Here is a 57,671-nt window from a genome sequence, read left to right as displayed (position 1 = left end):
CAACGTCGTTATGTGGCGCCCATGGATGAAGTCTCGGAAATTCTTACTGTACCTCGTTATACACAGGTGCCCGGCGTTAAAACCTGGGTCAAGGGAATTGCTAACGTCCGGGGCCGATTGATGCCGGTGATGGATTTGATGGCGTTCTTGGAAAACCCCTCGCAGTTACAGCTCAAGCGCCGCCGATTGCTGGCGTTGGAGCGCGGGGAATTGTATAGCGGGTTGGTTGTGGATGAAGTGCTCGGTATGCAGCACATAGCCCAGGATGAATATACCCAACAGGTACCGGCAGAGTACGCAGATACCCTGCCTTATCTGAAGGGGGGCTTTGAAACCGAAAAAGGTTTCTGGGCCTGGTTTAGTTTATATGAGCTGGCGCGTGATCCGCGTTTTCTCAATGTGGCCTCTTAATCCAGAGTTCAGTCTGTAGTCTGTTTTGGGGCCCACAATATTCACGTGATCCGAAATCGGGTTGCTGAATCGGGGTAGGAATTGCAGAAGTTTTACCTACACCAACCGTGAACAGAAATGTTCAATACTTAAACGATAAGGCATCTCTCAGAATTTGTTCTTTAATTAAGAATTGAAAGTTGAATCGAGTAGCGCCTTTTGGGATTGTTCACCTGCAGGGCATCGCTAAAAGCAGAGGTTTTTAAAATGTCCTATAACACGTGTTCAAAAAACAATAATTGTGCACAAAACGGCCAGGAGTCCGCCTATGTCGTCTAGCACTGGAAAGCTGGAAACGAGTAAATCCACGAATTTGGTACCAGTCTATATTGTCGGATTGGTTGTAGCCATCGTCCTCATGTTGATGAACTTTTACTATGTAGCCAACCATAGTGAGCAATCAGCGAAATACGTAACCAAAGCGACAGAGCTGCGGGTATTGTCCCAGCGGATCGCGAAGAACGCTCTGGAAGCCGCTGCCGGTAACGCCGATGCGTTCGCCTTCCTGGATCAGGCCCGGGTAGAATTCGGTCTGGAATGGGATGCGATTAAAAGCGGATCTCCGGATGAAGGGTTGAATGCCGACTCTATCTTCGTTTCTACCGCCTCGGTGGAAATGGGGGACGTAGAGAAAGTCTGGAAGCAGGTATCCGAAAGCTCCGATGTGATTCTGGAAGGTCGCCAGACGGTGATCAACCTGCACGATGTGGCCCGCGCGCTGAACGATAATATTCCCGTGTTGCAGGAAGAATATGACCTCGTTGTACAGACACTGGTGGACAGTAGAGCGCCGGCTGATCAGGTCGCAGTTGCGCAGCGTCAATCTTTGTTGGCAGAACGGATCGTGCGATCGGTTAACAAAGTATTGGAAGGCGGCGAAGACGCGGTTATGGCGGCTGACAGCTTCGGGCAGGATACGCAGCGTTTCGGCCGGGTATTACAGGGTATGCTGGAAGGGGACAAGTCACTGGGGGTTACCCGGGTACGTGACTCCGCGGCACAGGAATCCCTGAATGAAATTTCTGATTTGTTCGCCGGCGTCAACGAAAGCGTTGACGAAATTCTGGAAAGCTCGCCGGAATTATTCCAGGTGCGGGCTGCAGCCAACGGCATCTTTAAGGATTCCCAAACGCTGTTGACTGAAACCGGCGCTTTGGCGCGATCGTTTGAAGCAACGCCGATAGCCGGCTTCTGGTCTGCTATATTCGGTGCCATATTCGGCATAGCAACTTTATTCTTCCTGATCATGATCTTCGTTTCCTTTATGGCTCAATCCCGGGGCCGGTTGGCGGAGGAAGAGCAGCGTCGTGAAGAAAAAGAAATGCAGAACCAGCACAACCAGGAAGCGATCCTGCGATTGCTTGACGAGCTGGGCGATCTGGCCGATGGTGACTTAACCATACAAACGACGGTAACCGAGGATTTCACCGGTGCCATCGCTGACTCCATCAACTTCACCATTGACCAATTGCGCTCACTGGTATCCACCATCAACGAAACCGCGGTACAGGTATCGGCAGCAGCCCAGGAAACCCAGGCTACGGCGATGCATCTGGCGGAAGCGTCTGAGCACCAGGCCCAGGAAATTGCCGGGGCTTCGGCAGCAATCAACGAAATGGCGGTGTCCATCGACCAGGTGTCGGCGAACGCGGCTGAATCAGCGGCGGTTGCGGAGCGGTCGGTATCGATCGCCAACAAAGGTGCTGAAGTGGTACAAAACACCATCCACGGGATGGACACGATTCGTGAACAGATTCAGGAAACGTCCAAACGGATTAAACGTCTGGGTGAATCCTCGCAGGAGATCGGCGATATCGTATCGTTGATCAACGACATTGCCGACCAAACCAACATCCTGGCATTGAACGCTGCGATCCAGGCCTCTATGGCAGGTGAAGCAGGTCGAGGCTTTGCGGTGGTAGCGGATGAGGTTCAACGACTGGCAGAACGGGCATCGGCGGCAACCAAGCAGATTGAAGCACTGGTTAAAACCATCCAGACCGATACCAACGAAGCGGTAATTTCGATGGAACAAACCACCTCTGAGGTGGTACGGGGTGCTCGCCTGGCGCAAGACGCGGGTGTTGCACTGGAAGAGATCGAGAACGTATCCAGTAACCTGGCGGACTTGATCCAAAACATATCCAACGCAGCACGACAGCAAGCAGCCTCTGCGGGCCATATTTCCAATACGATGAATGTTATCCAGGAAATCACCTCGCAAACCTCTGCAGGTACCACCGCGACAGCGACGTCTATCGGAAACTTGGCGGAACTGGCGGTACAAATGCGGAATTCGGTTGCCGGCTTCAAGCTGCCTGAGACCGGAATGTAAAACACCTATGGATTTGGCCGGCCGTATTTGTCGGTCAAATCCGGTTTAGGGTGTCGAGGTCGGGAGCAATGTCAGTGCCAGCAGAACAGTGGAGCTTTTACGGGAAATCCGAACTCAACGACGAGCAATTTAACCGTTGGCGCGCGCTGCTTGAAGATCGCACCGGCATGCAGCTTTCCTTCGAACGTAAATCATTTCTCGAAACCAGTCTCAACATCCGTATGCGCGAAATTGGCTGCGCTGACTACGATATCTACTACGATAAATTAATGTCTGGCTTATCAGGGGAGGTCGAATGGGCAACCCTGGTGGACCGCTTAACCGTTCAGGAAACCAGTTTTTTCAGGCATCCGGGTTCTTATGAGTTAGTGGTGGATTATTGCCGCAAGCTCTATGAGGACGAAGGTCGTAAAGATATCGAGTTGTGGAGCGTAGGCTGTGCGACGGGAGAGGAAGCTTATTCCCTGGCGATGGTGTTGGATGAACTGGTGTCTGAGCAGAGCCGTAAATGTTACTACGGCATAACCGCAACCGACATCAGTTTACCGGCGCTGGCCAAAGCGCGGGACGGAGTTTACGCCGCACGCAGATTGGAGCGGTTGGACAAGCATTACGTCGATCAATATTTTGAAACAGCGGAGCCCGGCCGCAGTCGTGTCATCAAGCGATTGAAAGAACGGGTTTGTTTTGCGCGAATTAACGTACTGGATTTACGCGCCGCCCCCATGCAGAACGTGGATGTGGTGTTTTGTCAGAACTTACTGATTTATTTTCAGAGTTGGCGCAAAAAAGACATAGTGACACAGTTGGCTGACCGGTTAGTACCCGGTGGCATTATGGTGTTGGGTGTGGGCGAAGTGATTGATTGGAAACGCCCGGACTTGGAACGCATTCAGTTCAAAGACACCCTCGCGTATAGAAAACGCAACCAACTATAACCAGAGCCAGGAGCAGACATGGCTGATCAACACGATTATCAAGCGCTGGAATGGGTCAAAGGTGAAATCGAAGAAACCCTGAAACAGGCGCAACAATCGTTAGAAGCGTTTGAAGAGAATCCAGACGACTCCTCGCGCATGCGTTTTTGTCTCGCTCACCTGCATCAGGTGACGGGTACGCTGCAAATGGTGGAGTTCTACGGTGCTGCCTTAGTTGCCGAAGAAATGGAAAATCTGGCGATTGCGCTGATCAACGAACAGGTGCAACGAATTGAAGACGCGCAAGAAGTGTTAATGCGGGCCATTCTTCAATTGCCGGAATATCTGGAACGCATCAAGGATGGCCAGCGGGACATGCCGGTTCTGGTTCTGCCGCTACTGAATGATCTGCGCGCGGCGCGTGGCGAACACCTATTATCCGAAACAGTATTGTTCAAACCGGATCTGCAGGCCGGGGGTGAAGCCGCTCCGAAAGAAACCGTCTCACAAGAGGCATTGGCGCAGTTACCCGAGTTATTGAAAAAAATTCGTCAACTCTACCAGTTCGCTCTGGTGGGTCTGATTCGTAATCAGGATATGCCGACTAATCTGGGCTATATGGCCAAATCCCTGGCTAAACTGGAGCAGCTTTATAGCAATACGCCAATGGGCCAGTTGTGGTGGGTTTCCGCAGCATTGGTTGAAGGGGTGTCGCGGAATTATATTGAACTGGGAACCTCGGTAAAAATGCTGTTTGGTCAGCTCGACCGCCAGCTCAAAAATAGTATCGATACCGGGGCAAAAGTGGGTGAACCGGTACCCACCGATCTGTTAAAGAATCTGCTGTTTTATGTGGCCGGAAGTGAAGGTGAAACCGCCCGTATCGGACGTGTAAAAGAAGCCTTCCGTTTGGATAGTGCGCTGCCGTCGGAAGTATTACTGGATGGCGAACAGCGTAGTTTATCCGGGCCGGGTAAATCGACCATTGCGTCTGTTGTCACAGTTCTGCTGGAAGAGCTGGGTGGCATTAAAGAAACCCTGGATCTATTTATGCGGGGCGACGCCTACAATACTCAGGAATTGCGGACTGTCATCCCGGCCCTAAAGCAGGTGTCAGATACCCTGGCGGTGCTGGGTGTGGGAAATCCGCGTCGGGTTATTGCGGAGCAAATCGATACCATCGGCCGCATGATAGAAAGCCAGGAGGCGCCGGACGACAATGAGCTGATGGATATAGCTGGCGCATTGTTGTATGTGGAAGCGACATTGCAGGGGATGGCGCATGATCCTTCTGCTGCGATCAATGATGATGAAGAAACGGATGGACAATATGTCTCACCGGAGCAGATCAGCAAAGCCCGCTCTGCGGTTATAGAAGAATCCAGGGCCGGGCTGGAAAACGCGAAAGACGCCATTTCTGAATACATCAGCTCTGATTTTGATAGTAACTCATTGCAGGCTGTACCGGATATTCTGCACAGCGTCCGCGGCGGACTGCTGATGGTGCCGCTGAGCCATCCAGCGGCATTATTGCAAAGTTGTATTCTTTTTATCAGTGAGCGTTTGATTGATGCCAATGAACGACCGCACTGGAAGCAGTTGGATACGTTGGCTGATGCGATCACCAGCGTGGAATATTATCTGGAACGCCTGGGCGACCGCTTTCCTGGCGATGAGGATATCCTGGCTATCGCGGAAGACGCGGTAGCTAATCTGGGTTATCCCGCAGAACGCATTGATTCTGAAGAGCTGGCTGCCTTGCAGGGTGATTCAGGATCGGAGAGTCACTATCTTGAATCGGGAGCAGAGTCAGAGCAATTTGACCTGCAAACTCCGGCATCCGTCGGCGCTTCTGAAACGGAAACAGCAGAGTTGGAAGAAGAGCTGCAATTCGATTTGGTGGATGGTGAAGAAGATGAATTCATTCAGATTGATTTTAGTGAAGACGAAATAGCGGAAGCGCCATCCGAGCCAGAGCCGGAAGAAGAAGATGATCTGATCGATGAGGAAGTCATCGAAATTTTCATTGAAGAGGCGGGCGAAGTTCTGGAAACCATTAATGAATATTTGCCCCAGTGGATTTCAGATTACGATAACGAAGAAGCGCTAAAAGAATTACGCCGTGCCTACCATACATTGAAAGGCAGTGGCCGTATGGTCGGTGCCACCGTGGTGGGCGAGCTAGCCTGGTCAGTTGAGAATATGCTGAACCGCGTGCTGGACAAGAATATTGAAACGACAACGGAAGTAACCGGAATAGTGGAGCGGGTCACAGAAGTGATCCCACAGTTGGTGAAGGCGTTTGAAGACCGGGTTAAACCCGATATCGATGTAGACCCTTTGGCGGCGGTAGCGGATGCCCTGGCAAAAGGCGAAACACCACCGTCGTTGCCGGCTGATCTTCGCCTGGATGCTGCAGCTCCCGCTCCAGAAGAAGCTCCACCGGTGGTTGAGGAGATCCCGGAAGCGGAAGCAGAATCACTGGCACCTGAAACACCCGGGTCCGAAGAACCGGAATCGGAAATCGATTCCGTACTCGTGGACATTTTCAGCCAGGAAGCTTCTTCTCATCTAGAAACGCTGAAGACCTATCTGAATAATGAGCCGGCCCAAATACTCAGCGACGACATGTTACGGGCACTGCATACGTTAAAAGGCAGTGCGCATATGGCCGGTATACAGCCCATTGCAGATTTGGCAGCGCCTACGGAACGCTTTTATAAAGAATGTCATTTGCAGGGTGTACCCGCCGACGACAATATCAAATTGATGTTGGGTGATTTCGTACAGTTAATCGAGCAAGGGCTGGAAGATTTAATGTCCCACCCTGCTGCACCGATCATCGGTAGTGAGGAATACCTGACCCGTCTTAATGAGATGCGTGAAGATAAGCTCAAGCATGCTCACGATATTGATTCGGCCGAGTCCGGTAAACCGGATCCGCAGCTGGTCAGTGTATTCCTGGCCGAAGCAATGGATCTGATAATGGATGCGGGCGATGAGCTGCGCAGCTGGGAGAACGACCCGGTTCCGGGTGAAAAGCTGGATCAGTTGCGGCAGGAATTACGCATTCTTGCCCGCAGTGCGACCGCAGCTCAGTTGAATGAGGTGGTGGGATTAAGCATGACATTGGAAGAGCTGTATGAAGCCGCTTCCAATGGTATGGTCACTCCCGACGACTCGTTCTTCAGAGCCGCCCATGATGCTCATGAAGAATTAGTGACGATGATGGACTTTATCGCCGCCGGACAGCCCGCTAATCCGGCTGACGAGACCATTGCGCGGCTGCAAAGTTTGATGGATCAGGCTCCGCAGATGAGTGAGCAGCTGGATACCGCGCATCAGCAAATGAATGCAGCAGAAGCCAGCGAAACCGACGCGCCTCAGCCGGACGCCTTCACTATTGAATCACTAGCGGATCAGGAACAAGTTCTGGAAGCCGAGCCCGACGCCGAAGCAGATAGTTTCGCCGTTGATGCTTTTGATACTGCTGCTAGCGCACACGAAGCCGATGAAGCTGAAGACCCGTTAAAGACATTTTCTTTAACGGAGGATAATGCCGACCTGGCGTCCCAACAAGAGCCGATCGTTGACGATAGCGAAGCCACCGGTTTTGAGCTTGACATCGATGACGCCGATTTGGTGGTGGAGGGCGATCAGCACGATGCTCCACCGGAGCTGCAAACCGAAGAGTTTGTTATCAGCCATGAAGACGACGTTGAAGAACCTGCTAGCTTCAACTTTGAAGAAATTGATCAATTGGAAGAAGAGCCCGCTCAGCCGGAAGTAGTCGTGAGTGACGAGGTATCCGGTGATTATGATCCGGAGCTGGTCGAGATCTTTCTGGAAGAGGCGTCGGAAATTCTCGATACCACAGCAGAGCAACTGCAATCCTGGATCGAGACACCGGATGACCTGGATATTGTGGCGGGTCTACAACGCAATCTGCACACCCTGAAAGGGGGTGCGCGAATGTCCGACATGAAAGAAATGGGTGATCTGGGTCATCACCTGGAAAATCTATACGAAGGCTTGTGCATGAAAAACTTCACCGCCACACCGGTGTTGTTTGATCTGTTGCACCAATGCCACGATCGGCTAGCCGTCATGTTCGAATCCATTCAGAGTGGACAGCAGGCGGCACCGGCAGACGACCTGATCGGCAAGATTGACGACTTTACCCATGGCCGCCTGAAAACCATGGCGGCTGAACCTGCGCCTGAGCCGGAAAAATTAACGGTTAATCTGCAGGGGTCTGCATTCGCCACCCCGGCTGAGCAGGATACCAGTGCGTTGTCTGCATTGGGGGGTAATGGTGAAGAGCTGGATACCGAAATTCTCGAGATCTTTATTGAGGAAGCGGAAGAACTCACTGAAGGGATCGATAATACGATTAACGCCTGGCTGGCTGATCGCGATAACCAGGCACACCTAGATGAAATGAAGCGGTTGCTGCACACTCTGAAAGGCGGTGCTCGCTTAGCCGGTTTGGTTCAGATCGGGAATATGAGCCATAACTTCGAAAGCTTTTTGATTCAAAGCGAAACCGATCGGGTGGCACTGGATGACGCCTTCTTCAGTAAAGTTCAATCCGAGCACGACCGTTTGTTCCAGCAAATGGAGCATTTGAGCCAGCATGGTAGTGAACTTATCCTTTCTGCCGGCGAAGCAGAGAGCGCCGAGTTCGAGTTTACGCTGGATGAAGATATTGATTCGGCTGTGGCCCGAGCGCAGCAACCGGAGTCCGCTGCCGAACCCGAAACGTTGGCTCCGTTGCAAGTGAACGTTGCCAAATCCGATGTATTCCCGGCCTCAGCGTTCCATGCGGAAGAAGTTAAACGCGCCAGCGGTGAAAGTATCAAAGTGCCGTCAGAGCTGATGGAAGGTTTGGTTAATCTGGCCGGTGAAACCTCCATTTTCCGCGGCCGGATTGAACAGGAAATTACCGACTTCAACCACGTTATTGACGAAGTGGGTATGACCATCGAGCGGGCGAAGGAATTGGTGCGACGACTTGATATCGAGACCGAAGCGCAAATTCTGCATCGCTATCAGCAAGCGCAAACCGAAGGCCAGGAGTACGAAGATTTCGATCCCCTGGAAATGGATCGCTATTCCACGCTGAACCAGATTTCACGTTCTCTGGGTGAAACCGTATCGGATATGATCGATCTACGGGATTCCTTAGTCGATCGCACCCGTGACGCAGAAACATTATTGATCCAGCAGGGCCGTATTAATAGTGAGTTGCAGGAAAGCCTGATGCGCACCCGCATGGTTCCGTTCTCCCGGATGGTGCCACGTTTGCGTCGAATCGTGCGCCAGATCGCCGGCGAATTGGGCAAAAAAGCCGAGCTGGAAATCATCGGTGCAGAGGGTGAAATGGATCGGACCGTTTTAGAACGGATGGTGCCACCCCTGGAGCACATGTTGCGTAATGCGGTGGATCACGGTCTGGAAATGCCGGAAGAGCGTGTTGCGAAAAACAAAAAGGAAACCGGCCGTATTACTATTCACCTGGCTCGGGAAGGCGGTGAAGTGGTATTGCGCCTGACCGATGACGGCAAGGGTATCAATCTGGACGGCGTTAAGAATCGGGCGATCGAGCGTGGTTTGATGAAAGCCAGCGCGCCGCTGACCGACAAAGAAATTATGCAGTTTATCTTCAAGCCGGGTTTCAGCACGGCCGAGAAAGTGACGCAAATTTCCGGTCGTGGTGTGGGTATGGATGTGGTACACAGCGAAATTAAGCAGTTGGGCGGTAGTGTAAAACTGCATTCAGCACCCGGTAGCGGTTCGCAATTTACCGTGCGGCTGCCGTTTACGGTTTCGGTGAACCGTGCCTTGATGGTGCGAGTAGGCGAAGATTTGTATGCCATACCTTTGAATAATATCGAAGGTATCGTGCGTGTCAGCCCCTACGAACTGGAAGCGTACTATCAACCGGATGCCCCCAGTTTTGAATACGCAGGCCAGCAATACGGTGTGCGTTATTTGGGACGCTACGTGCATAACACGCCGGTGCCGAATTTGTCCGGTCACACGAAACCTTTGCCGGTGTTGCTGGTGCGTGGTGTGGATCATGCGGTTGCCTTGCAAGTGGATTCTTTGTTGGGTTCACGGGAAGTGGTGGTGAAATCGGTAGGCCCACAATTGGCGGCGGTCAGTGGTATTTCCGGAGCCACCATTCTGGGTGACGGTAGCGTGGTTATCATACTTGATCTGAGCGCCGTGATTCGCGCTGAGCAAGCTCAGATTGGTATAGACGGTGAAGAATTCAGTGCGCCGCTGGCACAGGTGAATGAAACGCCGCTGGCACAGGTGAATGAAACGCCGCTGGTGATGGTAATAGACGATTCGGTTACCGTGCGTAAGGTAACCAGCCGCTTGCTGGAGCGCAACGGATTCGAAGTGGTCACGGCCAAAGACGGTGTTGATGCCATCACTCAGCTACAGGATATTAAGCCGGACGTCATGTTGCTGGATATAGAAATGCCGCGTATGGATGGATTCGAGGTGGCGACACTGGTTCGTCATGATGAGCGTCTGAAAGATACCCCTATTATTATGATTACATCGCGTACCGGTGAAAAACACCGCGACAGGGCGATGAGTATTGGTGTGAATCGTTATCTCGGTAAGCCTTATCAGGAAACCGTATTGCTGGAAACAATAGACGAATTGATAAAACAGGAAGCGTGAATGGGGTCGATCCCGGTGAGCAAAGTCAGGTGAGTAAACGTTAAGTGAGCCACAAGCCAAACCCCCGTATCGGGGTGATAGCAGACTCAACTTTACAAAGGCACGTTGTATGCAAAGCCATCGAATCAGTGGGCTACAATGTGGCAGTTAGCTTGTCGCCGGATAAAGTCAGTGACGTTGTTATTCAGGATCCTGGAACCGACGTTTGGCTGGTTGACTTGGAAGATGAGGACAAATGGTCGGATTTTATTGTGCAGTTATTTGAAATCGCGACAGCCCCGATTCTGTTAGGTGAAGGCAATGCGCCCGGCATGAACAGCTTGCAGTTCCAGCGCTGGGAACGAAAGATTTACTCTAAATTAAAAGACATTGTGGGATCTCCCGCTCCGGTTTGCAGCGATCTTGAGGTGTTACATGAATCCTCGGTCGATTCTCCAGCGCCGGTAAAAGCAACCTTGGTAGAAAGTCATTATGAAGAAGGGGAGCCTGCGTCCAACGTGTGGGTATTAGGTGCCTCATTAGGTGGCCCGGCCGCAGTAAAAGAGTTTTTGGAAGCCCTGGTTCCGGGCCTGCCGATCGCTTTCGTTATTGCACAGCATATTGATCCCGGCTTCCAGGAAACCCTGGCGAAGGTCTGGGGGCGAAACAGTCACTTTAAATTTGTGGAGCCGTTATCCGGTCGTCGCATCAGTCATGGACAGATAATGATTGCACCGCTGGATCAGGTAATGACGGTGAATCAATTTTCACAGGTCACGCTGTTCGAGGAGCCCTGGGAAGGGCCCTATTCACCATCGATTGATCAGGCTATGGCATTAATGGCCGATCATTTTGGTGTGCAAACCGGGTCTATACTGTTCAGTGGTATGGGCAACGACGGTGCGATCGCTGCCGCCAAGTTGCGGGAAATGGGCATCGAAGTCTGGGCTCAAAACAGCGGGTCCTGTGCCAACAGCTCGATGCCGGATTCTGCCAGAGCAACCGGTTGTGTTACGTTCAGCGGCACACCGGTGGAGTTGGCGCATCACCTGTCGGGTTACATTGCTGAGCACTATTCCGAATCAATGGCAGGCTAATTGCGCTTGCCCTAGAACATAACAAGATGGATATCACCATGGCAGAAGCCCCAGAACAGATCGCTAGCCTACTAATCCCCATGATCGGGCGCCCGTTGCTACTGCCCAACGTAGCCATTGCCGAGATCGTCACCTGGGATGAGCCCGAGAAAACCGATGATGCCCCGCCCTGGATGTTGGGAACAGTAGATTGGCGCGGTATTACGTTGCCGGTGGTGTCATTGGAATTGATGAATAACGACGAAATTGAAGATGCCAACATAGGTCAGCGGCTGGCTGTGATTAATGGTGTGGGAGAGTATAAAAATGCCTTTTACGCTATTTCGGTGCAGGGAATCCCCCGTTTGGTAAGGGTGTTTCCCGAAGAACTCGGAAACGAAGAATCCGCGACGGAAGATCAGGCCTACGATATGTTGGTGATGGTGAGTGGGGAACGGGCGGTCATCCCGGATCTGGTGACAGTAGAGCGGGCTCTGAATAACATTATCTGACAGTGATTGCCCGGCTCGGTTTATCGAAAATCGCCCCAGGTTAATTGCAATAGACTTAATAACACCACGGGGGCTGTTTCTGTGCGCCAAACTCGCGGCCCCAGTGTAATGCAGTCAAAGCCAAAGTCTTTCGCCTGTTCTACCTCTTCATCTGAAAATCCCCCCTCCGGGCCCACCGCAAAGCACACTGATTCCGGTGCGTCCTGTGCAAATGGATTACTCGGCAGGTCTTCGGTATGCAGTATCCATTTGCGGTCGGCTTCCACCTGTTCAGCCCATTGCAGCAAGGGCAATGGCGGATTCAGAGTCGGCACGATATTGAGCCCGCTTTGCTCGCAGGCGCTGATCATAAGATGGCGCCACTGTTCCATTTTTTTGGTCAGGCGTGCGCCTTTGAGGCGAACTTCGCAATGATGGCTGAGTAAAGGCGTAATTTCGCTTACACCCAATTCCACTGATTTTTGCAGCGCGTAATCCATATGGTCGCCTTTGCCCATCACCTGGCCTAAATGCAGGTGTAGCGGGGCGGCGCGGTCCGGTTCCACGAAGAAATCAAGCGACACCTGTACCGATTTGGGTGTGATGGCCTCGATCAGGCCGTGGTATTCACCGCCGGTGCCGTTGAACAGTATCACCGGATCGCCGGCGGACTTACGGAGGACTTTACTGAGATGGTGGCTACCGCTGTCATTCATGGCAATCGTGTTGCCTTCTATCAGAGGCATATCTTGAAATATTCGGGGTGTTCGCATGGGTAAAACTTTCAACTGGTTATAAATTGGATGAATACCCTAACATTCTAGAACAGATCGCTTATCATTGTCCCGATTCTAATGACAGAGTGGTTGTTATGACTAAATTAATTGGATATGCGCTGATTGCAATGGGGGCTGCGGTGCTGTTATTCGGCATCAATCAATTGGGAGTGTATCTGAATGATCCGGCGCAATTTCCGATTTATCATTATCTTACCAACATGCCTGTGGCGGAGCGAACGATGGTGATACAGGGAAGCAACATGATTCTTCCGGTAGGCATATTCAAGATCAGTGGTCTGCTTTCCATTATTCTGGCGGGGTTTCTTTTGCTCTCGTTAGTGCGGTTATTGGTGAGTACCGGGGTGCGAATGATCACGGCCAATATCCGCGATCTGGCCAAACAGTTGGTGGTGGAGATACAAAAGATCAATCACAGCGCTGAAAGGTGAGGCGGGTGTCAGCGGATCACCAGGTACGGCGTCATCCGGTGACGATAGATGAGAGTGTAATCCCGGCAACGGCTCGGTTTATACTTGGGTCTTGAGCCCGGAAGCAGGTGAGCCGAACGGATTTTTCTGTATTCGATTCGGTATTCTGGTGTCGGGGCAACCATTAACAACCCACAAAGGGTGAATTACGGGGTTTTATAGTTATGGATTTAACTGCATTCAAGGCCTATGACATTCGCGGCCGCGTGCCCGACCAACTGAATGAAGACGTGGTGGAGCGGATTGGCCGTGCCTATGTGGAGGTCACCGGCGCTAAAAAGTTGGTAGTGGGTTACGACATCCGCTTATCCAGTCCGGCCCTGGCCGCTGCCTTAATCAAGGGTGTCACGGCTGCCGGCTGTGATGTGTTTGACATCGGCTTGAGTGGCACTGAACAGATTTATTTTTCCACTTTCTTCTATGAAATGGACGGCGGCATTGCCGTTACAGCCAGCCACAATCCCAAGGATTACAATGGCATGAAAATGGTGGGGAAAGGGTCGCGTCCGATCAGTTCTGATAACGGCCTTCTGGATATCAAAGATCGCGTTAGCGGCGACTTCGAAGACGCCGCTCAAGCCGGAACAGTGCATCAGTTAAACGTGATGGATGATTACATAAATCATTTGCTCGGCTATGTCGATGTACCGAACCTGGAACCCTATCATGTGGTCGTGAATGCCGGAAATGGTGGTGCGGGCATGATAGTGGATGTGTTGGAATCCAAGTTGCCGTTTAAATACACCAAACTATTGAATGAGCCTGACGGCCACTTTCCTAATGGCGTGCCCAATCCGTTGTTAAAAGAAAATCGTGATGCGACCCGCGCCGCTATCCTGGAACAGAAAGCGGATTTTGGTGTGGCTTGGGACGGTGACTTTGATCGCTGTTTTTTGTTCGATGAAACCGGTCGTTTTATTGAAGGCTATTATATTGTCGGTCTGCTAGCGGAGCAGTTTCTGTTAAAAGAGAAAGGTGCGCGTATTATCCATGACCCGCGTTTGACCTGGAACACCGTTGAGGTGGTGGAGCAAGCCGGAGGCGTGGCGGTCGAAAGTAAAACCGGGCATGCTTTTATCAAGGCCCGTATGCGCGAAGAAGATGCGGTGTATGGTGGCGAAATGAGTGCGCACCATTATTTCCGGGAATTCGCGTATTGTGATTCCGGGATGATTCCCTGGCTATTGGTTGCGGCTTTGATGTCACGCAGTGGCAAGACGCTTTCACAACTGATCGATGAGCGTATCGCCCGTTTCCCTGCCAGCGGCGAGATTAACCGTACCATCGACGACGCAAAGTCCGTGATTGCCAAAGTGGAAGCGGCTTATACTGAAAGTGCAAAAGAAATCAGCCGGGTAGATGGGCTGAGTATGGACTTCGGTGAATGGCGTTTTAATTTGCGTATGTCCAATACGGAGCCATTAGTACGCCTGAACGTAGAATCCCGTGGTGATCAGGCGCTGATGGAAGCAAAGACGGACGAGTTGTTAACATTAATGGCAGAATAGTTGCGCTTTATTAATCTTGCGTGGCGATGTTGATACCATCCCACGCAACGTTGGCCAGGTGATCAATCTGCTCCTCGCTGATCACATAGGGCGGCATGAAATACACCACGTTTCCCAGCGGTCGCAATAGGGCCTGATTCTGCAGTGCATGCTGATACACTCTCAGACCGCGCCGTTCCTGCCAGGCAAAAGGCTGTTTGTTTTTTTTGTTTTTCACCATTTCAATGGCCAGAATCATTCCGGTTTGGCGCACCTCGGCGATATTGGGGTGGTCCGTAAAGTGAGCCGTAGCGGCGGCCATTTTGCGAATCAGTTTTTGATTGTTTTCGATTACGTTGTCTTGCTCAAATATATCCAGCGTAGCCAGGGCTGCTGCGCAGGCGAGTGGGTTGCCGGTGTAGCTGTGCGAGTGTAAAAATCCCCGCATGGTTTCGTATTCGTCGTAAAACGCCTGATAAATAGTTTCATGGGTTAAAACCGCACACAAGGGCAAGTAGCCGCCGGTGAGCGCTTTGGACAGACACAAAAAATCCGGCGTAATGTCGGCTTGCTCGCAAGCGAACAGGGTACCGGTACGTCCGAAACCTACCGCAATTTCATCAGCAATCATATGCACTTGGTAGCGGTCACAGGCCTCGCGTAACTTTTTCAGGTAAACGGGATGGTACATACGCATGTTGCCGGCACACTGCACCAAAGGCTCGACAATGACGGCACAAATTTCCTCGTGATTGCGGCGCAGGATTTCTTCCATGCCTTCAAACGCGCGCAGGCTGTATTGCTCCCAGGTTTCACCCTCTTCACGCGCATAGCAATCCGGACTCGGGGCCGTCAGAGTGGTCATCAGTAAGGGTTCATAGATTTTTTTATACAGCTCAACATTGCCTACCGCCAGCGCGGCCAGGGTTTCACCGTGATAACTGTTGCCAAGCGTGACGAATTTGGTTTTCTTTTTGTTGCCCTGGTTGAGCCAGTAATGGAAACTCATCTTCAGCGCAACTTCAATGCCCGACGAACCGTTGTCTGCATAAAAGCAATGGTTGAGTTTATCCGGTGTGATCGCAACCAGGCGCTCAGATAATTCGATAATCGGCTCATGACTGAAACCCGCAAGAATCACGTGCTCGAGTTGATCCAGCTGCCCCTTAATGCGGTCGTTGATGCGGGGATTGGCGTGTCCGAAAATATTGACCCACCAGGAACTGACCGCATCGATATAGCGATTTCCGTCAAAATCCTCGAGCCAGACACCTTCACCTCGCCTGATCGGGATCAACGGAAGGGTTTCATGATCCTTCATTTGTGTGCAAGGGTGCCACAGCACCTTAAGATCCCGTTGCATCAGTGATTGATTGTTAGGCATGTTCGATTGCTTCCCGATAACGAAAATAGACCGACTAGGGTAAGAATTTCCGCCTTAACAAGCAAGGGAGCGATGTGATGCGGGCCGGAGTGTTCTCAAGCACGCATTTGGTTTTTGATTGAGTAAGTCGTATAGGCCATCAAATTGGTCATTAGTGACATTATCGATCTATCGGGCTGGAGCCATAGCAAAACGGCCCTGACGGGCCTTGAAAATCTGGCCATATCGATCAATATCCAGTACGGTGACGACACCCTAACAGGCCATGAATAACAAGGAGAACCACTATGTCATTGACCAATCGACAATTCAGATTGGCGGAACGTCCGGTCGGATTACCCAAAGAGTCAGGCTGGAATCGAACAGAAGAACCAGTGCAGCAACCGGAAGATGGCCAGTTTCTGGTGAAGGTTGAATACATCTCTTTAGATCCTGCCATGCGCGGTTGGATGAACGAAGGTAAATCTTATATTCCACCTGTGGGTATAGGGGAAGTGATGCGTGCTTTAGCGGTGGGCAAGGTGGTCGCCTCGAAACACCCCAAGTTCAACGAAGGTGACGCAGTAACAGGTGCTTTCGGAGTACAGGAATACGCCATTTCAAATGGTGAGGGCGTGAATCGGGTGGACGCGTCATTAGCGCCGCTCCCTATTTATATTGGTACGTTGGGGATGCCCGGAATGACAGCCTATTTTGGTTTGTTGGAAGTGGGTGAGCCTAAGGAAGGTGATACGGTTGTGGTGTCCGGCGCGGCGGGCGCAGTGGGAACCATCGTTGGACAAATCGCAAAAATCAAAGGTTGCAGGGTGGTTGGCATCGCCGGTGGCAAGGAAAAATGCGATCTCTTGGTGAATGAGTTCGGATTTGATGCAGCGATCGATTACAAAGCCGACGATGTATATAAAGGCCTACGTGAACATTGCCCTAAAGGCATAGATGTTTATTTTGATAACGTGGGCGGCGATATTCTGGATGCGGCGCTGGCCAATTTAGCGATGGGTGCACGAGTGGTAATTTGTGGCGCTATCTCTCAATACAATACAACTGGTGAAGTGAAAGGCCCGAAAAATTATATGTCGCTATTGGTGAACCGTGCCAGCATGAAGGGTATGGTGGTGATGGACTACACCAAAAATTTCGGAAAAGCTGCGGTGGAAATGGCTGGGTGGCTGTCTGCCGGAAAAATGAAAAGTCGTGAGCACGTTGTGGAAGGATTCGACCAGTTTCACGATGCTCTACTGATGCTGTTCCGGGGTGAGAATACCGGAAAATTAGTATTGAAAGTGAGCTAATTCCAGCACCCATACGCTGTTTTAGATTGGATAGTAGCAATTTAGGGTGCCGGTTGATTCCGGTGCCTTTTTTTGTGCGTGGCAGAAACAGAAAGCCAAATATGGCCTAATTGGTGTTTCCGATTTGCACTCTCTACCAAGATAATTCCGGTTCCCCGTTAGCCTTTGTTAATCTCCATATCTGTACTTTATTTAATTCGTTGGAAACCTTCTACAACGTTCAGACCTGAACTAGACTTTAATTATCGGTCTGCTATGCACTTTGATGTTGGAGTGACCTAATTCATCAGATAACTTCACAGGTGTAAAAATTTCTGATCAGTGTTGAATGGAATCAATAAAATCTGATGTTCAGTAAATGGATTTATTACCGGCTTTTAGGGCGTTTTTTTCTGCCGCTACTGCTCATTGTTGCGGTAGTGATTGGCTTGCTTTATCACCAGGAAATAGAAACCTTAGATAAACTGCTGGAAAAAGAAGACATCAGTAGCGTTGAGCTGGCTACGCAAGTGGAAAGGAATGCGCTGGCAACGTTGGGTGCAGACGCTTTGTATCTTGCCGGTCAACCCAATATGAAAAGCTGGATCGAATACCCGAGCGGGCTCAATAAAAGTGCAGTGATCGCAGATTTTCAATGGTTTCAGGAGCGCTTTCCGGTTTACGACCAGGTGCGATTCCTGAATGCTCAAGGCATGGAGGAAATAAGACTGGATCGTGTCAGTGGGCAGTCCTTGGTGGTGCCACAGGCGCAGTTGCAGAATAAATCCCAGCGCTATTATTTTAAAAAAATTCACTCGTTAAGCCCGGGCGATATCTATGTTTCTCCTTTTGATCTTAACCTGGAGCGAGGCAGAATCGAAATTCCACTCAAACCCGTAATCAGAATCGGAACACCTGTTTTTAACCAATCCGGAAAATTCCGCGGCAGTATACTGCTTAACTATCTTGGTACTCAAATTCTGGATGAGTTACGCCAATTTAGTCCCGGTGACGGACGTGAGATTTGGCTGCTGAATAATAAGGGCTTTTGGTTATTGGGAAGAGGACCGGAGCAGGAGTGGGGGTTCATGTTTCCAGAGCGCCAGCAACACACGATGCCGATTGCCTATCCGCAAGTCTGGGAAAAAATGCAAAACAATTTTGAGGTCGGGCGAGCTTCTCAAAACCAGGATCTATTTACGTTTCATCGTTTGGATATAAATTCTGTGACACCGGGGGGAGAAAGCCTTAAGCAAAACCACTGGTATGTACTCATTTTTACTCCAAAATCGTATATCGAGGAAAAGCACGCGGACGTAAAGCGTAACTACCTTTACATGTTCGCATTGGTGTTCGGATTACTGCTGATCGTTTGCAGCCGCTTAGCGCAGAAAGAACTGTTGCGGGCAGAATCAGAACAAAAAGTGGCTGAACAGGAAGTGCAATACCGTGAGTTGTTGGAAGGAGCTCCGGATTCAATCGTGGTTGCAGATCAGAGTGGCGTCATCCGCATGGTCAACGTGGAAGCGGAGCGGGTAACAGGTTACAGCCGTGCTGACCTTGTAGGTCAAAATGTCGAGATTCTATTGCCACAACGACTAAGAGAAAATCACGAAGAGTATCGCCAAAGCTATCTTGAAAACCCCGTTGTACGTTCAATGGGCGCCAGTAAGGAATTGTTTTTACTCACCAAATCCGGAATGGAAATACCCGTTGAAATCAGTTTGAGTCCGTTAGTGAGAGGAAATGAGCGCCTGGTTACGTCGATTATCCGGGATATAACGCAACGGAAACAGCAGGTCGCTCATATCAAGGAATTAAACCGCGATCTAGTAATGCGTTCCAACGCACTGAAAGCCATTAACCTGGAATTGGAGTCCTTTAGTTATTCGGTTTCCCATGATCTGCGAGCACCGCTAAGGGCGGTGGACGGCTTTAGCCAAACGATTATCAAAGAGTACGCTGATAAATTGGACGACAGGGGAAAAGACCGCCTAGAGCGCATTCGAAAAGCAGCCCAGAACATGGCAGGCTTGATTGACGGCTTATTGGACTTATCCCGAATCAGCCGAACGGATATGCAGAGGGAAGAGGTCAGTCTCAGCAAACTGGCATCAGAGGTTTTATCGCAATTACAGGAAATTGATCCCGGCCGTAAGGTCACAGTCAGTATTCAGCCTGAGATGAACGCGCAGGGTGACGCGCGGTTGCTAAAAGTGTTACTCACTAATCTTATTTCCAATGCCTGGAAATTCACCGGACAGGTCGACGACGCCAGGATTGTATTGCAATCAAAAGAATTGAATGGAGAACAAGTATTTTCGGTGCAGGATAACGGAGCCGGCTTTAATATGGATTACGCTGCCAAGCTATTCGGGGCTTTTCAGCGCTTGCATGATGCGGAGGAGTTTCCGGGTACCGGTATAGGCCTTGCAACAGCAAAACGCGTGATCAACAAGCACGGGGGCCGGATCTGGGCGGAGTCGGAACCCGGAAAAGGCGCAGTATTTTATTTTACTTTAGGAGAGGAGTAAGACCGCATGGATGACAGAATTATTTTGTTAGTGGAAGACAATCCGGATGATGCTCTGCTGACGTTGGACGCATTATCAACGAACAATATCGGCAATAAGGTCGTGGTAGCAAAAAACGGAGTCGAGGCTTTGGATTATATGTTCGGCACCGGAATGTATGAAGGTCGGGACATTTCAGATATGCCCGCCATCGTTTTACTGGATCTAAAATTACCGAAAATAGATGGTCTTGAAGTGCTGCGTCGAATTCGGGCTGACCCACGTACTAATCTGCAACCGGTTGCGATTTTGACGTCCTCTAACGAGGAAGAAGATCGCATCAAGGGCTACTCACTGGGCGCCAATAGCTATGTAAGAAAACCGGTAGACTTTGACGAATTTATTTTGGCTGCGGGCCAGCTTGGTTTGTATTGGCTGTTGTTGAATCAGCCTGTACCTGGCGCAAAAATTAAGTAGCATGGCGGAGTCTGACAGAAGTTATGGTTAGTAGAACAGAAAACGATTCATCTAAACTGAACACCCTTATTGTCGAAGATAATAAAGACGATTTTCTGTTGTTGGTCGATTATATCGAGGCAAGTGGACTGGAGATTGAAGCAAAATGTGTTGATACCGAATCCGATCTGGTCTCTGCTTTGGACCAACCCTGGGATATAGTGTTTTCGGATTACTCCATGCCGAATATGAATGGCGCCCGCGCTTTAGAAATCGTTCGCAGACTGGATCAGGATGTGCCGTTTGTCTTTGTGTCCGGGACCATCGGTGAAGAAGCCGTCGTCAATGCAATAAAGTCCGGGGCTCAGGATTATGTAATGAAATCGGATATGTCACGGCTCCGGCATATTATGGACCGTGAGTTGCGGGAAGCTAATAATCGCAGAGAGCAGCGTGATGCAGAAAATACGCTTAAAAAACTTTCGCAGGCGATAAGGCAATCAGCAGACAGTGTGTTCATTACGGATGCGTCAGGCCATTTTGAGTATGTAAACCCCGCGTTTGAATTACTTACCGGATATGAGCTGACGGATGTAAAGGGAGATACGCCTTCCTGCCTCAAAACCGAGCACAGCGATCCGGAGCAATTTAAATTGCTTTGGGATACGCTTTTGAGGGGGGAAACCTACAAGGGTATGTTGATCAACCGGCGCAAGGACGGTAGCGAATTTTATGAGGAAAAAGTCATTTCACCGGTTAAAAACGACCTCGGTGATATAACACACTTTGTGTCCACGGGGCGGGACGTTACTGCACGAATGGTTGCAGAGCAATCCTGGCGGCGCATGCGCAGCGTGTTGGAGGCGACACCGGATCTGGTGGCTATTTTCAGGCCCAGTGGTGAAATGGTTTACTTAAATGCCTCAGGTTTTCAGTTGTTGGGCGTCTCACAGCAGGTTGCTACTCAGGATCTTGTGTATAGCGCAATACTTCCGGAGAAACTGGTTCGCCAGCTGGATACAGAAATAATACCGCTGGTTATGCAGCAGGACTCCTGGTCAGGTGAGTCGCAGATTGAACGCCCTTCAGCACAGAACCAGATGGTGCCGGTTTCCTTGGTTGTGTTAAAACACAATGAACAACAAGGAAACCAACTTTATTTTTCTTTGGTGGCGCGTGATATTTCGGAGCGAATTCGCTTTGAATCTGAGCTGCAGCACCAGGCTAATCACGACAGTTTGACGTCCTTGCCTAATCGTTACTTTTTATTGGACAGATTAAAGTCGTCGATCGCTTCCGCCCGGCGCCGGCACACCCTGGTGGCGGTTCTATTTCTGGATCTGGATGGGTTTAAACGGGTAAACGATAATCTGGGCCATTTGGTGGGTGACGAAATGTTGCGTCAAGTGGCAGATCGTTTGCGCCATTGTCTGCGGCCGGCGGATACCATCGCCCGGCTTGGCGGTGACGAATTTACCGTGGTGGTCGAGGATCTGATCAATTCAGTGGATATTATTTCCATCATTAGTAAATTCTATCGGGTGTTCCAGTCACCCATCGCGGTGAGTACGCAGGAGTTTTTTGTCACATTCAGCACCGGCGTGGCTATATATCCTCAGGACGGAAGCAATGAGACCGATTTATTGAGGCACGCTGACATGGCGATGTATCGCGCCAAGTCGCTGGGGTCCAATCAGTATCAATTTTATGCTCCGGAAATGGACTATCGGGGCCGTGAAATTTTACGCATGGACACCGAGCTTCGCTATGCCATTGAAAACGATGAGCTGTGTTTATATTATCAGCCGCAAGTGGATGCCAAGACACGCCAGCTGATGGGCGTGGAAGCACTGATACGCTGGCGAAGCCCCGCCAGGGGGTTGGTATCTCCGGCTGAGTTCGTACCGTTGCTCGAATCTTCCGGGATGATTTTACAGGTGGGGCACTGGGTGATAGAGAAAGCATGCGAGCAGTACAACCGGTTTCGTGAGGCTGGATTTCCCAGAATACGGGTGAGCGCGAATGTCTCGGCAGTCCAATTCAGGGATTCGGGTTTTCTGGAACAGGTGACCGCCTGCGTTCAGGCCGCACAAATCCCTCCGGATATGTTAGAACTCGAGATCACCGAAAACATTGTAATGCAGGACCCGGAACGCGTATCGAACATTCTTTTCGAATTAAATAAACTGGGCGTGAGAATGGCGATTGACGATTTTGGTACGGGTTATTCATCGTTAGCCTATTTAAAACGCTTTCCTTTACACACGCTTAAAATCGACCGCAGTTTTATCTGCGATGTCACTGAGAGTGTAAGCGATGCCACCATCGTTGAAGCCAGTATTTCACTGGCTCATAAACTGGGTCTGGATGTGGTGGCAGAAGGCGTGGAAACTGACGCTCAATGCCAGTTCTTAAGCAATATTGACTGCAATTACATTCAGGGTTTCTGGTTTAGCAAACCGATGCCTGAAGACGAGATTATTTCGTTTCTTGGGAAAACATTTTAATCCTAACGGAATTTTTGGGTTTACAGCCGGGTTGATGGTCTTCCGATTCGGTTATCGTATATTCCTGTAACAGACTCTGTGGAAACTGAGACATAAAACAGCAGCACAGGTTTTCATTGATCATTGTTCGCGGCCCGTTGGGGTGTGCGATGTGTTTATAGGGCGCATGGTGGTGTCCGTGATCATGATGATGCTGATGGGAGTGAGAGTGATGCCCCTGTTGATGGGAATGCTCCTGATATTCTGCGTGGTGGTGGTGCACATCAACTAATCCTGCAGCCAGTCGCTGCTGAAACCGTTGCATTAGCCCCAAGGCGGGTTCAGGCCCGGCGATGGTTTCATTAATGCGGTCGACAAAGGTTTCAATTACATGAGTTTGATCACGTAAGTAATCTGTTTTTATAAAGTTGATGTCAGGATTTTCTGATGCAACCTTGTCAACATAGGCGTAGATCCGGTCAATCAGCTTTCCACCAAAAAGAAAATACGGTGCAACGACAATCTTTTTGTAGCCCAGTTTGATGGCCATCTCCAGGCCGCGCCCGACTGAGGGAAAGGTCACCCCGGAGTAAACTGTCTCCGACCATCCGAACCCTAAATTTTCGCACACGATGCGCGTTAATTTTGTCGCCTCTGCATTGGCCTCAGTAACAGAGGTACCTCTTCCCACTACGACCAGCATAGTGTCATATAATTGCCCGGCCTCCGGCAGTGTGTGGTGGCCCAGAGCCTCAAGAATGCGGTGCTGAAAGGCTTGTATCATGTTGTCGTGCAACCCAAGCTCGCGACCGTACTCTATGGATATTTCCGGGTGCTTCTGTTGATAGGTGGTCAGTACCGATGGGATGTCGTTCTGAGCATGGGTCGCTGAAAACAGCATACCCGGAACGGCAATGATGTTGGTAACGCCTTGCTGGCGTAATTTATCCAGTGCCATATGGAGATTGGGGGCTGAAAATTCCAGAAAACCGTATTCCACTTTAAGTGTCGGAAAGCGGTTGCGTAAACCGGTAGCAAGCAAGCTGAACTCTTGTTCTGCAATTTTTGCGCGACTGCCGTGACCGCAAATTAAAATACCGGAATCCGCTGTAAGATCTTCGATGTTCATATTGTTGACGCTCTGTTACTGATTCTTGGTTTTAGGGTGTGCCAGTGCACTGTCCACGTTGCGTTTTACCGCAGGTTTAAATTTTGGCCGGTAGACGTGGGCCTGCTGGTCATCGTAAAGATAGGAGTCTTGGAAACCCTCGGCTGCCATCGCACGCCCCACTAATATTAGTGAGGTACGGGTGAACTTCTTTGCCCGCACTTTTTCGACAATATCATCCAGAGTGCCTATGACCTTATCCTGATCCGGCCAACCGGTTCGATAACAGACAGCGATCGGGCAATCATGGCCGTAATGGGGAATGAGTTCTTCGACAATTTTGTGTATCCGGGTTACGCCCAGGTGAATAGCCAAAGTCGCTCCGATGGCCGCTAGGGCAGGTAATCGTTCCCGTTCCGGAAAGGGGGTTTTGCCTTCATAGCGGGTCATGATAATGGTTTGGGTGATGCCCGACAGGGTCAGTTCCTTGCCCAGCCAGGCCGCCGAAGCAGACGTTGCTGTGACACCGGGAATTATTTCGAAATCGATTCCCAGGGGCTGCAGGCGACGAATCTGTTCACCTATAGCGCCGTATACGGACGGATCGCCGGAATGCACCCTGGCAACGTCTTTTCCGGCCGCGTGAGCTGCTTCGATATGTTCGATGATCTCATCCAGACACATCGACGCAGTGTCCATTATGGCTTCAGCACGGTCTTCGACACCAGCAAATAACTGGCGGGGAACCAGCGAACCAGCATATAAAATGACGGGACACCGATCGATAAGTCGTTGCGCCTTAATGGTAATCAAATCCGGATCACCTGGCCCTGCACCAATAAAATAAACTGTCATAATTTCTTTTTATAACCTCGCGGAGTGTAAACCCACTCTTTATCGCCATTCACAATATGCCGCGACTCGCTATTGCCAACGCTGACAAGAGTGAACATATCGACGTCATCTACCGAAAATGCTTGCAGCGTGGTAAGGGTGATCTGTTCATCGGCACGGGTAAGCTGCCGCCCCAGAACCACGGGTGTAGTGCCGGGACGGTATTGCAGCAGAATATCCCGCGCGGCACCCATCTGCCAGTCACGGGTTTTGGATTTGGGATTATAAAACGACACCACAAAATCGCCTTGCCCGCAGGCGTGCAATCGTTTTTCAATTGTTTGCCAAGGGGTTAGCAGGTCCGATAATGAGATGGTACAAAAATCATGGCCCAGCAACGCACCTACACGACTGGCCGCGGCCTGCATTGCTGAAATGCCGGGAATCACTTCGATCTCGACATCCAGCCACTCGGGTTTATTTTCCTGGCCGTTGAGTTGCTGATCGAGTAATTCAAACACCAGGGTTGCCATTGCATATATACCAATATCACCACTGGAAATCAGCGCTGTTGTTTTACCGCTGGCGGCAAGATCCAGAGCCAGTCGTGCACGATTGATTTCTTCCCCTAACGGCAGGTCATGATGTGTTTTGTCGTTGCAAACGTCCCCGAGCAATTGAAGATACAGGCCATAAGCGACCAGATCGCTACTGGCTTCGATGGCCGCAAGTGACTTGGGTGATACCAGCTCGCTGTCTCCGGGGCCGGCGCTGACTACATACAATGTGCTCATAAAAGCGGGTAATTCCTGTTTAAGATTGTGTTGAGTAAATTCGCGCAATAGCGCAAGTGGCTTTGCGCGATTTCTGTTTCGGTAAAATCAGTTCGCACAGGCCATCGCCTAAGCGACGGGCTCCGGTCAATGCTGCCGATTCCGCAACGCCGTAAACGCCGACTGTATTGAATACATACTCGGATCGGGTGGTGAGTTGTGCTTCCACACGGGACAATTCAGATGCGCTGAACGTGTGGTAGGAGGCTCCCATTTTACTGGCCAGTTCAATTAATCCCGCTTCATCGTGTTTAATGTCAATGCTGGTAATGCTGCTGATTTGTTGTAGAGAAATACCCGCTTGAGCTACGCTGTTTTCCAGCAACGATTGTAATTCCTCAGTGGGACAATTTCGCTCACAGCCCATACCGGCTACGTAACGCGGATTAAGATAAGCGTTGGCGCTGGTAATCACCGGTTGTGCCTGAATCATAGCGGCGACTTCCGCTGCCCATTGATTCGCACCGCCTTCGTGGCCAGATAGAATCGGGATGACAAACTTGCCGCTTTCATCCAGCACCAGCACCGGTGGATCGCTTTTTTTATCACGGATAACGGGCGCTAGAGTGCGCACAGCAATGCCGGTAGCGCAAATTAAAACCAATGCTGATCCGCTGCTAAAGGCATTCTGAACCTGTTCGGTAAACGGCTTCGGTTTAAACCACTGTTCGCAATCATGGGCGGTGGCGGTCAGCGCAAGATGCAGTTTGTCCGACAGTGCCCGACCGGGTTCGGTGAGGGCCACGATACGTATTGGCCTGTTCAGCACGCGGGAACCCATTACCGATGTCCTCTCTCTGAACGGGTGACCACAAATAATGAAAAATAGGGGCCGGGTTCCTGGCGAAGTTGTTCTATATCTTCCCGGATTACTTGTTCCGGTCGTCCGATGTATTCCAGATAGCGTGCATCGGCGGTGCGGTCTGCGCGGGCGAGTGCCTGCAGGATTTTCTGCCGTGCCCGCCCGGCTTTCATGATGACTACCGAATCATGTTGTTGCAGAGTTCGAACGATTTCTGTTTCTGAGTGCCGTCCGCTGACCACGGCAAAGGATTCTGTGAGCACCGTTAGCGGTAGCTGCAACGCTGACGATGCCGCTTGTACCGACGAGATGCCGGGCACAACGAGACAAGCGTTCGCTGCTTTCAGGCGTTCAAGAAGATAACCGAATGAACCGAAAAACAACGGATCGCCCTCACATAAAAAGACAACTTTTCTATTCCTGTCGAGCGCGGCTTGTATTTTAACTGCAGATTGATCATAGATACCGTTGGCGATGCTTCGGTCTTCGCTCATTGGCATAAAGATAGGAATTTCGTCCTGAAGTCGCTGCGGGTTGCCGAGTACAGCAGAGGCAATATTCTTAGCTTGAGATTGTCCTGCTTCATTACAGATATAACTGATGACATCGGCTTCACCAATAAGGCGGGCGGCTTTCAGAGTGATGAGCTCCGGATCCCCGGGGCCGACGCCGACGCCGATAAATAGAGCGCTCATGGCAAGTCACCGGTTTTAGTAAAACTAAAAATCTCGACGGGTAATTTATCTTTATAACTCAGCCTGTTGCCCGAAACTGTGCCACGCTTAACCGCCAAGATTACCGATTCGACGCGTGCGTTTACAACGGCTTCAGCAAACCCGCTGAGCTGATGACGGGTGCTTTCCATAACGGCGCTGGCCACCAGGACGCCGTTTATTGGTAATCGGCTCCAGGCCTGGTCCAGCAAAGCAGCTAACTCGCCGTCACTGCCACCGATAAATATTTTATCTGGCGCTGGTAATTCAGCCAGGCACGCGGGAGCGCGTCCTTCCTTTATTTTAAGGTTGGAGACCACACCGAAACGGCGTCTGTTTTCCTGCAAATATTGCAGCCGTTGCGGATGTTGTTCAATTGCGTACACTGTGGTGCGGGCATTCCAATACGCAAGTTCTATGGCTACGCCGCCGCAACCAGCTCCGATATCCCAAACTACATCGTCATTGGCGGCCTGCAAGTACGACAAAATTTGCAAGCGAACTTCCCGCTTGCTGATCATACCGCTGCCGGGTGCCGATCCGGTTTCGAATAAGACATCCGCAAAGCCCGGGAACTGGGGTAAAGTGCTGCTTTGTCCTTCAACCTGAACGATAGTGATGTGCAGTGGATCGAACGTGACCTGGCCGTCAATCAATTCGTGAATCGGGAAATTCCGCACTCGTTCGCTCGTATAGCCCAGGTTCTCACAGACAGTAATCCGGCTTCGTGTATAGCCGGCCTGACTGCATTCTTGGGCAATCCTTGCTGGCTGACTGTTCTTGTCCGTAAGTATTACCACGGTGGACTTGGCTTTTAATGCGGTGCGTAGGATTTCCGGAGGCCTGCCATGCAGACTGAGGACCGTGGTGTCCTGAAGTGATAAGCCAAGCCGGTGGCAGGCGGCTTGAACGCTCGAAATCGCGGGATAGAAAACCAGTTCGCTCGGTAAAAATTGTTGGCCGAGCCAGCGCCCGATGCCATAAAACAGTGGATCACCGGAAGCCAATATCACGATCTTTTTGGCCCCGCGCTGACGTAGCTTTTGTTCCAGTTCAGTCAGTTTAGGCAATTCAGTGGTTTCGGTTTGGGTGCGATGATTTTCCAGGTAATGAGCGATGGTGGCCAGCTGCCGTACAGAGCCATAAATTTGGTCGCAATTCATCAGCGCGTGTTGCGCTTCAGCGGAAAGCTGTGCTCGTGACGCGACACCCAAACCAACGATATGCATTGCTGAATAATCACCGGACATCAGTAGTATTCACCTCGCAGGCAGCGTAGCAATGCATTACAGGTTGCAGCGGCCACAGCACTGCCGCCTTCACGGCCAAGTAGGGTAATGCATTCTATCCCCAGACTGGTATGGTGTTCCCATAACGCCGATTTCGATTCGGCCGCACCCACAAATCCCACCGGCATGCCGATGATCAGTGCGGGTTTATCGGCTCCTGCCGCCAGCATTTCCAGCAGGCGGAACAGCGCGGTAGGGGCGTTACCGATAATTACCACACTTCCGGCCAACTGATCGCGCCAGCTTTCCAGTGCGGCCATAGTGCGTGTTTCACCCGACAATTTGGCACGTTCGACGGTATCCGCGTGATTCAGAAAGCACATTGGTTGCTGCGTTATCATGCGCTTGGTGATGCCCTGCCTGACCATCTCAACGTCGCATAGAATAGGGCAATCATGAGCGAGCGCATGTAATCCGCTTTCACAGGCTTGTGCGCTGAAGCGGATTTGTTCCGCCAGCTGAGGAAGACCGAGACTGTGTATCACCCGCATCACAATTTGTTGTTGTTCCCGGTTGAATTGTTCAAGATTGACTAGTGCCCGAATAATTTCAAAACTTTTGGATTCGATGCTTTGCGGATTTTTCTCGTAATCAAACTGCATTTTTTTGTCCTGGAATCGCGGCATAAGATGCGATGTAACGTTCACACTCGTCCATTTTCCGGAACGATTTGTCTGCCAGAGGAAGGCCGGGCCGTTTGAGCATAAAAACGGGGAGTCCCGATTCACGAGCAACCTCAAGTTTGGCGGCGGTCGCGTCTCCACCGCTGTTTTTACAGACCACGGTATCGATGGCCTGGTGAGTAAAAAGCGCGTGTTCTTCCGCAACCGTGAAGGGGCCGATCGCGTCGACCCAGAAAATATTGGCTGCCTGAATCTTTGGCTGTGCTGCTGCCGTGCGAATGGTGAAGTGAATAGCCGGATTATTCATGCAGTACCGTAACACCACTTCCGGTGGGCGCCCGATTGCAAGTAACACCGAACGGAAGCGGGAAAGTTTCGGCAATAAATAATCCCAGGAATCAAATTCCACCCAGGAATCATGCGATTGCGGTTTCCAGGCTGCGCGTTGCCATTGCCAATAGGGAATCCGATTCGCGCGGGCTGCCAGGATGGCGCTGGCGCTGATCCGTGCAGCATAAGGGTGGGTTGCATCAAGAATGGCGCGGATTCCCTGTTCCTTTACATAGCGGCTCAAGCCGCCGTACTGAGCGAAACCACCGCTAATCACGGTGCAGGGTAATTCCGGTTCCCGTACCAGACCGGCAATACTGTAAATGACAGGACAGGTGTCTGGTAAAAAAGTGTGCAAACGGTCTGCAAGTCGTTTTCCATCCCGGGTGCCACCTAAAATTAGCAGGCTCACAATGACGCTCCCGAATGGTTGGCGGCCTGAGCTGAACCGATAAATTGGCCTTGCCGGTTTATGGCCCAGACCTCCAGTTCCATTTGCTCCGGTACATACCGGCGTGCGACCATGCGAGCGTTCTCACAAATGGCACCAGCCAGATCAATGCGTTGATCCCTACACTGATTCAACACGTCAATACTGGTGTTGGCTTGCTGAATATTTTTCACTAAGGCGTCGTTCGCTCCTAATGATTGAGCCAGTGCCGCCATCTGTTCAAAATCGATCGCAGATACACGGCTATTCAAATCCAAATGTCCGTTGGCTAACTTGGTCATTTTTCCAAACCCGCCACAGATAGTCAGTTTTTGAATGCCGGATAACGGTGGTAAGGCTTTTATATGTTTTAACACCGCACCGGCAAAATCCCCCATTTCTATTAATGCCACATCCGGCAATTGATAGTGTTCACGAATGGCATTTTCACTGCTGTTTCCTGTTGTGGCTGCAATGTGAGTGATACCGTTGGCATTGGCCACATCAATTCCCTGATGAATAGAGGCAATCCAGGCTGAGCAGGAAAACGGTCGCACAATGCCGGTGGTACCCAGAATAGAAAGCCCGCCGATGATACCCAGTCGCGGGTTCATGGTTTTTTGTGCGATCTGTTCGCCGTCTTCGACGCCCACCGCCACTTCGAAGCCACCCGGGTATTGATAGAAATCTGCCAGTGACTGTAAATGATCGGTCATCATTTTGCGCGGGACCGGGTTTATAGCGGGTTCGCCCACATCCAATAGCAGCCCATTCCGGGTCACGGTGCCGACGCCTTTTGCGGCCTTAAAAATAATTCCGGGCTCTGTCAGTAGCGTCAGCTCAACAAAGACAGTGGCGCCGTGAGTTGCATCGGGATCGTCGCCCGCATCTTTGATCGTGCGGGTTATAGCCGTTTGGTTATGGTGTCGGTAATTTTCAATTTTTAATTCAACCTGACGACCTTTGGGCAAGGTGATGGTGACGGAAGCCGGCTGGCTTTGTTTCAACAGACTGTGCGCGGCAGCTACACAACAGGCCGTTGCACAGGATCCGGTAGTTAAACCGGTCCGTAGCGTCTGGCCTGGATTTCGCTCTTCACTCTCCGGCCACATTTGAAATACCTGCAATTTTGTTGGCTGTTTTTGCGTTAATTTCGGCTTCCGGAGCTTTGGCATACTGCGTCTGCGTAAAAGCCGATGTTGCGAATTGCGGATTAAATAAAGCGGCAATCGCATCCGGATTGGAGGGAAAAAATAAATGCAAATAGGTCGCTGTTAAATGACGTTGCCGATAAATCGCCTCGCCTGGGGCCGGATGTTTTTGTCGTTTTCCGTGGGCGATGGGTGCGGGCGTATCATGACTGCGGGAACGGTGATGAGCATGGGCTCGCACATCGCCCTCCGGTAGTTGAGCGGTTTGCATACCTTGACAACCGCGTTTACCACGCATGGAACCATGTCCGGTAATGAGCCCTGCCAGGGGAAACGAAACCCCGTCCAAATCGGTGAGTGTTTGCAGGCAATACAGCAGTCCGCCGCATTCTGCCAGAATGGGTTTGTCCTGCTCAAAAAAGGTGTTCAGCTCGGAAAGCAATGCGTGATTTTCAGAAAGGGCGCGTGTATGCAGTTCCGGATAGCCGCCCGGGAACCAAAGTGCATCGGCTGCAGGCAGTTGGCGATCAGCCAGAGGCGAAAAATAGGTAATGTTTGCACCCAGTTCCTGCAACATCTGCACATTGGATTGATAAATAAAGCTGAAGGCGGCATCTTTGGCGATGGCAATGGTTTTATTCGCTAAAGGCTGTTGCGAAAGCAATGGTTCGAAGCGTGACGGTTTGGTGGATTCGATCTCGGGTTGTTGAAAGACAACGGGCTGTAAGGCGCTGATAAAATTATTGATACCGGCCGTTTCCAGCCAGTCCGCCCCAGCCTCAAAACACCGCTCCAATTGTTCTGTAACTTCACTCGCCTGGACTAATCCCAGATGGCGCTCCGGTAGAGTGACGTCATCCGCGCGTTTTAGCGAAGCAATCAAAGGTAAATGGGGGGGCAATGCGTTCTCAATCAATTCCCGGTGCCGGTCTGATCCACAGTTGTTAGCCAGCAAACCCACCACGTTAATATCAGAACGAAAATTCGCTAACCCGGTAACCACCGCTGCCGCCGTTTGCGCCATGCCCTTGACATCCATCACAATCGCCAATGGGATGGAAAACTTTGCTGCCAAATCCGCACTGGATGGGTCGCCATCGAACATGCCCATCGCCCCTTCCACCAAAATGATATCGGCCTGTTGTGCGGCATCAAACAGCATTTGTTGGCAATAGGATTCACCGGCCATCCACAAATCCAGTTGCTCAACCGGTTGCCCGGATGCTTGTTGCAGGATTTGCGGGTCCAGATAATCAGGGCCGGTTTTGAACACCCGGACAATCTTGCCCTGTCGCTGAAGCAAACGTGCGAGTGAGGCGGTCACCGTGGTTTTACCCTGGCCGGAAGAAGGTGCAGTCAGGAACAGGGCGGGGCAGCGGGCAGTTTTCATAGGCTAACCAGATTCGTGGGGTGGTCGATTCTGCCAGCCGGCACAGGCCGCTAGCAGAAATCATTGGCTACCGGGTTGGCAGGAGGCAGCAAGCGGAATTGATTGGCCAGGGGGCGTGATCGCGATGAACCGGTTGAGCGGTTGCTGAGCAACGGAATTTGGTCATAATGTTTTCCCTTTGTACCCACCGTACAGAATTTGAATGAATGTGCAGGCCGGTCTTCGGGCTTGGAGATGATAGTCTTGCGGGACCTATCCTCGATTGTTCCTTCCCAGAGTGAATACTCCAGTGGATTAACAAACTAATCTCGTTTACCGATGCGGGGGCAGCGATGGAATCATGAACCATACTTCCCGATTATCCCCGGATGGGGCACCTGCGTCCGGCACATACTAACAATTTATCCGGGGGATGAATAGGCGAACCGCAGGTCACCACTACCGTCCTGCCTGCAGTGCGAGCTAACTGAAAGCGATTCTTATCTAGCCTTCCGATAGCCGATGATCTGTCTGGGCAGTGGGCGACGTTAACTCAGATCCAGGTTATCCCAAATTGCCAGGGTCGGTGCGGACTGGTTCATTGTATAGAAATGCAAACCGGGCGCGCCCATCCCCAGTAGTGACTGGCACAGACTGGTGATGACCTCTTCGCCAAACTGCAGAACGGAAGTTGGATCACCGGAATAAGATTCCATCCGAACCCGAATCCAGCGCGGAATTTCTGCACCGCACATTTGAGAAAACCGAACTAGGTTTTCGTAATTTATGATGGGCATGATGCCGGGTACCACCGGAATATCCAGTCCTCTTTTTTCGCAGCTATCCACGAAAAACTTATAGGCATCGATATTGAAAAAATACTGAGTGATAGCGCTATTGGCACCGGCTTCCACTTTGGCTCTGAAGGCGTCCAGATCGGCGTTCATACTCTTTGCCTGAGGGTGCATTTCCGGATAAGCAGCAACTTCAAGATGGAAATGATCACCTGTCTGTTCGCGGATAAATGCAACCAGATCACTGGCGTATTTCAGCTCGCCAATAGAGGCTCCCATCCCTGACGGCAAATCTCCGCGCAGGGCAACGATACGCTCAATCCCGTTGGAGACATATTGCTGCAGAATTTCCCCCAATTGTGATTTGCTATCCCCTACACAAGATAAGTGAGGTGCAGTACTAATACCGGTATTCTGCTTCACCTGCGTTACGGTTTGAAACGTGCGATCCCGAGTAGAGCCGCCGGCACCATAAGTGACAGAGAAGAAGCTGGGGCTTTTCGCCGCCAGCTCCTGTTGTACGCGCTTTAGCTTTTCCACACCGGCGTCGGTCTTTGGTGGGAAGAATTCAAAGCTGTAGCGTTTATCATATTGCGTTTGTGAATTCATTGTTCAGTACTTATAGCTGTCTGGTTTAAAAGGACCTTCAACCGGAATGTTAATGTATTCCGCCTGGGTGTCGGTCATACGCGTAATCACCCCGCCAAAGCCACGCACCATTTCTGCAGCGACTTCTTCGTCCAGCTTTTTCGGCAGCACATTTACATACAGATTGGATTGCTTTTCTGCTGCAGGCAGGTCGGCAAACTTGCGTTCCCACAAATAGATTTGCGCCAGAACCTGATTGGCGAAAGATCCATCCATAATGCGTGATGGGTGGCCTGTGGCATTGCCCAGGTTGACCAGACGACCTTCGGATAACAGGATCAAGTGGTTGTTGCTGGCTTTGTCGCGGTAGATTTTGTGAACCTGAGGCTTAATTTCCTGCCATTCCCAATTCTTACGCATAAACGCTGTATCAATCTCACTGTCGAAGTGACCGATATTGCATACGACTGCGCCGTTCTTCAGGCCTTTCAGCATATTGGCATCACAGACGTTGACGTTACCGGTGGTGGTAACCACCAGATCGGTGTTCTGCAACAGTGCTGTGTTAATGCAATTTTCGCTGCCGTCATTGATCCCGTCGTTATAGGGAGACAACACTTCAAAACCGTCCATACAGGCTTGCATTGCGCAAATCGGATCGATTTCAGTGACCCGCACAATCATGCCTTCCTGACGCAACGAAGCAGCAGATCCTTTGCCTACGTCTCCGTAGCCGATCACTAACGCTTTCTTACCGGATAGCAGATGGTCGGTGCCACGTTTGATGGCGTCACTCAGACTGTGGCGACAACCGTATTTGTTGTCGTTTTTGGATTTGGTTACGGCGTCGTTGACATTGATCGCGGGAACTTTCAGGGTGCCTTTTTCCAGCATTTCCAACAGACGGTGCACACCGGTAGTGGTTTCTTCTGAAATACCGTGAATGCGGTCCAGCATGTGCGGGTATTTGTCATGTAACAACAGGGTTAAGTCACCGCCGTCGTCCAGAATCATATTGGCGTCCCACTCTTTGCCTTCGCTCAGAACGGTTTGCTCTATGCACCACCAGAACTCTTCTTCGGTTTCACCTTTCCAGGCAAACACTGGAATGCCGGCAGCGGCGACTGCAGCAGCAGCGTGATCCTGTGTGGAAAAAATATTACAGGAAGACCAGCGTACATCTGCACCCAGCTCGATCAGTGTTTCGATCAATACAGCGGTTTGAATGGTCATGTGAATGCAACCCATGATCTTTGCGCCTTTCAGGGGTTGTTCCGCTTTGTACTTGGTGCGCAGTGCCATCAGCGCAGGCATTTCGCCTTCAGCGATTTCGATTTCGCGGCGGCCATAGTCGGCCTGTGAGATGTCAGCAACTTTATAATCGCTAAAATTGTTTTCGAGAACGGCGTTCATAGTTCAGCCCTTTGAAGAGTAAATAGTTGAATGAATTTAAATATTGGCAGCGTCGCGCAAAATGGCTGCTTTGTCGGTCTTTTCCCAAGTGAACTCTGCTTCTTCACGGCCAAAGTGACCATAGGCTGCAGTGGCACGATAAATAGGTCGGCGCAGATCCAGCATTTCAATAACACCGCGCGGGCGCAGGTCAAAGTGTTCACGTACCAGGCCGGCGATCTGTTCTTCGCTGACTTTGTTGGTGCCGAACGTATTGATTGAAATTGAAGTCGGTTCAGCTACACCAATGGCATAAGAAACCTGAATTTCGCATCGGTCGGCCAGACCTGCCGCGACAATGTTTTTTGCAACATAGCGGCCGGCATAAGCAGCAGAGCGATCCACTTTGGAAGGATCTTTACCAGAGAACGCACCACCACCATGACGCGCCGCGCCGCCGTAAGTGTCGACGATAATTTTACGGCCGGTCAGACCACAATCACCTACAGGCCCGCCGATAATAAACTGGCCGGTCGGATTGATGTGATATTGAGTATCCTTGTGCAGCCACTCAGCCGGAAGTACGTTTTTGATCAGTTCTTCCATAATGGCTTCGCGCAGATCGGCCAGCTTTACACCTTCATCATGTTGGGTAGACAGAACGACCGCATCTACAGCAACAGGCTTGCCATTTTCGTAGCGCAGTGTGACCTGGCTTTTGGCGTCCGGACGCAGCCAGGATAAAATTTTGTTTTTACGTAAATAGGCCTGACGCTGAACTAAACGATGTGAATAATGTATCGCTGCCGGCATCAGTACGTCTGTTTCATTGGTGGCGTATCCGAACATTAAACCCTGATCACCTGCACCCAGGTCTTTGTCTTCGGCTTCGTCGACGCCCACTGCAATGTCGGCAGATTGTTTGCCGATAGCATTTAGAACGGCACAAGAGGCACCATCAAATCCGACATCAGAACTGTTATAACCGATGTCCAGAATTACGTTACGTACGATGTCTTCCAGATCGACGTAGGTGTTGGTGCGAACCTCTCCGGCGATAACGGCCATACCGGTTTTAACCATAGTTTCCACCGCCACACGGGCGTGCGGATCGTCTTTAATAATGGCATCCAGCACAGCGTCTGATATCTGGTCTGCCATTTTATCGGGATGGCCTTCAGAGACCGATTCTGATGTGAAAATGGAGTATTCGCTCATTACACTCGATTCCTTTGCTTGCGTTCAATGTTAAAGTTTGTCGAAACGTCTGATCTGAATCTGAAACCCGTTTCGTAGTCCCAGATAGAGACTGTCCTTGCTGTCCAATCCGGCTTCTTGCGCCCAATCGGTTAACTCTTCAGGGTCAAAACCCAGCCACAAATCACCGCAGCTTTGTTTTGCCCAATCCTGATCGTGGTGACATAAATCCGCCACCACTAATGTGCCGCCACTTTTTAATAACCGGGTGCAATCTTCAAAAACATCAGCCGGCGACGGTACGTGATGTAAAACCATATTGCAGACGATGCGATCAAACTGTTTGGCCTGCTGCACGGCATCTTCGGTATCGGCACACAGTAGCGTAACGTTATCCAGTTGATGTTGCTGCCGTAATGCTTCTGCCTTTTCTAACATCTCTTTGGAAATGTCGATGGCGGTGACGGTTCCGAACAGTTGTGACAGCGTGGGTAGGAATGCACCTTCGCCGGGTCCGATCTCCAGCGCGCTGTGATCCTTTTGCGGATCGGTTTGCAGCAGCATGTCTTTGACGTTGCCGGCGTATTGATCGAACAGAGCAATCAATTCCTGTTGCTCACGGAATTGGTCCGCATGACGGTCAAAAAATTCCCTGGAAACTTCTTCGCGCTCTTGCTTTATGCGGTGAATATTGTCGGCGGTGGTCAATGCTAGCGGTACCTGATCGATGCTTGCGTACAGTGACGCTAACAATTGCCCCAGCGGTGTAGCGGTATCGGCTAAAACCCGGCGATAAAAAATGGAGTTGCCTTCCCTTCGGGGGGTGATGGCCCCGGCTTTGGTAAGGACTTTCAGATGATGACTCATGGCCGGTTGCTTGATATCGAAAATGTCACACAGTTCCAGTACACCAAAAGAGGCGGTTTTCAGGGTGCGTAAAACTTCCAGGCGCAACGGGTCGCCGCAGCCTTTGCAGAGTAGGGCAAGGGACGTCAGGTTGTCAGGAACTAGCTTGTTCAGCACTGTGGATTGGGCATCGGCATTCATGGTGGGCAAGTCTAACAGTGAATCCCACCTATATCAAAATATTTTGATATAGGTTTTTGCCGTGCAGAAACGGAAGCCTGATTTCCCTCAAACGGGCAGGTAAATGCTCCGTTCCAGCATTTCCCGTTCATAGTCCTGATCTTCAACTGCTTCTATTTGCTGGATTTTTTCAATGTATTCAGCAGGCCGGCCGGCTTCTCTGGCTCCTGTCAAAACATGGCTTTTATACCAACTATATGGCGCCATTCTGCGGTTAATCAAAATGGCGTAGTAAGTCATGGCGGTTTGAGGTTGCTGATCAGCGTCAAATATGGTGACATCCCGGCTTTGATAGCCCACGCCGAGTCCTTCTGCGAGATCCAGGAACGGTTTTTCCCGGCGGGGGATTGTATAGAGTACACCGTAGACCAGGTCAGTGGGGTTTCCGGTATGAGCGGCGTCGCATTTGGCGGAACCGTCTTTGCCCTGTTTATGAAACAGGAGCTGGTGCTCAGGTAAGAAGTAAACACCCAGGGGAGTGGCTCCGGGAACTCTTTTTTGCAATCGTTTCACGGATAAATTGGAGCCGTAGGCGAAATAGTGAAGAGTTTCTTCGGTCATTCAGATTCTCCTGTGGGGTGTTTCGGAATGCATGGTGTCAGGGTACCTTATATGGTGCCGGATGCGCATGAGTCCGGTCACTCTCAGACGTATAGTTGTCTTTTTGACGAAAGTTCTGTGTTCGTGTTTTTTGTCATGAACATGTCATTCATTTTTAATATGGTTCGCCGTAGCAGAGTTAGCTGCGCGGGCAGGTTGCTTTACGACTTGCTGCTTTATTGACCGATAGTTGTACTGCGAACGCCTTCAGGATATTTGCTATGACAGCAACCACGACACACACAACACAAGCTGCGACACCAGACAAAGGATTACCTCAGACTTCCACCGGTCCTGGTTGGATTAAATGGCTGCAGGTTGCCGGACTGATTTACTTGTTGCTGGTTGCGGTTTCATTAATCGGCAGTGGTTTCAAACTCTCAGCAGGGGAGCAGGCTAAAGAACTGTTTGCTTTTGCGAGCAATCCCGTTGCCGGTTTGGTGGTCGGTACTCTTGCCACCGCACTTATTCAGTCTTCCAGTACGGTTACGTCTATTATTGTTGGCCTTGTTGCCGGTGGCTTGCCGGTGAGTATCGCCATTCCCATGGTGATGGGCGCGAATATCGGAACCACCATTACCAATACAATCGTCAGCCTTGGTCATGTACGCAAGGGAGACGAATTTCGCCGGGCATTTGCTGCGGCAACGGTACACGACTTTTTTAATTTGCTCAGTGTCGCAATCTTTCTGCCCCTGGAGATTATGTTCGGCTTTCTTGAAAAGATGGGGGCTAGCCTCGCAAACTTGTTAGTGGGGGGCGACCCGATGGACATGGGCGGCTTGGATTTTATTAAGCCTATTGTAAAACCTCCGGTGAAGTTCTTAGAAAGCAGTGTGCTGGGAGGCTTGCCTGATATGGCCACAGGCATTGCCATGGCTGTGCTCGGAATTGTGACTATTTTCATCGTAATTACACTTATCGGCAAATTACTAAAATCGTTAATGGTGGGTAAAGCCAAAGACATTTTACATTCGGCCGTCGGTCGTGGCCCGGTGTCCGGTATTACTTCCGGTACCGTGATCACGGTGCTGGTTCAATCCAGCTCAACGACCACCAGTTTGATTGTGCCTCTGGCAGGGAGCGGAGTATTTTCCCTGCGGCAGATTTATCCATTTACTCTTGGTGCCAACATCGGAACCTGCATTACTGCGCTATTGGCGGCGACTGCAGTGGCTGGCCCTAATGCGATCTTTGCATTGCAAATTGCATTAATACACTTGATCTATAACTTCCTGGGTGTGGTGTTGATTTACGGTATCCCGTTTCTGAGGGATATTCCGCTCTGGGCTGCCGATAAGCTGGCTGAAGCCACCATGAAGAGCAAATTGTATGTAGTTGGCTATGTCTTGATTGTGTTTTTTATAGCGCCTTTAGTTTTGATTGGCGGGAGTAATCTTCTGGGGGTCTGACCCGGGATTATTGCAATCACTTTTATTTGTATTTCGCCGGAGCAGGTAAATGGAAACCACAACTAAAAAGCAGGAACTGGAACTACATATTGCTGAATTGGAACGATCCATCGCAGAGTTAAAAGTGCAACTCAAACAATTGGAAGAGTCCGACCAGCACCAGGCCATAGATAATCTGGAAGCCTATCTGGCGACGATGGAAAATCGCTGGGATACCCTGAAAGATTTCTGGCCGATTGTTCAAAATGAATTGCGCGATATGTTTGTAAAAATGAAAGGTGATAAAACGAAATGAAGGGCATGGCGATGAAGTCGAAGTACGGCGTGATCTTCCCTTTACTTTTTATTGCTGTCCACACGATAGCGGGTGAAGAAGTAAAAATCGGTCTGGAGACCGTGCCAGCCGAGCTAATGGATAAAGTCAGTAAGCTAATGCCGGAGGCAACCTATCAAAGTGCCAACACCGAAGAAGAGAATGGTGATCTGGTATATGAAATACAGGGCGTTCTTGCTGACGGGCGCAAACTGGAGGTGGATATAACACCTGCGGGCGATGTGGAAGAAATTGAAGTTGAGTTCACTCATGATCTGGTGCCGGGTGCAGTACTGAATGCCGTCGAATCTGCTTATCCGGGGTTTACTGCTTCCTTTATTGAAGCGAGTCATTCTGAGAGTAAAAAGGTCGTCGGCTATGAATTTGTCGGTCAGCAAGGCGGTGAAAAGCTCGACTTGGATGTGTCTGCTGATGGCCGTAAAATCGTAGTTGCAGATGATTAGAATCGCAATCGCGCCCGGAATTCACTGGGCGAACAACCTGCCCACTTACGGAATGCCCGGGTAAAATTGGCTGGATCCCCATAACCCAGTCGAAACGCAATCTGCTGTAACGACAGCGCCGGATTGCGCATCAGGCGTTTACTTTCTCCGAAACGTACATCATCCAGTAAACGCTGAAACGAAGTCCCGTTGGCGTGCAGGCGGCGTTTGAGAGTTCGGCCGGATATGAATAAACTCGCTGCCACCCTGTCCAGGCCTGGCCCGGTGTCAATCTGATCCCGTAGCAATTCCCGCAGGTTCGTTAAAAAATCCTCTTCGTTGCCGATTTCTGCCAATTCTCGCTCGCATTGTTGTACCGCCTGACGTGATGCAATCGCATCCGCCATTCTGAGTGGTTGGTCCAGATAGCACGATGGCGTGCGCAGTTGCACTGATGGCATCTCAAACTTCACACATGGCAGGCGATCCTGGTAACGCTCAAAATAATCCGGTTGTGGATAGTCGAACCATAACTCCCCGAACAGTGAATCTGTATTCAGCAAAAACTGGCTGGATCGCGCCATGCCGATCAGCATCCCCTCAAGAAAAAAATGCCGTACCGGCCCGAAATCATGGCTTTCACGCAAGGTAATAACAGTGGTGCCCTGCTCACGGGTATAGGCAGTCTGGATATGACGTTGCCGCAGTCGCATAAAGCGGAGGCTAAGTAAAAGGGCTTCGTGCAGGTTGGCACAGGTCATAACGGCATAACCGAGAAAACCATGGGCGGTGGGGCGCATTCTGAGTCCGACTTCCATCCCCAATCCCTGGTCATTCAGTAGCTGCGCTGCGCAGGCTGTAATCTGGGTGTATTGCATCGGAGTGATGCGGCCGCCGGTGTTGGCAAGGATATCTGCGGGTAATTGTGCCAGTTTTAACACCTGCGAAGGGTTGAAGCCTCGTTCCGACACAATCTCCAGAACCAGTTGAGGGTAGGCAACCGGCAGTGTGGGTTGGTGAATGTGGAGGGGGTCATGCATACAGTTGTGCACCAATGGCCTGATGTGACAAGAATAGTGGCACAATTGCCTCTCACGCTCAAGCATCACGACATCAGACAATGTCACAGTCTGGCTGCCTGGAGGTTGGGTGGCCTGTTTATAGTACTTATCTGAGGTGGTTTTCCATGGCACAACAAATCGTCGCGGTACAGCGTTACCGCAAACCTGTTTCTGAAGTGTTCAGCTTTTTCGCGGACCATCAGAATCTGAGTGAGCTATTTCCGGTTCCGGTAAAGCGGATCAAGTCTGGCCAGGGGGATGTAAACGGAGTGGGCTCTGTGCGCAGGATCGGGCCCTGGCCTTTAGGGGTAGAAGAAACCGTAACTGCGATAGAAACCGATCGCAGCATCCACTACCGCATCAGCCGTAATGGCGGCCCTATTACCCATCACCGCGGTAAGCTGGAGTTCAGTGAAACCAGTGAGGGATCAATGGTGAACTGGACTATTGAAATTGATTCACCGATTCCTCTGGTGGCCCCTATTGTTAAAACCGTATTGGGTAACGTGGTCCGGCGTGGCATGAAAAAAATAGCATGAAGGTATTCGATGTATTGATCATCGGCGCAGGTATTAGTGGTATCGGAACCGGGATACGATTGCTTGAAAATAATTTCAGTAATTTTGTGATTCTGGAAAAAGCAACTGATCTGGGTGGCACCTGGCGGGATAATACCTATCCCGGGTGTGAATGTGATGTGCCATCGGCATTGTATTCGTATTCATTTGCGCAGAATCCGCGTTGGTCCCGCACCTTTGCAGGACAGAGTGAAATTCTTGATTACGTGCGTAATACGGCAGAGTATTTTGGCATAGGTCAATACATCGAATATCAACAGCCGGTAGAGCGTGCGCAGTGGTGTGAAGAGCAATGCCTTTGGGTCGTACGCACGGCAGACAAAACCTATCATTCCCGCACTTTAGTTACCTGCAGCGGGTATTTACATGAACCTATAGTGCCCGATATTCCGGGGCTGGATTCCTTCTCCGGAACCTTGTTTCATTCCTCCCGTTGGCGTCATGACCACTCGTTAAATGCCGAACGTGTTGCGGTAATAGGAACCGGCGCCTCGGCTATTCAGTTTGTGCCGGAAATTCAGCCGCTGGTAAAACAGCTTTCGGTTTTTCAAAGAACACCGCAATGGGTTTTACCAAAGCCTAATCGTCAGGTGACACAAACTGAGAAAAAGCTGTTTGGCAATTCCCTCCTAATCAATGCGTGGCGTAGTGTTTTATTCGGTGGATTTGAAACTTTCGGTATCGGTTTCCGGCAACCGGTTCTGTTGCAACAGATCCAGAAACTGGCGCAATTGCATTTGCGTGTAAAGGTGCCGGATGCGGAATTAAGGGAAAAACTGACACCCGATTATACGCTGGGTTGCAAGCGGGTGTTGATGTCTAATGACTATTACCCGGCTGTAAGCCAAAGCAATGTTTCGCTACATTCCGGCGCAGTAACACAAATCCGTGGCTCCACTGTAATTGCAGAGGACGGCAGTGAAACCGATGTAGATACCATCATAATGGGCACGGGATTTTATGTCACAGAACCCCCAATTGCGGAAAAGATATTTGATGGTGTGGGCTGTTCGTTGTCTGAGGTATGGCAGCACAAGATGCAGGCTTATCGCGGCACGACCATTAGCGGATTTCCTAATGCTTTTATGGTGCTCGGCCCCAATCTGGGGATAGGTCATAACTCCGCATTTATTGTTATTGAAGCACAGATTACCTACATCATGAGTGCTCTGAACGCCATGCGTGAAAATGCCTTTACGCGTATGGATGTTGATGCAGCCGTGCAACAAAACTACAACCTGAAAGTACAGAAACATTTACATGGGACGGTATGGAATAGCGGTGGTTGTTCCAGCTATTATCTGGATAAAAACGGCTTTAATAGTGTCGGATTTCCCTGGAGCAGTTTTAAAATGCAACAACTCCTGAATCGCTTTGATATAGAGAATTATCATTGCGTTACCTTAGAACAATAGGAAGTAGTTGGTATCCTGAAGGCTTAGTGGTGGCAAACTTTGCTATTTTGTATTAGCATTTTGGCCTAAATTCCACTCTGGCAAGACACTGGCACCATGAATCAGAATTCCTCAGCCGTGGCGAATTCCGCTACGAAGCTTTTTATTGCTGAAGATGATCTGGATGATCAACTTTTAATTCGCGAAGCACTGCAGGAGAGCGGTGTATCTGAAAGCGATATCGTTTTTGCAGCCGATGGAATGGAGTTGTTGGAATTGCTGCAATCCCATGACTTCAATCCGGCGTTAATTATTCTGGATCTGAATATGCCGAAAATGGATGGTCGGGAAGTGCTTAGGGAAATAAAAAATTCCGACCAGTTTTGTCACATCCCTGTGGTTATTTTTACTACATCCAGTAATCAGGACGATGTTAGCTTCGCCTATCGTTCTGGCGGAAATACTTTTTTTACCAAACCTGCATTGTTCGATGAATTAGTAGAAACTATGAAAACCATCACCAAGTATTGGTTTGAAAAAGCCGTATTACCGAATTAAACGCCGGATTAGAGTGTGTAGCAATCTTCAGTCATTATCGTTTTCCCGCAGCTCTCTCACGGGGCGTATTTCAATGCTGCCATACCGTGCCGGAGGGATTTTTCCCGCTAACTGAATTGCCTCGTTAAGATCTCTTGCGTCTAATAAATAATAGCCTGCCAGCTGTTCTTTGGTTTCTGCAAAAGGGCCGTCCATAGTGCTGACTTTGTTGTCGCGCACCCGTACTGTGGTTGCAGTATGGGTGGGGAATAGCGGGTTGCCGGCAACATAATGCCCGCTATTTTGCAGGCCTTCTACACAGGCCATGCATTCACGGTTCAGGGCATCCCACTCCGGTTGGCTCATTTCACTCATTTTGCTTTCATTGTAGTAAACCAAAGCTAAGTATTTCACGGTGCGTTTCTCTCTGAAGGTTGTTTTACATTTGTCGCTCGGGGCTGCGGAAAATCGACAAACCTTAAATATTATTTTCGTAAAAGATTTTCGCAGTCCTGCAAACGTGTTTGTAAAAAACGCCGCTCCGGTGCCTGTTTGGCGAGTTTGAGAGCCTGCTGATAGGATTCGATGGCGGCAGAATAGTTTTCCAGTCGTCTCAGGCAATCGGCTTTCGCTGCGTGGGCAAGGTGGTACTCCTGCATTGATTTATCGCGCAGAAGGGATTCAACCCGTTCCAGTCCTGCTGCCGGCCCTTGCGCCATCGAGACCGCCACAGCCTGATTCAGTGATACTACAGGTGACGGCTGGATTCGCGCCAGAACATCGTACAAGCCGACTATCTGGTTCCAGTCAGTCAGATCAGACCGATTTGCTTCGGCGTGGACTGCAGCGATTGCAGCCTGTAGCGAAAATGGCCCGAAACGCCGGCTTTCAAGTGCCTGGGTGACCAGCGGCAGCCCTTCATTAATCTGTTCCTGATCCCAGAGGGTACGATCCTGATTCTGTAGCAATACAATGTCGCCTTCTGCATTGGTGCGGGCATTTCGCCTGGAATCCTGTAGCAGCATCAATGCCAGCAATCCCTTCACCTCGGGTTGGGGTAACAGCTCGTGCAATTGACGACACAAGTGTATGGCCTCGCGGGTCAGTTCCGATTGCACCATATGCTCGCCATCGGTAGCCGAGTAACCTTCATTGAATAACAGGTAGATAACGTCCAGAACCGTATTCAGGCGTTCAGGTAGTTGTTTTTGTTCAGGTATCTCATAAGGAATTTTGGCGTCACGGATTTTGGATTTGGCACGTACGATGCGTTGCGCCAGCGTTGGCGCGGTGGTCAGAAATGCCCGTGCAATCTGTTCGGTAGTCAGGCCGCAAACTTCCCGCAGTGTCAGGGCTAACTGCGCCTCTACAGAGAGGCTGGGGTGGCAGCAGGTAAATATCAAGCGGAGCTGGTCGTCCGCAATGGTCAGCTCGTCCAGATCCGATGCGGTATTTGCCTCTGCTTCTGCAATGGCAGCATAACTAAGCTCAGAGAGATGATCGTTAAAACGGGCCTTTTTGCGGATTTGGTCGATGGCTTTAAATCGTCCGGTGGATACCAGCCAGGCCCGCGGATTTTCAGGCATTCCTTCTTTGGCCCATTGCTTGAGCGCGGCGGAAAAGGCTTCATGCAAAGCTTCTTCTGCCAAGTCAAAATCACCCAGCAAGCGAATTAGTGTAGCGAGTACGCGGCGTGATTCCTGTTGATAAATCTGCCCGATCTCGTTTTGAAGGTCTTTGGGGTGAGCTGGCGTTTTTTTGTCAGGTGTGTCCATAACTTGTATTAAATTCCGCGCAACGACTAAACGAGTTGTAATCACCACATAGGGTTATTCTTATTCAGGCAAGTGGTCCTGATAATCTGCACCGTAGTGGGCTGTTCAGGTTTTGGGTGATGCATCACAACGCATGCTTCCGGTGAAGCGATATAAGTACACAGAATTATTCCAATAACAGCAACATGCCCGGAACTTAAATTACAAAAAATAAAATGGTTCAAACTTTGCATATTCTTGCATCAGGAATGTCTATACAAGGGAATCAGTGCAATGGCTTTGTGTTGGCTTCCGGTTAACCGGTAATACAAGTGATTGTAAGTAACCCGCCTTTACGAGGTGTCGTAGCGATGGATTTGCAGGATGATGAGGCTCAGCAACTGTATTTTAATGAAGTTGTGCCTATGGGTGTAGAAGAGTTAATGCGATCGGCGATAGAACAGTTTTCTCCGGCGAGCGCAGAAAGTTGTTTATTAAAAGCCTATGAAATGGCACCGACCAGTCTCACGGTGCTGGTTGCTTTATATCGTTTTTATTATGATCAACGTCGTTATCTGGATGCGATTCATATTGCGTCCAAAGCGATGACGGAAGTTGCCCCGCTGATCAGCTTTCCCGATCACTGGTCTGAAATCACCTTTAATGATCTGGCTAACGGGGTAATGAGTTCATTTTCACTGGTGCGATTTTATTTGTTGGCGTTGAAAGCGTGTGCCTATTTGCATTTGCAAATTAATCAGATCAGTGAGGCTGTGCGAATGCTCAATAAAGTGGTTGAGCTGGATACGCAGGACCGTTTGGGTGCAAAGCTGATGCTTCAGACTTTGGGGCCGGTTGTGGTGGTGGATAACGCCGGGCCTAAGGCAGGAGCAAACGCCCGCAGTACGTGAACTTAAATTGTTTAGACCTTAATCTGGCTGTAGCGGTATTATTCTACTGAACTCCAGATCAAAGGCAGTAATATGAAAGCACAATGGCTTGCAGGTCCGCACCGTAATATCACCCGGTTCGGAGAAGTTCCGGCCTATAAAGAAGGCTTATATCGCGTCGGCATTAGCAGTTACGCCTGGATGGTGCCTAACGGTACCTGGGGCGAAACCAATATCGGGTTAATCGACTGCGGTGGTAAAAGCATTCTGATTGATACCTGCTGGGATCTGAAATTCACCCGCGAGCTATTAGAAACCGCTGAGCCGGTATTGCGCAAATCGCCTGTGGAATTCGTAATTAACACGCATTCCGATGGTGACCACTGCTGGGGCAATCAGCTTTTTAAAGATAAAGAAATCATCGCCACTCACGCCTGCATTGAACAGATGCATCATCTTAAACCCGCTTCCATGACTGCGCTCAAATCCGGTGGCCGGGTTCTGCGTCATATCCCGTTTATGAAACTGGATAGCTTTGGTCACTATATGCGAACCATGTTTTCGCCCTATGATTTTTCAGATGTCAGTATCACCGGTGCCAATAAAGGTTTTTCCGGTAAGCATGAATTTACCGTGAACGGTGTTGAGATTGTGGTGATGGAGGTCGGGCCGGGGCATACCGATGGTGATGCCCTGGTGTATGTTCCGGGTGAGGAGTTGGTATACGCCGGCGATATTTTATTTATCGGCGGTACACCGGTGATGTGGAGTGGACCGGTAGATAACCTGGTGAAAGCTCTGGAAACCCTGCGCAGCCTGAACGCCAAAACCATCGTGCCTGGTCACGGGCCGATAGCCGGCGATCAGCAGGTACAAGCGGTTATTAATTACTGGCATTTTGCCCATGAACAGTTGCACCGGTGTTATCAGCGCGATATGAACCCTACGGAAGCCGCTCAGGAAGTATTGTTCAGCAGGGCATTTCAGGAATCTGAGTTTGCAGGCTGGAACTGCCCGGAGCGTCTGGTGACCAATGCTTATTCTATGTACCGGGGCTGGGGTGCAAATCTTTCAAGCTTGCCTGGCCCGCTGGGGATAATGGATCAGCTGCGTAATCAGGCCTCGGTCGCCTTTAAAATGCCGCTGGCAGAACCCCGCTGCATGCACGGATTTGTGCATCGGATTTAGGTATACTTCCGCACCATGAATGAAAGCCCCCAATCTATATTGCAGCACACCTTTGGCTACGATGCGTTTCGTGGCCAGCAGGAAGACATCATCAATACCCTGGTGGAGGGCGGTGATGCTCTGGTGATCATGCCTACCGGCGGTGGTAAATCCCTCTGTTATCAGATTCCGGCCATGGCACGACCGGGTTGCGGAGTCGTAATTTCGCCATTGATTGCCTTGATGCAGGATCAGGTGGATGCCCTGAAAGCCGCCGGAGTCAAAGCCGGATTTCTCAATTCCTCCCTTACTGCTGAGCAGGCTTATCGGGTGGAAACGGATTTGATGAGCGGCGATCTGGAATTGCTCTATGTGGCTCCGGAACGCCTGATCCAGAACCGCTGCCTGGAAATGCTCAGTCGGGCCAGAATTTCCCTTTTTGCCATTGATGAAGCCCATTGCGTGTCCCAGTGGGGACATGATTTCCGTTCCGATTATCTGCAATTAAGCCTGTTGCATGAGCGCTTTCCTCATGTACCCCGGGTGGCACTAACGGCCACGGCCGATGAACGTACCCGCAAGGAAATTGCCCGGCGCCTGGAATTGACTGACGCTCCGCATTTTATCAGCGGCTTCGACCGTCCCAATATCCAATATCGCATTCAACTGAAAGACAAACCCAAACAACAGCTACTGAAATTTCTTAAAGACGAGCAGTCCGGAAACGCCGGAGTGGTGTACTGCCTGTCCCGCAAGAAAGTGGAAGCCACCGCCGAATGGCTGACCCTGCAAGGGTTTAAAGCACTGGCCTATCACGCCGGATTGCCCGCCGAAATGCGCCAGCGCAACCAGCAGCGATTTTTGCGTGAAGACGGCATTATCATGGTCGCCACCATCGCGTTTGGCATGGGCATTGATAAGCCGGATGTTCGCTTTGTGGCGCACCTGGATTTGCCAAAAAGTGTGGAAGCCTATTATCAGGAAACCGGGCGGGCAGGGCGCGACGGTGACCCGGCAACCGCATTGCTACTGTATGGCCTGGAAGATGTGGTGAAGCTGGGGCAAATGGCGGCCAGTTCTGAAGGGGATGAGCAGTTCAAGCGGGCAGAACGGCAGCGCCTGGAAGCGATGCTGGGACTGTGTGAAATTACCAGTTGCCGGCGTCAGACGCTGCTGCATTATTTTGGTGAAAGCGAAGCGGCACCCTGCGGCAATTGCGACACCTGCCTGCAACCCCCGTCGACCTGGGATGGCTCGGAAGCTGCGCGCAAATTGCTGTCCTGCGTTTATCGCACCGGCCAGCGTTTCGGGGCCAATCATGTGGTGGATGTACTGCGCGGTAGCTCTAACGAGAAAGTCATGCAGTTCAAGCATAATGAAATCAGCACCTACGGCATCGGTATGGATCTCAGTGCCAACGAATGGCGCGGTGTGGTGCGGCAGTTGGTGGCGCGGGGCTATCTGCAGGTGGATGCGGAAGGGTATGGTGCGCTGTTACTGACGGATCGTTGCAGGCCTTTGTTGCGTCAGGAAGAGTCGATCCAGCTACGTAAGCTGCCGGCGCAAATCAATACCGCAAGCCGCCGCCCCGGCACAGTGGAAATCGACGAGCGGGATCAACCCTTGTGGAATGCGCTACGGGCCTGCCGCAAGCAGCTTGCGGATGAGCATGGTGTGCCGCCTTATGTGGTGTTCCATGACAAGACATTGCGGGAAATGCTGGTGGTACGGCCGATGACGGAGCGCAGCTTTCTCAAGCTGTCCGGTGTCGGTGATTCCAAGCTGGAACGTTTTGGTGAAGCGTTTCTGCAGGTGATCCGGGATTTTGAGTATCCGGGTTCGTGATACAACTGGTCATGGGTTCAGTGTTAGTGCGCCACTTTAATTAAACTCTTCTCTGTTTTACTTCGCCAAACTTTTGTCTCCCCCCGGTCTATCTAGCAGGCGTCACTCCCTGACCGATAAGGACCGCACCCCGCATGCCGTTGCTAGCCAACAACAGTCGCTTCCACTTTGAAATTCCTTCACTGGAGGAAGAGCTTCAGGTCGTGGGCTTCGATCATGAAGAAAGCCTCAGTGGCCTGTTCCAGTGCCGGTTGGAGCTGGCCTGCCTGCGTCATAATCTGCCGCTGAACAACCTACTGGCTCAGGCCGGTGTGCTGACGCTCTATGATGAGCAGCATCCGCGCCTGATTCATGGCGAGGTCGCCCGTGCTGCCCTGGGTGCAATCGGCACCCGATACACCACTTATTATCTTACCCTGCGCCCCAAACTCTGGTGGCTCACCCTGCGCAGTGGGATGCGCATTTTTCAGGAACGCTCGGTACCGGAGATCCTGCTGCAGGTGATTCAGGACGCCGGGCTGCAGGTGGATGTCTCGATCCGGACCCGCCGCCCGTATCCTCCACGAGACTACTGCTGCCAATACCAGGAAACCGACTTCGCCTTCATCAGCCGCCTGATGGAAGAAGAAGGCCTGTTCTACTACTTCGAGCATCGTCTGGATCAGCATTTAATGGTGATCACCGATCAACAAGACAGCCTGGGGATGATGGACGGCCCCGCTGAATTACCCTATCACCCGAAAAGCGGCATGGTGGCGGACGAAGTTTCAGTCTACGACTTTAACCTGCGCCACCAGCTCTACAGCGGCGCAGTCGCCACCCGCGACTACGACTTCGAAAAGCCCGACCTGAAACTGCACAGCGAAGCCGAAGTTGGCCGCTTCGCCATGTTGCAGCACTATCACTACCCCGGCGGCTTTCAGCAACCGGCCCAGGGCAAACAATACGCTGCCGTGCACCTGGCCCGGCAAGGCCAAAGCCAAACCGTCGCCCGTGGCCAATCAGACTGCCACCGGCTGCAAGCGGGACGCCGCTTTATCCTGGACAAACCCGGCAACGCCGCCGGCGGCAAACCCTTCAAGCTGGAACTGCTGCTGACCCGACTTCACATCCACGGCCGCCAACCCCAAGTACTGGAAGAAGGCGCCGGCAGTGGCGGCAGTGAATTCGACGTACGCTTTCAGGCGATGCCCTCAGACCTGCTCTACCGCCCGCCGATCCAGCATCCCAAACCGCAGGCTGACGGCATCCAAACCGCCTTCGTTACCGGCCCCCAGGGCGAAGACATCTACACCGACGCCCACGGCCGCATCAAAGTCCAGTTTCACTGGGACCGGGAAGGCCAGCGCGATGAAAACAGCAGCGGCTGGATCCGGGTCAGCCAGGGCTGGGCCGGCAACGAATGGGGGGCTTTCAGCCTGCCCCGAGTGGGCCAGGAAGTGCTGGTCAGCTTCTTAGACGGCGACCCGGACCGCCCCATAGTCACCGGCGCGCTCTACAACAGCCAAACCATCCCGCCGGACAAACTGCCGACCCAGCAAACCCGCACCACCTTCAAATCCCGCAGCAGCCCGGACGGCGGTGGCCACAACACCCTGCGGATAGACGACAAAAAGCACCAGGAACAAATCTACGTCCACGCGCAAAAAGACCTGGACTACTACATCCGTAACGACAAACGGGAAAGCATCGGCCACCAGCGTCACCGCATCGTGCAAGGCTCCGCCTACGATCACATTGAAAACAATCAACACCGCACCATCGGCAAAGACCACAACCTCCAGATCGACGGCCAGCAATCCCGCAGCATCGGCCAATCCATGGAGCAAAAGATCGGACAAAACTACCGTGAACATGCCGCCGTGGAATACCACCTTAAAGCCGGTGCGGGGGTGGTGCTGGATGCGGGACAATCCCTCACCCTGAAGGCGGCGGGCAGCAGTGTCGTGCTGGATGAAACGGGCGTCTCTGTAACCGGCCTCATGGTGCTGATCAATAGCGGAGGTGGGGCCGGTTCGGCAAAAGGTGCGTCTGCATCGGCGCCGAAAACTTCAGAGCCGGTCGATCCGGGGCATGCCGGAAGCCCAATACCCTCGCTAGGCGCTGAAGCCCGCTTTAAAAATGCACCGGTGGAATTTGAACCGGCGGCGTTTAGTATCATTGAAAAGCCAAAAGACATTACCCCAACCCAAGGTGAAGGCTTCGGGGCGGACGATGCGTTATCCCTATCGCTGGACCTAATCCCGGGTGTCGGCACCGCAAAAGGCGTCGTCGAGCTGATCGCAGGATTCGATCCGGTCACCGGAGAAGAAATCCCGCGCTGGATCAGCACAGCCGCCCTGGCCGCCAGTATTATTCCCGGAGGAAAAGCGGCCGTGCGCGGAGCTCGAACGGCTGGTAAAATGGCAAAACATGCGGATGAAGCCGTGGATGTGGGTGAGGCTGTTCTGAAGCATGGTGATGAGGTTGCCGATGTTAGTGAGGCGGCGGTTAAGTCTGGGGATGAGGTTGTTCTGGGGAAGGCTTCAGAAAGTTCAGGCCAAAAAATATCTGAGGCAGAATATCAGAAAAGGATTGAGCGTTTAGAGTCTCGTTACGGTTCCGAAAATGTCCATTCACTAGAGAAGCACGGTGCGCAAACTACAGGGATGAAGCAATATAGAAGAGTTCAACATAAAGATTATCCGAACCCTACAACTGGAGCACCGGGAAATAAGACAAAAACAGCGAGTAAGTTTCTGACCAATAAAGATCATTACGAAACTCTACGTAGTGCAATTTTACAACGAAAGGCTAATCCAGAGGTATATGACTTCAACGTAATAAAGGATAGAAATATAGGAGTTAACTTTAAAAATCTTGGATCACATAAGAATAGAGGCCCTTATTCTGCAGAATATACTAATTCTGCAAAGGTTCGTTTCGATCCAAATACGGGTAAGATGTTTACAGCCTTCCCTATTCAAAAGTGAGAATATGTAAATGAGCGGAAATAATTTTTATAATCAGAAACCGAAAGCGATGCTTGAGTTTCTCAACCGCTTCGGATCGAAAGGTGAGCTCCCAGCCACATTCAGTTCCGGAGAAAACGAATTTTTATTGAGCATTCAATATTTATTTACTGATTGCTGGTCTAATCGCTTTGATCCGACTAACAATTTACTTCGGTTTGCGGTTAATACTGACGGGTGGGATTTATTGGTTAATGTTCAAGATAAGGAGTTAGTTATTCTTCAGGATGAAATGGGGGATGTTGATAGTATAGATATAACTATATTTGATTTACTAAATGCAAAGGTCGAGAAAATGTAGCTTAGTTTCGAACATGGTTAAATTAAGAATAACTGAGGAAGTCAAAATAAACAGCTGGCATGGTTCGTTCACTCAATAGGCAAAATGTATCAGCAGAAATTTTGTCGAATAGAGGAGGGTGTTCAAAATTATGTGTCAGCCTAGCAGCATCATAAGCTGATGAATTTCTCCAATCGATCAGGGAAGTGGATCGTGAGCTGTGACAGCGTCTAGGCGACCCCGTCAGGTTCCAGTTCTGAATCGGATGAGTCCATCGCTCAGTGGCTTTGACCTGCAACTTTTTTGGAGTTATCAATGCGCCCCTGGCTCTATATATTTTTACTCAGAGACCCGAACCCCGATGGTGACGGATATCTCTGAGATTAAAAATACTGCACTTAATTACCAATGATTAAATCAAGAGGCATTATCCATGAAAAATATCGAAACTATCATCACCAAAAATCAACGTACCATTCAAAAATGTGCCGCCGAAAGTAATGGCAAATGTATGAATCGAGGCTACGGTCTTAACATGACAGCCCGTAATAGCCAAGGTACCTCTTACTGAGACCAAGGGCCATCCATCAATAACTGATGGATGGCTCATTACCTGACGAGGAGGTATGTGATGTATTATCTGAAAGGCCTTGAAAACAATATTAACAACATTATCGCAATAGCCAAGCGTCAAAATCATGATATCCAGACTTTGACTGATTTGAAGCGAGGCTATCTGAATGCAGTGAGCGAACTCCAGCAGGATGTTAGCTACAACAAGGACTGTGCTTTGGCGCACTTCTTAGCGCAAACCCCATATTATAGCGAAGATCTTGACGAGATTCTCAGCTTGACTCGAAAGTACAAGGATTTCAGTTTGCTGACTGATATCCAAGATGTAAGCGATTCGATGGAGGCACCTAAACTGACGTCGATCGAAAAGGCCAAGCCTGCGTTTGTTAGAGCGATCACACAGTTGAAGGAATTTGACGAGGATCTTTACGGCTTAATGTTACTGGCGGTAAACACCTTTTTCTACTGCCCTGCAACCAATAACCTGGGAGGCGGCTCCACGAGCTCAGCGGTTGGGGTGATATGGTGTTCCTATAAACAAGAATGGACGACCGATGATATCATCGAGTTTCTCGTCCATGAACTAACCCACCAACTCGTATTTATCGATGAGATTGCCATTGGCCACTATTATGACATGGACGCGCTCGCTGAGCCTCGGAATTTTGCCATATCCAGTATACTTAGAAAGCCACGTCCACTGGATAAGGTCATACATGCCCTAATCGTCGCCAATGAAATACAGAAACTTCGAGGTATCCTCAAACTTAAGGGTACTGAGCGAGCGCATCCATCCAGTGAAATATTGCGTACTTCAATACCGACTTCAATCGATAGCATACTTTCAATGAATAATATTGACCAGCTGATCAAGCCAAGAGTCTTCGAACTCATAGAGAGTATTCAAGTCAGCAATCTGGAGGCTGCATAACATCATGTTGAGTAAATTACAGTGGCAGGTTCAGGATACCATTCAAAGTGCACAGCTCAGCAGCATGTCGTGTAATATCCTCAGCATACTGGGCGAGAGCGCTCAGGAGTTCAATATTATTGATTTATGCTGTGGCAGTGCCAACGTGCTTGAATACAAGCTACGCCTTTCCCATATCAACTCGTATACTGGCATCGATATCGATAGCAACGCGCTCCAGATCGCGCGCCGCCGCTATCCCGATTACCGCTTCATTCATGAAGATATTTTTACGATTCCACTGGACAACTTTATAGACTCCAGTGCGATTGTTACATGTTTTTCAAATACACTGCTCGGATTGGGTCAGGATAGAATCAAAACATGGCTGCGAAGATTGTCGGATATGAATCCGCAGGCGCTACTATTTGCCTTTACGCCAGAAGAAAAGCTGGATCATATTTTTCGCTATGCAAAATGGATAGCGATTGAGAATCAAGATATCCCCGATCTGAAAGTTAGAGTAGTTTATGACAAGCATTCATCCACGATAGACCAGTTCGTGTTGATGAACAGCAGACTTGGCACTTTTGTTAACCAGCACACCATACCGATCATATCAATTACCAATCTCAAATATTTTCTTCGAGAGTGCGGTTGGGATCTAGTTAATTGGTATGATTCATGCTCACTAAATGCCCAGAGTATCGATATTTCATACTGTGAATCACTTATCTATGCAAAGCCTATCTCATAGCAATCACACAAATTACTTTCTTAACAAGTATACGATTCCAACCTTGCTACTAATCGTGGTCCAGCAAATACTGGTCGGCCTCTCCCTGTACTACTTGACAGAGCTAGGAAAAGAATTTGGTGATAACGCGACCATTGATCCACTCAATGTCGCGTTATTTCTATTTCTGCTTATAATTGTCTACGTTCCCGGCTACGCTTCGTCATTTTTAATCGAACTTGGCAGGTGTGAGTCGTTTGCCCGATACTCGGAATTATTTCTTTTCAAACTGAAGAATCATGTGTCTCTTGCATACAGCCAGGATGATAGAAGCGACAAGGAGATATGGCTGGTCTCTGAAGCAGAAAAGATTATTAGCGAAATACTGTATTTTAAATTCACACTCTTTAGTTCCTTGTTGAACGCACTGATTCCGATTCTGGTGATCGGACTCTCAATCGATCAAAGATTTATAATTTCCTATTGTCTGTGCGCTGTAATAGCCACTTGCCTAATGAGGATCCCTAAACGGCTACTCGAGAACGCCCATAATGAGAAGATCGCTGGACTAGCCGCGTTGAAAAGCCATCTCTCTTTGGCATGGCTCAACTACACGCTATCGAATAAAATTAATGTCGATACCTGGAAAAGACATTATCTTGGGCTTCAACAAAACTGGTTTACTAGAACACTTAGATGTGAAGCGATGCAGATCCTTACGACCTATACAATTGTGTTGCTGTCGCTGATTCCCATTCTCGTTTTAATCTATCTTATTTTGAGTTCAGACGTTTCTACAGCCATACAAGCTGGCCTCATTGTGACACTGCCGCGGCAGATGCAGATTATACAAACGATCCAAAATATCATTTCTTATCTTAACGAGCTACCCTCTATTCGAGCCAAGGGGAGTTTACTAGCGAATAGCATCCCAGCAGAATCGAATACCAATCTTATGGATCGTCTTTCTCTGGATCACATTTGCATCGATGGTCAACCTGTCAAAGCAATTGAAAAGATACACGATATTATTAGAAGCGGAAGCGGTCGCTTTTCTATTACTGGACCCAATGGTACCGGTAAAACCAGCTTATTGCTGATGATTAAGGAGCAATATTCTGATAGCTATTATTTACCAAGCTCCAGCGACCAGTTAATGTTTGAAACTCGATTTACCGGGTCTACCGGCCAGAACCAGGGTGGCGTCCTTCGCGAGGTACTGAAGTCTAGAGTACCTGTCTTATTATTGGATGAATGGAACGCCAACCTTGATGAAAAAATGAAGGAGATCATCGATCAGGAAATCACGATTCTCGCCAACGAAATCGTGATTTTTGAGGTATCTCACCGATAGCAGGTGAGAACTACTCTACATTTTTTCTATTGTTGAGAAAGGTTGTAGAAATATCAGGACATTTTATTCTCCAGAACTGTCCAAAAATAAACTGAACTGAATACATGGGCTGGATGCTATGGACATGAATTCATTAGAGCTTGAGCATTTTCTCGAGCTTTATGAGGCGACGGATAATATATTCCTATTTGCAAAGAATCACAGAAGTCAATATGTATTCGGCAATGAGATCCTGGCTGAGGCTGCCGGCGCAGACTCTCCTCAGCAACTAATTGGCAAGGAGGATATAGATCTTAAGTGGCGGGATCAGGCGCCAAAGTTCGTTTCGGGAGACGTCGCTGTACTGAATGGACATCCTCACGTGAACGTTAGAGAGTTGCAATATCAGTGCACTGGAGTGAAATTAATTTGCACAACAAAACTATTAACCAAAAGTCATTCCACAGGTGAATCCCTTATTATCGGATCATTCCATATTGAAGAGCACATTTCGCGCGATTCCGTCTCAATCTCAAAGACACTAGCCGAAGATATCAGGGCCCAGCCTTTCGCCGACATCCTTGATCGACTCACGAGAAAAGAGATCGATACATTGACCTTGTTAGTCAACGGATTCACTGCGAAACAAATATCTTCACGCTTGGATATTACATCTCATACTGTTCAGTTTCATCTGAATAACATCAAGATCAAACTTGGCTGTCATTCGAAGCCAGAGCTGGTTGAACTCTGCTATCGATCAAGATTAACGTATCATTTAACCTTGATCGGGAATAATCTAGGATTTTCTTCTCGTTAACGGAGCAGCTGTCGAGGTTAATTCGAATCACGCATTAGTGTTATTTCCCCCACAATCATCGAACAATCCAGCCTTTTCCAGCCAAATTACCATCGAACACTGACGCCTCGATATAACGCTAAATTGGCAAACCAAAATCCTGACGTAAAATCTGACCTTTTAAATACTGGTCATCATCTATGCAAATATTCTTTTCTTCCCATCAAGCCCTGGAAACCTTCACCCGATCATTAACCAGCCTGACCAGCCAAGAAGCCTGTGCTTTTTGCTCCCAGTCCAGCCAGTGGGTATCCCACGGCCCTGTTTACAAACAACACTCGCCCACTGAGCGTGATATCGTCGGCAGGCGTATTGTCTGTAGCAACGTAACCGGTCATTCCACCACGTAGTTGCCAACTCAACGAACTATCTTATTTAGATATCCTTAACAATGGTCAGCATTCCCGGCGGCAATTTCCACCGGCGCTTATCTTCTGATAACACCACCACGGTTTTGCGATTTTTCTTGATGACGACACCGAATATCCTGCCTTCATCTGCATTGAAGGAGACCTGGTTACCAATATGCATCTGAGCCAGTACGTTTTGATCTTGCTTCGCCCTTAAATAATCAATACGTTCACAGATGATTTCATTCAGTTCCAGTAATTGTTCGATCGTC

At 50.1% G+C, this 57,671-nt stretch carries 49 protein-coding genes and 1 riboswitch (1 of these 50 running past the window's edge); of the genes, 28 read left to right on the top strand and 21 right to left on the bottom strand.

The features are described 5' to 3' along the window. The 6 genes from FT643_RS16005 to FT643_RS15980 form a co-directional block, all read left to right on the top strand. Positions 1-411, top strand: the 3' portion of a protein-coding gene (locus tag FT643_RS16005; protein WP_156872430.1) for a chemotaxis protein CheW. The gene continues 129 nt to the left of window position 1, outside the view; the window shows 411 of its 540 coding nt (coding positions 130-540); its start codon lies beyond the left edge, outside the window; its stop codon occupies positions 409-411. A 307-nt stretch (positions 412-718) separates the two neighbouring features. After that, the gene (locus FT643_RS16000) at positions 719-2,785 is read left to right on the top strand and encodes a methyl-accepting chemotaxis protein (RefSeq protein ID WP_156872429.1); all 2,067 of its coding nucleotides are present in this window, start codon (positions 719-721) and stop codon (positions 2,783-2,785) included. A gap of 68 nt (positions 2,786-2,853) precedes the next feature. Then, positions 2,854-3,723: a CheR family methyltransferase gene (locus FT643_RS15995; RefSeq protein ID WP_156872428.1), complete on the top strand. Its 870-nt coding sequence runs from the start codon at positions 2,854-2,856 to the stop codon at positions 3,721-3,723. Positions 3,724-3,741: 18 nt separating this feature from the next. Then, positions 3,742-10,404, top strand: coding sequence for an Hpt domain-containing protein (locus tag FT643_RS15990; RefSeq protein WP_156872427.1), 6,663 nt, complete (start codon positions 3,742-3,744; stop codon positions 10,402-10,404). 44 nt (positions 10,405-10,448) lie between these two features. After that, positions 10,449-11,480 (top strand): chemotaxis protein CheB, encoded by a 1,032-nt coding sequence (locus tag FT643_RS15985; RefSeq protein WP_156872426.1) that lies wholly within the window; start codon positions 10,449-10,451, stop codon positions 11,478-11,480. 38 nt (positions 11,481-11,518) lie between these two features. Continuing rightward, positions 11,519-11,971, top strand: coding sequence for a chemotaxis protein CheW (locus FT643_RS15980; RefSeq protein WP_198043611.1), 453 nt, complete (start codon positions 11,519-11,521; stop codon positions 11,969-11,971). Between the two features lie 20 nt (positions 11,972-11,991). On the opposite strand, the gene FT643_RS15975 is transcribed toward FT643_RS15980, so the two are convergent. After that, on the bottom strand, positions 11,992-12,723 hold the full coding sequence (locus FT643_RS15975; RefSeq protein WP_156872424.1) for a 16S rRNA (uracil(1498)-N(3))-methyltransferase: 732 nt from the start codon (positions 12,721-12,723) through the stop codon (positions 11,992-11,994). A gap of 98 nt (positions 12,724-12,821) precedes the next feature. On the opposite strand from FT643_RS15975, the gene FT643_RS15970 reads away from it, so the two are divergent. Next, positions 12,822-13,178 (top strand): hypothetical protein, encoded by a 357-nt coding sequence (locus FT643_RS15970; protein ID WP_156872423.1) that lies wholly within the window; start codon positions 12,822-12,824, stop codon positions 13,176-13,178. A gap of 203 nt (positions 13,179-13,381) precedes the next feature. Next, positions 13,382-14,725, top strand: coding sequence for a phosphohexomutase domain-containing protein (locus FT643_RS15965; protein ID WP_156872422.1), 1,344 nt, complete (start codon positions 13,382-13,384; stop codon positions 14,723-14,725). A gap of 10 nt (positions 14,726-14,735) precedes the next feature. Here FT643_RS15965 and FT643_RS15960 read toward each other — a convergent pair whose 3' ends face one another. Then, complete coding sequence (locus tag FT643_RS15960) at positions 14,736-16,088, bottom strand: adenosylmethionine--8-amino-7-oxononanoate transaminase (protein WP_156872421.1); 1,353 nt, start codon at positions 16,086-16,088, stop codon at positions 14,736-14,738. A gap of 287 nt (positions 16,089-16,375) precedes the next feature. Here FT643_RS15960 and FT643_RS15955 point away from each other — a divergent pair, with 287 nt between their 5' ends. The 4 genes from FT643_RS15955 (at position 16,376) to FT643_RS15940 (ending at position 22,835) form a co-directional block, all read left to right on the top strand. Beyond that, entirely contained in the window at positions 16,376-17,380 is a 1,005-nt protein-coding gene (locus FT643_RS15955; protein WP_156872420.1) for an NADP-dependent oxidoreductase, read from the top strand. A 347-nt stretch (positions 17,381-17,727) separates the two neighbouring features. Continuing rightward, positions 17,728-19,893: a sensor histidine kinase gene (locus FT643_RS15950; RefSeq protein ID WP_156872419.1), complete on the top strand. Its 2,166-nt coding sequence runs from the start codon at positions 17,728-17,730 to the stop codon at positions 19,891-19,893. 6 nt (positions 19,894-19,899) lie between these two features. Then, positions 19,900-20,349, top strand: a complete 450-nt coding sequence (locus FT643_RS15945; protein WP_156872418.1) for a response regulator — start codon at positions 19,900-19,902, stop codon at positions 20,347-20,349. A 23-nt stretch (positions 20,350-20,372) separates the two neighbouring features. Then, positions 20,373-22,835, top strand: coding sequence for an EAL domain-containing protein (locus FT643_RS15940; RefSeq protein WP_156872417.1), 2,463 nt, complete (start codon positions 20,373-20,375; stop codon positions 22,833-22,835). Here FT643_RS15940 and FT643_RS15935 read toward each other — a convergent pair. The 15 genes from FT643_RS15935 to FT643_RS15865 all read right to left on the bottom strand — a co-directional run bounded on the left by FT643_RS15935 (position 22,807) and on the right by FT643_RS15865 (position 37,914). Beyond that, entirely contained in the window at positions 22,807-23,943 is a 1,137-nt protein-coding gene (locus FT643_RS15935) for a sirohydrochlorin chelatase (RefSeq protein ID WP_156872416.1), read from the bottom strand. The genes FT643_RS15940 and FT643_RS15935 overlap by 29 nt on opposite strands. Positions 23,944-23,958: 15 nt before the next feature. Next, the gene (gene cobM / locus FT643_RS15930) at positions 23,959-24,777 is read right to left on the bottom strand and encodes a precorrin-4 C(11)-methyltransferase (protein ID WP_156872415.1); all 819 of its coding nucleotides are present in this window, start codon (positions 24,775-24,777) and stop codon (positions 23,959-23,961) included. After that, the gene (gene cobJ / locus FT643_RS15925; RefSeq protein ID WP_156872414.1) at positions 24,774-25,550 is read right to left on the bottom strand and encodes a precorrin-3B C(17)-methyltransferase; all 777 of its coding nucleotides are present in this window, start codon (positions 25,548-25,550) and stop codon (positions 24,774-24,776) included. The genes cobM and cobJ overlap by 4 nt, the downstream gene beginning before the upstream one ends. Before the next feature lie 19 nt (positions 25,551-25,569). Further along, complete coding sequence (locus FT643_RS15920) at positions 25,570-26,370, bottom strand: cobalt-precorrin 5A hydrolase (RefSeq protein ID WP_156872413.1); 801 nt, start codon at positions 26,368-26,370, stop codon at positions 25,570-25,572. Further along, complete coding sequence (gene cobI / locus FT643_RS15915) at positions 26,370-27,086, bottom strand: precorrin-2 C(20)-methyltransferase (protein ID WP_156872412.1); 717 nt, start codon at positions 27,084-27,086, stop codon at positions 26,370-26,372. Before cobI ends, FT643_RS15920 begins: the two co-directional genes overlap by 1 nt. Next, positions 27,083-28,354, bottom strand: coding sequence for a precorrin-6y C5,15-methyltransferase (decarboxylating) subunit CbiE (gene cbiE, locus FT643_RS15910; RefSeq protein WP_156872411.1), 1,272 nt, complete (start codon positions 28,352-28,354; stop codon positions 27,083-27,085). Before cbiE ends, cobI begins: the two co-directional genes overlap by 4 nt. Further along, positions 28,354-28,995, bottom strand: a complete 642-nt coding sequence (locus FT643_RS15905; RefSeq protein WP_156872410.1) for a precorrin-8X methylmutase — start codon at positions 28,993-28,995, stop codon at positions 28,354-28,356. The genes cbiE and FT643_RS15905 overlap by 1 nt, the downstream gene beginning before the upstream one ends. Then, complete coding sequence (locus tag FT643_RS15900; protein WP_198043609.1) at positions 28,985-29,758, bottom strand: precorrin-6A/cobalt-precorrin-6A reductase; 774 nt, start codon at positions 29,756-29,758, stop codon at positions 28,985-28,987. The genes FT643_RS15905 and FT643_RS15900 overlap by 11 nt, the downstream gene beginning before the upstream one ends. Next, positions 29,755-30,888, bottom strand: a complete 1,134-nt coding sequence (locus tag FT643_RS15895; RefSeq protein ID WP_156872408.1) for a cobalt-precorrin-5B (C(1))-methyltransferase — start codon at positions 30,886-30,888, stop codon at positions 29,755-29,757. The genes FT643_RS15900 and FT643_RS15895 overlap by 4 nt, the downstream gene beginning before the upstream one ends. Beyond that, positions 30,872-32,317 carry a cobyrinate a,c-diamide synthase gene (locus FT643_RS15890; protein ID WP_156872407.1) on the bottom strand — a complete coding sequence of 482 codons (1,446 nt, stop codon included), beginning with the start codon at positions 32,315-32,317 and terminating at the stop codon, positions 30,872-30,874. Before FT643_RS15890 ends, FT643_RS15895 begins: the two co-directional genes overlap by 17 nt. A 196-nt stretch (positions 32,318-32,513) precedes the next feature. Then, positions 32,514-32,713, bottom strand: a riboswitch (cobalamin riboswitch). Positions 32,714-32,844: 131 nt separating this feature from the next. Then, entirely contained in the window at positions 32,845-33,699 is an 855-nt protein-coding gene (gene metF, locus FT643_RS15885) for a methylenetetrahydrofolate reductase [NAD(P)H] (RefSeq protein WP_156872406.1), read from the bottom strand. Between the two features lie 3 nt (positions 33,700-33,702). After that, complete coding sequence (ahcY, locus tag FT643_RS15880; RefSeq protein WP_156872405.1) at positions 33,703-35,091, bottom strand: adenosylhomocysteinase; 1,389 nt, start codon at positions 35,089-35,091, stop codon at positions 33,703-33,705. A 36-nt stretch (positions 35,092-35,127) separates the two neighbouring features. Further along, complete coding sequence (gene metK / locus FT643_RS15875) at positions 35,128-36,288, bottom strand: methionine adenosyltransferase (RefSeq protein ID WP_156872404.1); 1,161 nt, start codon at positions 36,286-36,288, stop codon at positions 35,128-35,130. Positions 36,289-36,318: 30 nt separating this feature from the next. Next, a complete protein-coding gene (locus FT643_RS15870) occupies positions 36,319-37,314 on the bottom strand; it encodes an ArsR/SmtB family transcription factor (protein WP_156872530.1) in 996 nt (331 codons plus the stop codon). Positions 37,315-37,401: 87 nt separating this feature from the next. After that, positions 37,402-37,914 (bottom strand): gamma-glutamylcyclotransferase family protein, encoded by a 513-nt coding sequence (locus FT643_RS15865; RefSeq protein ID WP_156872403.1) that lies wholly within the window; start codon positions 37,912-37,914, stop codon positions 37,402-37,404. A 260-nt stretch (positions 37,915-38,174) separates the two neighbouring features. On the opposite strand from FT643_RS15865, the gene FT643_RS15860 reads away from it, so the two are divergent. From FT643_RS15860 to FT643_RS15850, 3 genes are read left to right on the top strand one after another with little or no spacing between them, the layout of a single operon-like run. Next, entirely contained in the window at positions 38,175-39,365 is a 1,191-nt protein-coding gene (locus tag FT643_RS15860; protein WP_156872402.1) for a Na/Pi symporter, read from the top strand. Between the two features lie 49 nt (positions 39,366-39,414). Beyond that, complete coding sequence (locus FT643_RS15855) at positions 39,415-39,660, top strand: hypothetical protein (protein ID WP_156872401.1); 246 nt, start codon at positions 39,415-39,417, stop codon at positions 39,658-39,660. A gap of 11 nt (positions 39,661-39,671) precedes the next feature. Continuing rightward, positions 39,672-40,142, top strand: a complete 471-nt coding sequence (locus FT643_RS15850; RefSeq protein WP_156872400.1) for a hypothetical protein — start codon at positions 39,672-39,674, stop codon at positions 40,140-40,142. Here the strand turns inward: FT643_RS15850 and FT643_RS15845 are convergent. Further along, entirely contained in the window at positions 40,139-41,161 is a 1,023-nt protein-coding gene (locus tag FT643_RS15845; protein ID WP_198043608.1) for an AraC family transcriptional regulator, read from the bottom strand. The two genes, FT643_RS15850 and FT643_RS15845, sit on opposite strands and share 4 nt — an antisense overlap. A 146-nt stretch (positions 41,162-41,307) precedes the next feature. Between FT643_RS15845 and FT643_RS15840 the strand changes: the two genes are divergently transcribed. From FT643_RS15840 to FT643_RS15830, 3 genes are all read left to right on the top strand, one after another. Then, on the top strand, positions 41,308-41,721 hold the full coding sequence (locus FT643_RS15840; RefSeq protein WP_198043607.1) for an SRPBCC family protein: 414 nt from the start codon (positions 41,308-41,310) through the stop codon (positions 41,719-41,721). After that, entirely contained in the window at positions 41,718-43,175 is a 1,458-nt protein-coding gene (locus FT643_RS15835; RefSeq protein ID WP_156872397.1) for a flavin-containing monooxygenase, read from the top strand. The genes FT643_RS15840 and FT643_RS15835 overlap by 4 nt, the downstream gene beginning before the upstream one ends. Positions 43,176-43,271: 96 nt before the next feature. Continuing rightward, positions 43,272-43,712: a response regulator gene (locus FT643_RS15830; protein WP_156872396.1), complete on the top strand. Its 441-nt coding sequence runs from the start codon at positions 43,272-43,274 to the stop codon at positions 43,710-43,712. Positions 43,713-43,739: 27 nt separating this feature from the next. Here the strand turns inward: FT643_RS15830 and FT643_RS15825 are convergent, their stop codons facing one another. Together FT643_RS15825 and FT643_RS15820 are read right to left on the bottom strand one after the other, a co-directional pair. Then, positions 43,740-44,105, bottom strand: a complete 366-nt coding sequence (locus FT643_RS15825) for a YciI family protein (RefSeq protein ID WP_317622040.1) — start codon at positions 44,103-44,105, stop codon at positions 43,740-43,742. A 71-nt stretch (positions 44,106-44,176) separates the two neighbouring features. Further along, entirely contained in the window at positions 44,177-45,466 is a 1,290-nt protein-coding gene (locus FT643_RS15820; protein ID WP_156872395.1) for an RNA polymerase sigma factor, read from the bottom strand. Between the two features lie 311 nt (positions 45,467-45,777). Here FT643_RS15820 and FT643_RS15815 point away from each other — a divergent pair, with 311 nt between their 5' ends. From FT643_RS15815 to FT643_RS15770, 10 genes are all read left to right on the top strand, one after another. Continuing rightward, positions 45,778-46,356 (top strand): hypothetical protein, encoded by a 579-nt coding sequence (locus FT643_RS15815; protein ID WP_156872394.1) that lies wholly within the window; start codon positions 45,778-45,780, stop codon positions 46,354-46,356. Between the two features lie 72 nt (positions 46,357-46,428). Then, entirely contained in the window at positions 46,429-47,523 is a 1,095-nt protein-coding gene (locus FT643_RS15810; protein WP_156872393.1) for an MBL fold metallo-hydrolase, read from the top strand. A gap of 15 nt (positions 47,524-47,538) precedes the next feature. Next, complete coding sequence (gene recQ / locus FT643_RS15805) at positions 47,539-49,347, top strand: DNA helicase RecQ (protein ID WP_156872392.1); 1,809 nt, start codon at positions 47,539-47,541, stop codon at positions 49,345-49,347. A 134-nt stretch (positions 49,348-49,481) separates the two neighbouring features. Then, positions 49,482-52,319, top strand: coding sequence for a type VI secretion system Vgr family protein (locus FT643_RS15800; RefSeq protein ID WP_156872391.1), 2,838 nt, complete (start codon positions 49,482-49,484; stop codon positions 52,317-52,319). 10 nt (positions 52,320-52,329) lie between these two features. Beyond that, positions 52,330-52,659 (top strand): hypothetical protein, encoded by a 330-nt coding sequence (locus FT643_RS15795; protein WP_156872390.1) that lies wholly within the window; start codon positions 52,330-52,332, stop codon positions 52,657-52,659. A 610-nt stretch (positions 52,660-53,269) separates the two neighbouring features. Beyond that, complete coding sequence (locus FT643_RS15790) at positions 53,270-54,142, top strand: aKG-HExxH-type peptide beta-hydroxylase (RefSeq protein WP_156872389.1); 873 nt, start codon at positions 53,270-53,272, stop codon at positions 54,140-54,142. 4 nt (positions 54,143-54,146) lie between these two features. After that, positions 54,147-54,878 carry a class I SAM-dependent methyltransferase gene (locus FT643_RS15785; RefSeq protein ID WP_156872388.1) on the top strand — a complete coding sequence of 244 codons (732 nt, stop codon included), beginning with the start codon at positions 54,147-54,149 and terminating at the stop codon, positions 54,876-54,878. Positions 54,879-54,933: 55 nt separating this feature from the next. After that, a complete protein-coding gene (locus FT643_RS15780; RefSeq protein WP_156872387.1) occupies positions 54,934-56,211 on the top strand; it encodes an ATP-binding cassette domain-containing protein in 1,278 nt (425 codons plus the stop codon). Between the two features lie 124 nt (positions 56,212-56,335). Further along, a complete protein-coding gene (locus tag FT643_RS15775) occupies positions 56,336-57,010 on the top strand; it encodes a helix-turn-helix transcriptional regulator (RefSeq protein WP_198043606.1) in 675 nt (224 codons plus the stop codon). Between the two features lie 179 nt (positions 57,011-57,189). Further along, on the top strand, positions 57,190-57,399 hold the full coding sequence (locus FT643_RS15770) for a hypothetical protein (RefSeq protein ID WP_156872385.1): 210 nt from the start codon (positions 57,190-57,192) through the stop codon (positions 57,397-57,399). Between the two features lie 25 nt (positions 57,400-57,424). On the opposite strand, the gene FT643_RS23190 is transcribed toward FT643_RS15770, so the two are convergent. Further along, positions 57,425-57,671, bottom strand: a 247-nt coding sequence (locus tag FT643_RS23190; protein ID WP_198043605.1) for a hypothetical protein, incomplete at its 5' end; no start/stop codon positions are given.

The organism is Ketobacter sp. MCCC 1A13808 (assembly GCF_009746715.1).
GTDB lineage: Bacteria > Pseudomonadota > Gammaproteobacteria > Pseudomonadales > Ketobacteraceae > Ketobacter.
Note: the sequence above shows the minus strand (reverse complement) of the source record. Positions and strands in the feature narration are given on the sequence as shown.

Excerpts from the sequence above, each read along its gene's own strand:
- FT643_RS15840 (WP_198043607.1), top strand. The coding sequence starts at position 41,308 with ATGGCACAACAAATCGTCGCGGTACAGCGTTACCGCAAACCTGTTTCT.
- FT643_RS15955 (WP_156872420.1), top strand. The coding sequence starts at position 16,376 with ATGTCATTGACCAATCGACAATTCAGATTGGCGGAACGTCCGGTCGGA.
- FT643_RS15935 (WP_156872416.1), bottom strand. The coding sequence starts at position 23,943 with ATGAACATCGAAGATCTTACAGCGGATTCCGGTATTTTAATTTGCGGT.
- ahcY (WP_156872405.1), bottom strand. The coding sequence starts at position 35,091 with ATGAACGCCGTTCTCGAAAACAATTTTAGCGATTATAAAGTTGCTGAC.
- FT643_RS15810 (WP_156872393.1), top strand. The coding sequence starts at position 46,429 with ATGAAAGCACAATGGCTTGCAGGTCCGCACCGTAATATCACCCGGTTC.
- FT643_RS15940 (WP_156872417.1), top strand. The coding sequence starts at position 20,373 with ATGGTTAGTAGAACAGAAAACGATTCATCTAAACTGAACACCCTTATT.
- cobI (WP_156872412.1), bottom strand. The coding sequence starts at position 27,086 with ATGAGCGCTCTATTTATCGGCGTCGGCGTCGGCCCCGGGGATCCGGAG.
- FT643_RS15970 (WP_156872423.1), top strand. The coding sequence starts at position 12,822 with ATGACTAAATTAATTGGATATGCGCTGATTGCAATGGGGGCTGCGGTG.
- metF (WP_156872406.1), bottom strand. The coding sequence starts at position 33,699 with ATGAATTCACAAACGCAATATGATAAACGCTACAGCTTTGAATTCTTC.
- FT643_RS15850 (WP_156872400.1), top strand. The coding sequence starts at position 39,672 with ATGAAGTCGAAGTACGGCGTGATCTTCCCTTTACTTTTTATTGCTGTC.
- FT643_RS15770 (WP_156872385.1), top strand. The coding sequence starts at position 57,190 with ATGCAAATATTCTTTTCTTCCCATCAAGCCCTGGAAACCTTCACCCGA.
- FT643_RS15860 (WP_156872402.1), top strand. The coding sequence starts at position 38,175 with ATGACAGCAACCACGACACACACAACACAAGCTGCGACACCAGACAAA.
- FT643_RS15845 (WP_198043608.1), bottom strand. The coding sequence starts at position 41,161 with ATGCATGACCCCCTCCACATTCACCAACCCACACTGCCGGTTGCCTAC.
- FT643_RS16000 (WP_156872429.1), top strand. The coding sequence starts at position 719 with ATGTCGTCTAGCACTGGAAAGCTGGAAACGAGTAAATCCACGAATTTG.
- FT643_RS15990 (WP_156872427.1), top strand. The coding sequence starts at position 3,742 with ATGGCTGATCAACACGATTATCAAGCGCTGGAATGGGTCAAAGGTGAA.
- FT643_RS15950 (WP_156872419.1), top strand. The coding sequence starts at position 17,728 with ATGTTCAGTAAATGGATTTATTACCGGCTTTTAGGGCGTTTTTTTCTG.
- FT643_RS15870 (WP_156872530.1), bottom strand. The coding sequence starts at position 37,314 with ATGAATGCCGATGCCCAATCCACAGTGCTGAACAAGCTAGTTCCTGAC.
- FT643_RS15905 (WP_156872410.1), bottom strand. The coding sequence starts at position 28,995 with ATGCAGTTTGATTACGAGAAAAATCCGCAAAGCATCGAATCCAAAAGT.
- FT643_RS15800 (WP_156872391.1), top strand. The coding sequence starts at position 49,482 with ATGCCGTTGCTAGCCAACAACAGTCGCTTCCACTTTGAAATTCCTTCA.
- FT643_RS15865 (WP_156872403.1), bottom strand. The coding sequence starts at position 37,914 with ATGACCGAAGAAACTCTTCACTATTTCGCCTACGGCTCCAATTTATCC.
- FT643_RS15855 (WP_156872401.1), top strand. The coding sequence starts at position 39,415 with ATGGAAACCACAACTAAAAAGCAGGAACTGGAACTACATATTGCTGAA.
- FT643_RS15835 (WP_156872397.1), top strand. The coding sequence starts at position 41,718 with ATGAAGGTATTCGATGTATTGATCATCGGCGCAGGTATTAGTGGTATC.
- FT643_RS15890 (WP_156872407.1), bottom strand. The coding sequence starts at position 32,317 with ATGAAAACTGCCCGCTGCCCCGCCCTGTTCCTGACTGCACCTTCTTCC.
- FT643_RS15965 (WP_156872422.1), top strand. The coding sequence starts at position 13,382 with ATGGATTTAACTGCATTCAAGGCCTATGACATTCGCGGCCGCGTGCCC.
- FT643_RS15795 (WP_156872390.1), top strand. The coding sequence starts at position 52,330 with ATGAGCGGAAATAATTTTTATAATCAGAAACCGAAAGCGATGCTTGAG.
- FT643_RS15790 (WP_156872389.1), top strand. The coding sequence starts at position 53,270 with ATGTATTATCTGAAAGGCCTTGAAAACAATATTAACAACATTATCGCA.
- FT643_RS15975 (WP_156872424.1), bottom strand. The coding sequence starts at position 12,723 with ATGCGAACACCCCGAATATTTCAAGATATGCCTCTGATAGAAGGCAAC.
- cbiE (WP_156872411.1), bottom strand. The coding sequence starts at position 28,354 with ATGTCCGGTGATTATTCAGCAATGCATATCGTTGGTTTGGGTGTCGCG.
- recQ (WP_156872392.1), top strand. The coding sequence starts at position 47,539 with ATGAATGAAAGCCCCCAATCTATATTGCAGCACACCTTTGGCTACGAT.
- FT643_RS15775 (WP_198043606.1), top strand. The coding sequence starts at position 56,336 with ATGAATTCATTAGAGCTTGAGCATTTTCTCGAGCTTTATGAGGCGACG.
- FT643_RS15895 (WP_156872408.1), bottom strand. The coding sequence starts at position 30,888 with ATGTGGCCGGAGAGTGAAGAGCGAAATCCAGGCCAGACGCTACGGACC.
- cobM (WP_156872415.1), bottom strand. The coding sequence starts at position 24,777 with ATGACAGTTTATTTTATTGGTGCAGGGCCAGGTGATCCGGATTTGATT.
- FT643_RS15945 (WP_156872418.1), top strand. The coding sequence starts at position 19,900 with ATGGATGACAGAATTATTTTGTTAGTGGAAGACAATCCGGATGATGCT.
- metK (WP_156872404.1), bottom strand. The coding sequence starts at position 36,288 with ATGAGCGAATACTCCATTTTCACATCAGAATCGGTCTCTGAAGGCCAT.
- FT643_RS15980 (WP_198043611.1), top strand. The coding sequence starts at position 11,519 with ATGGCAGAAGCCCCAGAACAGATCGCTAGCCTACTAATCCCCATGATC.
- FT643_RS15830 (WP_156872396.1), top strand. The coding sequence starts at position 43,272 with ATGAATCAGAATTCCTCAGCCGTGGCGAATTCCGCTACGAAGCTTTTT.
- FT643_RS15785 (WP_156872388.1), top strand. The coding sequence starts at position 54,147 with ATGTTGAGTAAATTACAGTGGCAGGTTCAGGATACCATTCAAAGTGCA.
- cobJ (WP_156872414.1), bottom strand. The coding sequence starts at position 25,550 with ATGAGCACATTGTATGTAGTCAGCGCCGGCCCCGGAGACAGCGAGCTG.
- FT643_RS15920 (WP_156872413.1), bottom strand. The coding sequence starts at position 26,370 with ATGGGTTCCCGCGTGCTGAACAGGCCAATACGTATCGTGGCCCTCACC.
- FT643_RS15820 (WP_156872395.1), bottom strand. The coding sequence starts at position 45,466 with ATGGACACACCTGACAAAAAAACGCCAGCTCACCCCAAAGACCTTCAA.
- FT643_RS15995 (WP_156872428.1), top strand. The coding sequence starts at position 2,854 with ATGTCAGTGCCAGCAGAACAGTGGAGCTTTTACGGGAAATCCGAACTC.
- FT643_RS15960 (WP_156872421.1), bottom strand. The coding sequence starts at position 16,088 with ATGCCTAACAATCAATCACTGATGCAACGGGATCTTAAGGTGCTGTGG.